Below are 48,751 nucleotides of genomic sequence, written 5' to 3' on the forward strand. Positions count from 1 at the left end.
AGCTAAATAGTGCAGTGGTTATAGCTATGAAAGCACAGGCTAGAAATCCGTTAACGTTCAGCAAAGTCAAGGAAAAGCCCGCCGCCATTGCGTCGATACTGGTGGCAATACCTAGAATGAACATAGCACGATGACTTATATGAGAAGGGACATTCTCTTCACCAGTAATAAGCGCTTCATAGATCATCTTAATACCAATAATCAAAAGCAATATAAACGATACCCAGGGAGCATAGGTTTCAGCAAAAACGAGAACACCTTTACCTCCTATAAAACCAATAAGGGGCATAAGGCCCTGAAAAAGGCCGAAGTAAATAGCGCACATTGTGGCAAGCTTTAGTGTGCCGACCGTTTTTTTTGAACCTAAACCAATAGACACAGCAAACGCATCCATACTTAACGCGATTGCCAGAAGTAACAATGCCAACAAAACGAACCCTTAGTTCAACTATATTTGGGTTGAGAAGTATACAAAACCTAGATGTTAGTGTGTTAAATGGATTTCTCAACGGGATTTATATTTCTTGTTTCTATGGTCGAAACTTTACCGGGCTGTGCATTCCCGCTTGGTAATGACCCGGAATATTGCAGGCAGCCTCTACTTCCCAAGCTTCTTCGAATGTCCAGATGAGCGTTTCGGTTTTTCCAGGTGCGACAGTAATGGCATTACCACCCGGACCGTGATGCATATTCGGGTTATTCATCATCATTTTCCCGTGCTCCATATGCTCATCCTTAGTACCAATGGCGAACTCATGCGGCACTGCGCCTTTGTTGGAGATCACAAACTTAATGGTTTCACCATTTTTAATATTGAACGGTTTATGGACAAAGCGCATCGCATCGTTCGCTTCAACATTTATCACTCGGTCTACATCATTTTCTTGTCCAGGATTACCCGCCAATGACCCGCCATGGTGTCCACCATGAGCGCCATGTTCCTCTCCATGATGTCCGCCATGCATACCTTCCTTCATTTCACCGCCCATGTGACCGTGGCCTCCTGTATCGCCCATATGCTTTTCTTGCATCATTTTGTGGTGATCGTGCTGGCCATCTCCCGCTGACATATGGTTCTCGCCATGCATATGGCCTGTGCCATCATCATGACTATGATTTGCGCATGCAGCTGTGATTAGGATTGCGCTGATAGCTGCAAAGCCAGTTATTGATTTCGTTAGTGATAGTTTCATTTTCATTATCCTTTCTGTGTTTATTTTGATAGTTGTGAATCGTTTTCTGTGAGGTCACTGTTCTCTTTTTTGAGCGTTACCTGTTTCCACACATAAAAAATCGCGGGAATTAACATCAAACTCAAGGCCAAGGTGCTGATCATGCCGCCAATCATGGGCCCTGCAATACGCTGCATTACTTCAGAACCTGTGCCCGTTCCCATCATGATTGGAATTAAACCGACCATCAGAGAGAGAACCGTCATCAAGATGGGGCGCACCCGCAGCCCGGCTCCCTGCATGACAGATTCACGAATATCTTCCTTCGTTAACAAACGCATATCTCGCTTGGCGTTTTCAATGGTGGCTTGATAGGATTGATTTAAATAAACCAACATCAGTACGCCGATCTCAACAGCCACACCTGCGAGAGCGATAAAACCAACCGCAACCGCTATCGACATGTTGTAATCCAGCCAATACATCAACCAAAGCCCTCCGATTAACGAAAATGGTACGGTTCCCATAATGATGAGTACTTCCAAAAAGTTACGGAAGCTCATGTAAAGAAGTAGCATGATGATCGCCAAGGTAAGTGGCACAACAGCTCGCAGACGTTCCTCGGCTCGTTGCATGTACTCGTATTGGCCAGACCAAGCGATGGAATAACCCGCCGGAATTTCGACTTGTTCAGAAACAATCTGTTGTGCTTCTTTGACGTATGACCCCAGATCACGCCCATCGATATCGACAAGCGTCCAACCATTTAAACGAGCATTTTCACTCTTAATTCCCGGCGGACCATCTGCGATATAAACATCAGCCACGTCAGCCAAAGCAATGTGTTGTTTTCCGGGAGTGACAATAGGCAGCAATTTCAGTTTTTGTTCGGAATCGCGATAATGTTGCGGATAACGCAGATTCACCGGATAACGCTCTAAACCTTCGATCGTTTCAGTAATATTCATGCCGCCAATCGAAGCACGCACGACTGCTTGAATATCCGCCACACTCATCCCAAAGCGTGCTGCGCGTTCACGGTCAATATCAATCTTTACATAGCGACCACCGGCGACGCGTTCAGAGTACACCGATGCCGTACCTTCCACTTCAGGTAAAACTTCTTCTAATCGTTTACCGATTTTCTCGATCTCAGACAAACTCGGGCCGGCGATCTTAATGCCTACAGGCGTTTTAATACCCGTTGATAGCATGTCGATTCGCGTTTTGATTGGCATGACCCAGGCATTCGTCAAACCAGGGAATTTAACCAAACTATCAAACTCCTGGCGTAGGCTTTCTGTCGTCACGCCAGCCCGCCATTCACTTCGCGGTTTAAGTTGAATGAATGTTTCGATCATCGTGAGCGGTGCTGGGTCAGTCGCTGTTTCGGCACGCCCGACTTTACCGAAAACAGACTCGACCTCTGGTACGGTTTTGATCAACTTATCGGTTTGTTGGAGTAGCTCTCTCGCCTTGCCGACTGATACACCGGCATATGTTGTAGGCATATACATCAAGTCACCTTCGTCCAATGGTGGCATGAATTCGCTTCCTAGCTTAGTCGCTGGCCATAAACCAACCACTAAGACAACAGCAGAAAACAAAAGAGTCGTTTTAGGAAAAGCCAACACACCTTTGATCACTGGTTTATACATGGCAATCATCAAGCGGTTAATCGGGTTTTTATGTTCAGGCGTCACTTTTCCACGAATAAAGTAGCCCATCAACACTGGCACGAGTGTAATAGCAAGACCTGCGGCAGCTGCCATCGCATAGGTTTTAGTGAACGCCAGGGGTGAAAACAACTTGCCTTCTTGTGCTTCAAGAGTGAACACAGGCAGAAAGCTGGCTGTAATAATCAACAAAGAGAAGAATAAAGGTGGCCCGACTTCAGATGCAGCCTGGGTAATCACCTGCCAACGGTTTTCATCTGTCAGCTCTGTTTTTTCCATATGCTTATGAACGTTTTCAATCATGACGATGGCGCCATCAACCATCGCACCGATCGCAATCGCGATTCCACCCAGAGACATAATATTGGCGTTCAAACCTTGCTGATACATGATGATAAAGGCCGTGAGAATACCCACAGGCAAGCTAACCAGTACAACCAGAGATGAACGGAAATGAAATAGGAAAAGCGCACAAATAATAGTTACGACGATAAACTCTTCTAATAGCTTTTCGTAGAGGTTATCGATTGCTCGACTAATCAGGCTTGAACGATCATAGGTTGTTACAACCTCTACTCCGTCAGGCAGGCCTTTCTTCAAACTCTCCAATTTTGCTTTCACATTATCAATAACGCTTTGTGCATTCTCGCCAAAGCGCATCACTACAACACCACCGACCACTTCACCTTCGCCGTTCAATTCAGCGATGCCGCGTCGCATCTGTGGACCCAATTCAATCTTGGCAATATCTTTCAAAAGCAGTGGCGTGTTATTAGCGTTTATACCGAGTGGAATATTTTTAATATCATCTACACTTTGCAAGTAGCCGCTAACGCGCACCATGTACTCTGCTTCAGCCATCTCGATAACAGAAGCACCGGTTTCCTGGTTGGCCTTTTTAATTGCCATGCCAACATGGGCTAAAGGAATGTCGTAAGAGCGGAGTAGGTTCGGATCAACTTCAATTTGGTACTGACGCACCATACCGCCTATTGTCGCTACTTCAGAAACGCCCGGAACCGTTTGCAACTCATACTTCAAGAACCAATCCTGAATGCTACGTAGCTCCGCTAAGTCATGTTGACCCGTTTTATCTACTAGCGCATAGAGATATACCCAGCCAACACCCGTTGCGTCAGGTCCCAATTGTGGTTTAGCAGATGCAGGTAACGAGCCGGACACTTGATTGAGGTATTCCAGAACCCTAGAACGCGCCCAATAAAGGTCCGTGCCATCCTCAAAGATCACATAAACATAGGAGTCACCAAAGAATGAAAAGCCCCGGACGGTAATCGCCCCCGGTACCGACAGCATCGCCGTCGTAAGCGGATAAGTTACCTGATCTTCAACGACTTGCGGTGCCTGTCCTGGGTAACTAGTTTTAATGATTACTTGCACATCAGACAGATCAGGGATTGCATCGATTGGCGTATTCTTGACAGAATACAAGCCAAACCCGATCAATATTGCCGTGCCTAATAGGACAAAAAACCGATTGTTTATCGACCACTTTATAATCGCGGCTATCATTAATGGCCTCCCGTATGATCATCTTGACCAGCATTCATTTCATCTGAGGCCATGTCATGATCCATCTGACTCGTATCACTCGCTTCTGCGCCTTTGAGCAGGCGCGTAACAACATAGTCCCAATCCCCTGTCTTTTCGATCTCAAATTGGATTGCATCGCCTTCCTTGAACTGACCGAGATCGACCTGATCTGACACCTGGAAGTCCATTTTCATCGTCGGCCATTCCCATTCTGGGATCGGGTCGTGTGTGACATTGATCATGCCCATACTCCCCATGACCTTATGAACTGTCCCCGAGGTAATCACTCTAGGACCCGCACTGCCTGTCATATCGCCATTCATCTCTTGACTCATTGCGGCTTCTTCCATACGCATTAGTTCGGCTTCGATATTTGATTCCGAATCAATCAGGAATTGCGCTGAAACAACAACGTCATCGCCATTAGACAGACCTTTAAGTATCTGTACCTTTGATTCCATTACCTCAACACCCTCCTTCATTGTCGATACGAGACCTTCCAGGCCAAGTTCTACAATGACAGATTTATAACGCCCCTCGCCCAGCGACTTCACGACTCGATTGTGATTTCCTGCTTTGATAACAGCGGATCTGGGCACCGTTGTCATGGCCTCTTGGGCCATATTCTCAACGCGTAAATTCGCCAACATATGAGGTCGCAAGGCAAAATCTGGGTTGTGTACTCGCGCTCGGAATTGCAAGGTGCGTGTTTTCTGATCAAGAGACGGATAGATGTAATTGATTATGCCGTTCCATTTGCCATCAGGTGACGAATTGAGATTTATCGCTACACTCTGACCACGTTCGATGAGATAAGCTTGTCGTTCATAGACTTCACCACGAACCCAGACGCTTTCCAGCGACCCTATCGACATCACTTCAGTCATAGGTCTGATATGCATGCCTTCACGCACGTTTAGATCAATGACAATTCCATCTTGTTCAGCCGTAAATTTCACCAATTGATCGACCTTACGTCTTTTCTTTAAATCATTGATATGACTGTCTCTCAAACCTAGCGATCGAAGGCGTGACTTTGACGCATTAATTAGGTTTCTGTTTTTGCTGCGCAATGCTGCTAGGTATTCTTCCTGCGCATTGACCAGCTCTGGACTATAAAGCTCAAACAGTGTTTGACCTTGTTTAACCGGATCACCACTAGCAGCAACGTTCAACCGTTCAATCCAACCCTCTACACGCGGGTGAATATGAGAGATTCGGCTCTCATCAAACTGGATAGTTCCTACGGTATCAATTGGCACCATAATCGCTTCGTTTTTAACCTTTGCGACTTTAACGCCGAGGTTATTCTCAACAGTGGCTGAGATCTTCACTGTATTATCATCACCGCTGTCTTCTTCATACACCGGAACTAAATCCATGCCCATCGGGGAAAGTCCAGGCCCATCTCGACGATAGTTTTTATCCATCGGAGCTACCCAGTACACTGGTTTCTTCTCGTTACTGTCGGCGGAGGACAACTCTCCATCACTCATTGTCCCCTGCATGAGTTGAGGGCCGAAAAAGGTCCCCAAGGCCAAACCAATAGCTAGGACAGTAATGGCTAAAATAAATTGCTTCATGTGTTGATTCTCCTTAGCTTTAGTTCAGCCAATAATTAATACGAGATAGAATAATTTGTTCATTCACAAGCAAGCGCAAACGCTGCACTTTTGCGCTTTGTTCCTTCAGAAACAGCTCAGATACGATGCGGAAATTGCCCTTATCTGACTCGTAGCTATGCATGGCGCTGTGCTTCTGCTTGCCTAATGTGGTTAATATTTTTTCTTCATAAAGCACACGTTGATCGCGGGTGATGTCATATTGGTTGGCGAGATCTTTCAACGTAAAGCGAGCTTGCTCTAATGCTTCTGAACGCTCCAACTCAATAGCTGCCTGACGATGCTTAGCCGCGCTGATCTGGCTGGATTGCTGACCTCGATTGAAAAAGGGGTACTGAACACTCACACCCGCTGAAAAGAAGTCGGCACGAGAAGACCCATCCATATTGTCGCCACTTCTCATGCCGTAGCTTAGCTCCACACCATAAGAGGGCTCCAAAGACTGCTCGGTCAAATTCACTTTGCTTTTTGCAATGTTAATTTTCTGATTTATCAAACGAATTTTTGGATGGTTTTGTAAGGAAGAAACAAGGTCGTTTGATTTAGCCAAAGTCAGTGTTGAAGTATCAAAAGATTCCAATTTCTTTGGCAATTGAGTACTCGTCAGCGTTTCGTTAGCGAGGGTATTAAGGCTATCCAGATTCTTTTGAAAACTTCGTCTTGCTTTGATCAAACGCTCTTCTAACTTGATGAGTTCGAGTTCCGCGCCAATCAGGTCGCTCTGATCCTTACTGCCAACTTCATATAATGATTGAATGAATTCATGTATTTGCTCTAGAAATACACGGTCTTCCGAAATGAGTTCAATGTTCTGCTGCCAAAACCAAGCTTCTAACCAAGCTTTTTCAATGCTTTGTTTACGCCCTATCCAGTAAGCTTCCTGCTTGACGGTCTGAAGACCCACTTTCTCCTGGTTAATATCTTCGCGCAGCGATAAGGTGTCGCCTTTGGGGAACATTTGTCTGACGCCTACCCGTAATTGGGTCATAGGCTCCTGATCAAATTCAAATGTGTCTGTCGGTAAGCTCTGTATCGCCGCAAACAGAGTTGGGTCTGGCAAAAAATCACTCGCTTTTGCCTCAGCTTCAAAAGCCTTCGCCTGAATACCCAGGGACTTTAGCCTGAAATCATTGGCGCGAGCTCTAGTGAGCACATCAGATAGGGAAAGCAAGCCTCCTTGCTCAGACTGAGCTTGAACTAACTTAGTCGTTTGCAAGGTTCCATTGCTTTCTTCCGAGGCATGGACAGATAAAAAACTTGAAGCAACGAGCAAACCAGAATAAATATACATTAAACGTGACAAGACACGTTTTGTTTTAAAGCGAAACATAAGACAAGGTCCAAAGCTATTTAGCGAGCCCAAGGGCTATAAAATTAACTAGCGATAAGTAAAACTAAAAAGCGACGGGAGCTCCGAATTTAAGGCGGAACTTCCTTAGGGTCTTATGAAATGGGAGGGGGGAAAGAAGGTAATGTCTGTGGGTTTAGATAAAATGATGCCGTAAAATTAAAGGCAACTCTATCTGTGCTGAAGGATAACGCGGAATTATGGAAAGCCGCTGATGAAGACTGACAACCAGCCTGTGCACATAAACAAGACTCATCACAACAGTCATTTGTGACTGAAGAGGTTTTATTCATCTTCATCGAGTCTTTAACGGTTTGAGCCACGGCCTCGTGGCAAGACTCGCTATCTGATGTTACCTTCATTTGTTCAACATCACTTTCAGTTGATGTCGACGCTGAATGATGAGGCATTGTGCTTTCGCTCATCAACAGAGTATTCGCCGAAGATATAATCGGAGATAGCATCATCAAAACGGCCAGCAAGACGCTTATTTGTTTTGAATACTTTTGTTTTATCTGTTTCAGAATACTCATCTTTAAAACTCTGCCACAAAAATCATAGCGCTGCAAGCGCCTTTACTAAATATCACGAAGATGCTTAAAAAGACTTAAACTGCGTTTTACACATACTTTAGGACACTAATTAATAGAGAAAGTTCAGTCTGGTTTATTGGCTTTGGATACAACGAGACTTATTCAACGCAGCATAAATATAATCTAAACCCGGTAACTACTGCTTTGTTCTCAAGGCCATAAATCTTAATCCTCGTTTAATCAGGATAACTAGGCCATTTTGACAATGGACTAAGAGGCCTGCAATTGGCACTTAGCCAACGTCAAGAAAAGCTTGATAACCTCGAATTTAAGTCTTCCATGAATACCTGTTCTTAGTGACCTCGCCAACGATCCATTACCATCAACTCAGAATAATAAATCCATGAGAAGGTTCATGCTCGCTTATGCGGCCATAGCTCATGCCAGTAACATATTAATTAGTTTAAAATATGACCTGCCTTCATTGATGTTTAATTGACCAATATCAAACCAGTCCCGACCTATCTTAAGTACGATATAGAGAGTAATTCATAAGGATTGAGCAGTACCTTACTTTAAAAATAACAAAGGGCTCTGATATGAAATACGCACTCTATACATTCTTTTCATTCGTAATATATTTATTTAGCACCTCAGCTTTCTCGCTAGAGAAGAAGTCCATCTGCACTTGGGATCCGGTGGGTACCAATGGTCCTGTGATGACTTTCTATGCTGACCTCAAACCTAAAGCTATAGCCTGGGGTATCGACCTCGAATTCAAGGCTTACACTGACGAGAAGGTTGCTTCCAATGACTTCAAAGCAGGCATTTGTGATGCCGCACACTTGAGTGCAATTCTGTCCCGCGACTATGTACCCTTTGGAGGCTCTCTTGATGCGATTGGTGGAATCATGTCGGATCAGGGGCTGAATAAAATACTGGCAACCTTAGCCAGTCCAAAGGCAGGCACCTTGATGAGTAACGGCAAATATGAAATTGTCGCCTCATTTCCCGTTGGCTCCATGTATGTATTCGTCAATGATAAATCTATTAACACAGTGCCTGACTTCAGCGGTAAAAAAATATCGGTTTTGAATGGTGACCCGCAAGCCTTCAAACTCGCCTCCCTGGCCGGTGCTTCTCCCGTTTCCACCTCTCTGGCAACCTTCTCTGGCCAGTTTAACAATGGCAATATCGATATTCTGTTAATGCCGGCATTGGCTTACAACACATTCGAGCTATACCACGGTTTAGGAGAGCAAGGTGGCATCATTGATTACCGTTTGTTTTACGGCATGCTCCAAACGGTTATCAAGAAGGAAAACTTCGCTCCAGATTTTGGCAACAAAATGCGTAAATACATGGTCTCTCGTCTCACTCAAATCCATAAGATGGTAAAAGATGCAGAAGACGAAATTCCTGCCAAGTACTGGATCAAAACAAGTGATGCATCCAAGTCTGAATTTGATACCTTTAGCCGAGATATTCGTTTGGCCCTAAAAGAAGATAGTACCTTTAACCCTAAGGCGCTGCGACTACTATGGAAAATCCGTTGTGCTGAAGACCCTAGCCGCGCGGAGTGCAGTACGCCCGAATAGCCAACAAGTAACCCAAGCCTTTGAAAACTTATACGGGCGGTTGCCCCAAATCCAACCGCCTACATTGTTTACGTCATGCTGGCTTGATAAAGCACAATAATTAGTAAAATCAACGAGCTTAGCTGCCAAAAAAGTACGGGATTACGTTCCAACAACGGTGGCTTGGCTTTATTTACGTAGACTTTACTTGGATGATTCAGCTCATAAATAAACTCGGATACTTCACCATAGCGCTTTAAGGGGTCAATATGAACCGCCTTATTAATTGCGTAGTCAAACCAGCCAGGAACATCCCGCCCCTTATCGATGGATTGGTAGCCTAGCCGCCCTAGTGAACGCCGATCTTTAATCTTTGAAATATCATTGCCGTAAGGTAGTTCGCCACTTAACATCTTGTAGGTCATGACGCCTAGAGAGAACAGATCAGACTTGCTTGTTCCGCTTTCCCCCAAAAAGTATTCCGGTGCAGTGAATTGAGCTGTCCCCATAATGCCTTCGTTTTTACTGATCACCTCAGTAATTCCGGCTACTTTTGTTGCGCCAAAATCTATAATTTTTACCGTTCCCTGGCTATCAATCATGACATTATTTGGCCTTAAGTCCTGATGCACCATCTCTTGTCGATGAAAGGCCTGAAGCCCCTTAGCAATTTGAGTAACGATCTCTCGCACTGTTTTGATGTCCGGTTTAGGGTTATCCAGCATCCATTGTGCAAGCGTCTGCCCTTCAATATATTCGTACACTAAATAAATAAAATTACGCTTTCTATCAGGTTCAATTGCTTTCAAAACATGAGCATTGCTCACCCTTTTTGCAATCCACTCTTCCATCAAGAAGCTTTCCAAGTAATCCGGGTTATTTCTCATTTCTGTGGAAGGTGTTTTTATCACCACCTTCTTTTTTGTTTGTTGGTCTTCTGCTAGAAATACATGGCTACGACTACTGATATAGATATCACGTAGAATCATGTATCCATCAAACTCTTTACGAGCCTCTAATCTGGGGGCAGGAGGCAGCTGAGTAAGCTGCTGTTGTAACTCACTTAACTCTCGCGCCGGTAAACTATCGATGCTCACGATCTGCAAAGTTAAATTGTCATCGCTGCCCGCTGCCAGGGCTTCATTAACCAACTCTTTTGCCAAACTATCTGGTACTTTCCCTGTCTCCTCAAAAGCTCTCGTAATCGTATTCGCCAAATGCTTTTCAGTAAGAAACTCATACACCCCGTCAGTAGCAAGAATAAAGATATCTCCCTCACTTAGAGGAAGCGCTCGATAGTCCATTTCCAAAGTGTCATGAACGCCCAATGCGCGGGTCAGGTAACTCGTTTCTGCATCAACGACATGTCGATGATCCTTGGTTAGTTGCTCAAGGTTATTGTCAGCAAGCCTGTAGATACGTGAATCACCAGAGTGAAAGCAATAAGCAGTGTTCGACTTAATAACAAGCGAACTAAAGGTACAGATATAGCCTTTGTCTTTATTAAAGCGATGCGGGCTATTTTGGGTCTGCGCGAACAGCCAGGAGTTAGCTGCTTTAAGAACCCGTTGAGCAGAGGTCTTCACAGACCAGGAGTCTGATGTGCTGTAGTAGTCCTGTATAAAACCTTTAACCGCGGTTTCACTCGCAATCTGGCTTACATTGCTGCTACTAATACCGTCAGCCAAAGCGACCACCAGCCCTTTGGACGCGAGCAAAGGCTCTTCCGGGGCATAGGCTGCATGGAAGTCCTGATTCAGGTCTTTCTTTCCTGCAGTTGAATACTGACTAACAGATACTTTAAGTTGTTTAGACATAAAAAACCCCGCCATTTCTGGCGGGGCTCCTATTATATTATTTTAGTATTAAGCGACCTTACGCTCTGGATTAGTCCTAACATGCGTCCAGTATAGTGGCAGACCTACTAGTAAGAAGCCGCCAGCAAGGTTACCCAAAGCTGTTGGGATTTCGTTCCATACGAAGTACTCGTATAAACCAAAGTCACCGCCCATGATCATAGAGAATGGGAATAGGAACATGTTTACAATAGAGTGTTCAAAGCCCATAAAGAAGAAGAGCATTACCGGCATCCACATTGCAATGATCTTACTCGTTGCAGAGGTTGAAATCATTGCACCGACAACACCCATCGATACCATCCAGTTACACAGCATGCCACGAATAAATATCGTGAACCAGCCATCAGCACCATGCGCTTGATAACCCAGTGTTCTTGACTCACCAATGGTGCTCACTTTAGCTGCCAAGGCACCGCCGTCAGTGTTGTAACCATAAGTTAGAATAAACGAAGCAAAGAAAGCTGTGGTCAGTGCGCCACCAAAGTTACCAAGGAAAACCAAGCCCCAGTTTCTCAACATTTGCGGCACGGTACAGCCATTACGTTTATCAAGTATTGATAGCGGCACTAGCGTGAACACACCGGTTAACAAATCGAACTTCATCAAATAGAGCATGATAAAGCCGACAGGGAATAAAAGTGAGCCAACTAATAAACTGCCTGTTTTCACAATAACAGTAATAGCAAAGAATGCGGCGAGCCCTAGAATTGCACCCGCCATGAATGCACGTACTAACGTATCTTTGGTGGACATGAAAATTTTCTGTTCACCTGAATCAACCATTTTGGTGGCGAATTCACTCGGTTCGATATAGGCCATAATTAATCTCTCTTAGATTAGGTTTAAAAATTTACATAATCTGAGAGAGCATAGCTCGGGCCGTTTTTAGACTTCACATTAAATAACAATTACTTATATTCGTAATCACTGAAATCTATATACCTATAAGTGAATAAGTTAGGCTCACTTATAGAGAGCAAAACATGGCTTTGTTTAGTTTTGGTGCGATAGTTGACGCTGAAGCGAGATCTCACTTACTTTCTGATTTCCACATATTTCAGCCGATGCAAACCCTTTTCATCCAGCTCCAGTATAAAGCTAACCTTATCACCCGCCTTGAATGGCTCAAGTGACAAAGACTCACTAACTCTGAAAGTCATCAACATAGGGGCCCAATTGAGTTCGGGAATCGGCCCATGTTTGATATTCACTAAGCCCTCCTCTGCAGCAACTTGGGTAATCAAACCATAAGCTGAAACTTCCTGAATCGTTTCTCCCATTATTCCTTCTGTCGTGCCATGGCCATTATTGATTGGTTTAAGCGGTGTACTGCAGGCCGAAAGCAAGGTGATCATGCTAAGCAAGACTAATAGGCGCATAAGTGTCATCTCCGAATTTAAAGTAGCTAATTTTAGCACTATAGCCTTTAGCATCGTCCAGAGGTAGCATGTATTGGTCTATTGGCTACATAGCTTTCAATCGAGTCTGACCCCCTTGAAAAAAGATGATTAAGAAACTTAAGTTTCAGCGCCTTTTGGCGATGATTTATATCGGTGCAGCACTGGGAATCATACATTTCTGGTGGCAGTTCTTTAACGGCTCGCTCTTTTCTATCGAAGAGCTAAGAGCACTGATGCCACATTTTGAAGGCTATTACTTGTGGGAAAGAAGCTTTGTGCTGCCTGATTTAATTCTGGCCTTTGGTATGCTAGTTTCTGCCCTGCCTTTGTGGTGCAACCAATGGATGCAAAAGGGCCGAGTACTCGCAGCAGCCTGCGCCGGTGCGGCACTGTTCCTGGGGTTACTGGATTTGAGTTATGGTTTTTCGAGTGGTCTCTACCGCTTAGACCACCGTTTTGCAGGTGTCGTATTAGAAGCCGGCTTATCGATCACGGCAGTTGGCCTCTTAGGTCTAATCATTTTACTTTTTAGCCCCCAACAAGCTCGACCAGATTAAGCATCTGCTTCTAGCGACTCCTTCAGTAGTATCGTCTTCAATATATCGGGGTGGGTAACGATCCCGACAATCTGTTGATTCTCGAATACCGCTATCGCGTCCAAGCCATACTCCAACAAAGCTGGTGCTAAGTCTTCTACCTGAGTTTCTGGGTGGGTTGATAACAACGATTCGTGACAGAAGGCGTTTAGCGAGCTTTTCTGCATTTCCTCGAGGTTACCACCCTGTGGGCTCATTAGAAAAGGGACGATCTTTTTATCAGATAGCATTCCGCAATATTTCTGTTCCTCATCAAGAATGACCAGGTGATGTATTTCATACTTCTGCATAATACGCCAGGCATCTTCGAGCGTCTTATCTTTGCTGATACTCAGTACCGGCGAGCTCATAATATTCTTCACTCTCCCCAAAGGGCTTCGGGCGGGCTTAACTTCTTGGTAGGCAGAAATCGCTTTCTGCTGGCTTGCACTCGGCTCCAGGGGTTTCTGCTTTGACTTTTGACGATGATCTTTAAAATCTTCGGGGTCGGTTTCAGCTTTAGAATGAACTTTCTGTATTTCAGTCAGTTCATCCGTTGGAGGAATATCACGCACCCTAAACTTACGGTCTAGTGGTGTAACGAGCCCTGTCCTTACATCGTGTACAAAAAATACGGCCATGCTGTCATGTCACCTTCATATTGGAATTCTAAGCTTATATGAATATAAATCGGCCGTTGACCTACATCAATGAGCTTTTTTTTGTAGCGCGCTATTCTGGCGTTGACTTGTAGCATAGTAGGAGTAGTGAAAATGTCTTCACATCATGAGCAAATTGAGAAATTTGCAAAGAAATTAGAAGAATGGGATTACAAAATCGACCGCATGGAGCACAGGGTAAAGGACTTGCCTGACGAGCTACGATCAATCGCACAAAATAAATATCAAAAACTGCTAGATTATCGTTCAGGACTGAAAGAAAAAGAGGAACAGCTTGTCGCGTCCTCAGAGCATGCAGTGCATGAAATTGAGAAATCCGTCGAAGAGGTCTGGGATACATTCGGACTATTATTCAAAGACGTAGAGATGGAAGTCGAAGTCGAAGGCACCTGAGCTGGTCAGAAGGTTCCAAAAAGTACGCTAGTTAGTTGAGTAAGCCGTAATACATTGTTCATTGTGTATTGCGGCTTTTTGCTTTCTGTTATACGTTTTTGATCATATTCGATGACAGGTTTGCTTCACAATACTCGCCCTGCCTGAATGTGACTCACCGCGGACTAGCGCGGAAAGCTGCCCCCATTCTTGCTAATCCATTCCTGAGAGGCCTGATTCCAGGTCACTCGCTTACCCAACTGTTCCTGCAAGTCTTTTCGATACTCGGCAATATGACATACCTGTTCGATCATACGAACTTTAAAGGCGTCATCATTGTCGAGAAACTCTACGCCCAGCTCGTATGGGCTGCCTTGCTTGTCACTTTGCTCTCGGCACCAACGAATAATTGCATTGACCTTAAATACCGGCTTAACCGAAGGTATTTTCAGCTTCACCACAGTATCTTTGAAAAATGAAACATTGGAATCAAAAGACAGACCACCCTGGCTGATATTATTAATCTCCAGATTGAGCTGCTCGCGCGTACTCAAAGGCGTAACCTGTATACCAACCTTGGACGGGTGGCGAATATAAGCTCGTGGTGCGGGTGTATTCATCGCTGCGGTACATCTCTTAGGCTAAGTACAAAATGCTAGCTGCTAACAATATGGATCGAAGTGAGACTTTTGTCACTTTTTTATAAGATGAAAAAGATTAATTTTTTGGAAGGTACACGGCCACCCAAGAAAAGGCTATAAGCCGACAATCTATTAGTCGTTTTTGATCTCAGTTAAGGTGTTTTCTTCTTCCATTACAGCCCGTTCTGCTTTGGATATATAGCGAGGTTTATCATTCTTCTTAGGCGCCAGTTTGGCATTTGCCTTCTTAAGTTTTTTCTTGAGGATGGAGTTCAGCTTCTTTTTACGATTCATCAAATCTGGCCTTTAACGATAGATAGGGGGATTCTAGTCGTTAGGAAAGCTTGGTGGAAGCTTGGTGGAAGCTTATATACCCAAAACAATGGATTACCTCCTAAGCGGACGGGCGCTATTGGAGTAAGAGTATTTAGCTAAATACTGTCACATACTCTGCAGCACTTCTTACGGCAAATAGCAGCTCTGGTGGCAAGTCATCGAGATCCAGGCTATCCATCAGGTTTTTGATCTCAAGACCCAGATCAGTGTCACCCTCAATCACCAAGTCACGCTGGAAGAACAGCGTATCCGGGTCTTCTTTTTGGGCCGCGAGCAAAATAAAGCTACGCAAACTACCGCGAATACAAACGTCCGTCTGCGCATCCTTCTGCATTAATATCTCGTTTCGAGGACCACAACTAAAGAACCAATTGATATCCGCATCGCTAATCTCGATTTTTAGCCAACGCTGTTTAAGAAAATCCATGTCACCTTGATCCAAGGCTGACTTAAAGGCCGCTTTCAGCACTCTTTTTAGCACTAAACTTTGCAGGCCAAAAGGCATATGGCGAACAGGTTTGACCAAAGTCAAAGGTAATTTTGGAAGCAGAGTTCTCGGGCTCGACAATAGCATTGTAGCTTCGCTCCTTAAAACGAGATTAGCGAACAGATATTAAAGGAAACTATATCCCGGCAAGTTGGTACATAAAATACCCACCAATAGGGATAGTGACTAGCCGGGGGATTCTTCACAATGGTCAGACGTATTATTTCGAGTATTTCTTTATGGATTTGGTCTGTCCGGCTGGCAGTTTACCAGCCTTTAAAAAAGCGGTAGATAGTGGTGCCAGTGCCGTCTATGTAGGATTTAAAGACGAAACTAATGCACGTCACTTCTCAGGCTTAAACTTCAAAGAAGAAAAGGTCTCACAAGCCTTAGCTTATGCGCGATCCAAAGGCGTTAAGTTATATATCGCGGTGAATACCTATGCCCAGCCCGAAGGTTGGAGTAAATGGCAACGAGCCGTTGATGTAGCCGCCGATATTCAGGCCGATGCGCTAATTTGTGCTGATATGGGGGTGCTGGATTACGCCACCCAAAAGCACCCCAATCTAAACCTGCACTTGTCGGTTCAGGGCTCTGGCACAAATGCTGAGTCACTAAGTTTCTACAAGCGCAATTTCAATGTTCGCCGCGCTGTGCTGCCACGCGTCTTATCACTCAAGCAGGTGGCGCAAGTTGCTAAGAAGTCGCCTATCGAATTAGAAGTCTTTGCCTTTGGTTCCTTATGCATTATGGCTGAAGGGCGCTGCTATTTATCTTCATACCTAACCGACCAATCACCCAATACTTGCGGTGCCTGTTCGCCTGCAAGCTTTGTTCGCTGGGAAGAAACAGAAGACGGCCTGGAGTCACGTTTGAACAATGTGCTAATTGACCGTTATCAGGAAGATGAAAAAGCAGGTTACCCAACCTTGTGTAAAGGCCGATTTGAAGTGGAAGGCCGTCTCTACAATGCACTCGAAGAACCAACAAGCTTGAACACAATTGGCTTAATTCCTGACTTAACAGAGATCGGCATCAAGGCTGTAAAAATTGAGGGTCGACAACGCAGCCCGGCTTATGTTGAACAGGTTGTCTCGGTTTGGCGCAAAGCTTTAGACAGCTATCAGCGCGACCCGGATAACTTTAAAGTGAAACCCCAATGGAGCAAGCCACTCGATAAAGTCTCTGAAGGCTCGCAAACCACTTTGGGCGCTTATACGCGCGCCTGGCAATAAACCCCGCAGATTTAGGGAGTAATATGATGAAATTATCACTAGGCCCAAACCTGTTTTTTTGGCCAAAACAGCGCGTTTATGACTTCTACCAAGAGATGCTCGACAGCCCTGTCGATGTTATTTATTTAGGCGAGACGGTGTGTTCTAAGCGCCGAGAATTAAAAACTGCTGAATGGCTAGAGCTAGCCAAGGAACTATCGGAATCAGGTAAAGAAGTCGTAATTTCCAGTCTGGCGTTATTAATGGCAGATTCTGAATTAAGCACCTTAAAGAATATTTGTGAAAACGCCCCGGTTCAAGTTGAAGCGAACGATATCTCTGCAGTGCAATTACTATCGCGCAAAGGAGTACCCTTTGTCTGTGGTCCTAGCACCAATATCTACAATGCACGCACTTTATCGATTATGGTCAGAAACGGTGCTCGACGTTGGGTTATGCCGGTTGAGCTCTCGGGCCATTGCTTACAAACCATTCACGACGAGGCAAGTGATCTTGGTATCCGTGAGAAGATTGAAACCGAAGTCTTCAGCTATGGCCATCTTCCTCTCGCTTACTCCGCGCGGTGTTTTACCGCACGTTACCTGGACTTACCCAAGGATGATTGTCGCTTTAGCTGCATTCACTACCCGGAAGGGCTAGAAGTAAAGAGTCAGGAGCAACAGGCCCTATTTAATATTAACGGCATCCAAACGCAGTCTTCGTCGGTTTATAACCTGCTTGCACAGGTGCCTGAAATGAAAAAATTCGATGTTGATGTCTTGCGCTTAAGCCCTCGTGCTGAGGGTATGAGTGACATCATTCGTCGCTTCCGTGATGCGCTTGATGGCCAGTCGAGTGAAATTGCGCTGAGCGATCAGGATTGCAACGGTTATTGGTTTGGCAAGCCGGGTATGGATATGCAATCAAGTCAAATGGTTTAAGTTGTGAGTGTTGTGGCTGGAAGGCCTTATCTTTCATTTGGCCAGTATATGCAACAGCGCCATGGCGAGCATGTCCATAAGCTCTCTCTCAACGCTTCCTTTACTTGTCCTAATCGAGACGGTAGCAAAGGTATTGGTGGCTGCACCTTTTGTAATAACGCATCCTTCAGCCCCAACGCCAAAGCGCCAGACTCAATTGAGTCACAAATAGCACGCGGCAAAGCGGTGATCGCCAAGCGTACCGGAGCCAAGAAATTTCTTGGCTACTTTCAGGCCTATACCAACACCTATGATGAGGCCGAAAACCTAAAGCGCTTGTATGATCGTGCTTTAGCGGTCGACGACGTCATTGGCTTGTCGATAGGGACTCGCCCTGACTGTGTTCCCGATGAGGTGCTCGAACTGCTCTTGGCTTATCAGGAGCAAGGCTATGAAATATGGTTGGAATTAGGACTACAAAGCGCTAATGATGAGTCACTCCTGCGGGTCAACCGTGGTCATGGCTGGATGGAATATGAAGATACTTGTCGGCGTGCTCGCGATATGGGGATAAAAGTATGTACGCATTTAATAGTGGGGCTTCCTGGCGAAGCAGCCCTTGATAGCCTGAAGTCCTTAGATAAAGTCTTGGCACTGGGAACAGATGGAATCAAGTTCCATCCGCTTCATATTGTAAAAGGAACGCAGCTAGCACGAGAATGGAAGAAAGGTTTGTATGAACCTGTCGCTGAGCAAGCGTATATCGATACCGTGGTCAAAATGCTTGAGCGCCTTCCTAAAAACGTAATCGTTCACCGGCTAACCGGAACAGCCTCGCAAGACATTCTGCTTGCCCCACAGTGGTGTGGGAAGAAGTGGCAAATACTCAATGCCATCAATGATCGGCTCAGTTAATGTGAGTCAAGGTGTTCTAGCAAGCGCCTTGCGGCTTCCTTAAACTCGGTATCCGGAAAGTTCTCGTCAATATAGTGCAAGAATGCACGTGCTTTTTCCGGTGTCTTGGACTTCGAAAGAATAGTCTTAGCGGCTAGTAAATATAACTTCGCCAATTCCGGGCACGAGTCAAATCGTTGGTGCGCTTCACGTGCTAACCAAAGCACCAGTTTATACTCTTTCATCTGATAAAACGCTTCAGCCAGATCGAGGCTCAGTTGAATATCGTGCACCAGGAACTTCTCTTGCTCATTGCGCAGCATTTCAAACAACTCATAAGCTGCCAACTTCTGCCCCCGACCCAGTAAGAGTTCAAAAAACAAGTGACTATGCTGTTCCAGGCGAACCAGGTCTCGGCGCTCTAGCAATAGCGTATACAGCTGATGGACTCTCAAGTCAGACCGCTTTCCCTTGCCTTTCATACTGTTTTCCAAAAGAGACAAGGCTTTGGAAAAGTCACCATCTTTGATCGCGATATCTAAGTCAGCATTGATTCGTTGTGAGCTGTCAGTTGGCGTATTGTCTTGTTCGCTCTCAAGCGCTTTGACACTGCTCACCGATGAAAAGAATTCATAACGCTTTAAGACGTAACCCAAAACCGCAAACAGGGCTATAACAAAATATGCCGTCAGCAGCACACAAACCGGAGCAAAAGCAAAGGAGGGTAATACAGGGTGAAGCAAATCTGCGATCACCAATACGCTCAAATAGCTCATCGCAAAAAATGCAATCAAGCTGACATAAGATAAGTGCATCTTTTTAATAATGCTCATCCAACTAGGTGGAGCAGATCCATGGCCGCCTTGCCGTTTATCGCTATACAGCAGCATAAGCAATACACTGGGCAGAATCGATAAAACAAGTAACGCGTAGGTTAGGGCAAGCCAGCCACTAACATAATTCAGTAAAAGTATGGGGGGCGCAAAGCAAACGATTAATAGTCCGGTAATAATCAGGCTCGTCTTAGCCTGTTTAAAATCTAAAGCCGAGGCAATTCCTGGCACCCCCCCATTAAATGAGCTTGAACCTGTCGTCGATGATAAGCGAGTCGCCTTACTATAGCTCCGCGCTACCTGCACAGAGAAGTTCACAAGCACTAGAGACAAGATACTAGCAAGTAGCAGGGCGAATATCGCATTTAAGTGCATCGCTAGTGCACTAAGGCCTAACAACAAGGAAAGCAACAAAGCGTCTGTTTTAAATGGCAGACCGAAAAAACGCTGTTGCATTGACCAAAATGGAGGCATCTCGTGACGCTTCTCAAGAAAAGACATGGGCTTTTTACAATGTGGGCACTTAGCCTTCTGCTGCCTTTCGTCACCATCGGGCATGCAAAGCTTATCGTAATGACGCTCGCATGACAGGCAATGCCAGATTGCCGGAGAAATCGGGTGATAATGACAATATTGTTTCACAGGGTGTTTATACCAACAGTATTAGCCGTTCAATAAAATTCGTCTGTAGCGCTTTATCAAGATCTACTGAGACTAAGAGATACTCTTTTTAGCTGAAATTTAGCATAATGCTCCACATCGCATTAAATATAGTTGTTTTAGCTGATGAATAACAGCCTAGACATTGCTTAGAATCTGGAGGAGAAAGAGTGGGTAGCACAGGTGAAAAGTCTAAAGAAGTTGCAAGGCAAGGGCGTTTATATGTCGTTTCAGCCCCTTCCGGAGCAGGGAAAACAAGCCTGGTAGCAGCCTTACTCGAAGCCGACTCAGGTATCGAAGTTTCAGTTTCTCATACCACTCGCCAGGCTCGTCCCGGGGAAGTCGATGGCGTTAATTATCACTTTGTCAGCATCCCCGAGTTTGAGCAGCTCATATCTGAATCTGGCTTTCTAGAGCATGCAAAAGTTTTCGATAACTACTACGGTACCTCCAAGACCTGGCTTGAGCAGCGTATGGCGCTTGGGCAAGACGTTATTCTTGAAATCGATTGGCAGGGTGCGCAGCAAGTAAGAGAACTGATGCCAGATACCGTGAGCATCTTTATCCTACCTCCATCTAAAGCCGCCTTGCGCGAACGCTTACAAGGGCGCGGCCAAGATAGTGAAGAAGTCATTGAGCGCCGCATGGCCGATGCAACCAGTGAAAGTAGCCATTATCATGAGTACGACTATCTGGTTATTAACGATCAATTTGGCGATGCATTAAGCGATCTATTGTCGATTTTTAAATCAAATCGGCTAGACACCGCCAGTCAAAGCGCGCAGCATGAAGAAATATTGACCGAGCTATTGTCTTCTTAGAGCGTTTTTCGTAGTATGTTCGGTCGTTTTTGGGTGGGACTGTAGTTCTGCCTTATTTATTGAGTAGTGCGTCTTTTCCAGAGGTGAAAATTTAATGGCTAGAGTGACCGTTGAAGATTGTTTAGATCACGTTGATAACCGTTTTGAATTGGTAATGGTTTCAACCAAGAGAGCCAGACAACTAGCAAATGGCGGCAAAGAGCCTTTCGTAGAGTGGGAAAATGACAAACCTACTGTTGTTGCCTTGCGTGAAATTGCAGAAGGTTTGATCAATGATGATGTGATCAAGCGCGAAGAGATTTCTTCTTAATCTGCTGAAAAATGAATAAATTATGTGGTTTTCTTGAGAATTACTCTTGAAAATCATCTGTTCTCACTTAAGATAGGTGAGAGCGCATAAAGCTGAATGGAAACGTTCGGCTTTTTTTTGCTTTAGAGCTTATCCCCCTCGTATTTTAAGGCACTCGTGTTTCTAGAAACATATTATTAAAGAACAGGCAGAACAGGCATTGATAGAATCACTCGAAGCGGCAGTCAGAACTTATCTGGATGACAACAAGGTCTCTATGATCTTGCAGGCTTTCGAGTGTGCTAAAGATGCACACGAAGGTCAGTACCGTCGAAGTGGCGACCCATACATCATCCATCCGGTAGCCGTTGCCAAGATCCTTGCTGGTTTGCACATGGATCACGAAACACTAATGGCCGCACTGCTTCACGATGTCATTGAAGACACCGAGGTTACCAAAGAAGAGTTAGCCGAGCAGTTTAATGATACTGTCGCTGACCTGGTCGATGGCGTAAGTAAACTGACGCAGATAGAGTTTAAGTCCAAAGCCGAAGCGCAGGCCCACAACTTCCAGAAAATGACCTTGGCGATGGCCAAAGATATTCGTGTCATTTTAGTCAAACTGGCAGACCGCCTGCACAATATGCGTACGCTGGGGCCTTTGCATGCCGAAAAGCGTCGACGCATTGCCACCGAGACCCTGGATATCTACGCGCCAATTGCCAACCGACTGGGCATCAACAGCATTCGGGTAGAGCTAGAAGACTTAGGCTTTGCCGCCATGTACCCGATGCGAGCCAAATATATTGGCCAGGCAGTGCAGAAGTTACGTGGCAATCACAATGAAATTCTTGCCGATATTCAACATTGCCTTGAAGATAAGCTCAAAGAACGCGGTATTAATGCTGAGATACTCGGTCGCGAGAAGCACCTGAACAGCATTTATAAAAAAATGAAATACCAGCATAAATCCTTCCATGAAATTATGGATGTTTATGCCTTTCGAATTATTACTGACTCTGAAGACGATTGTTATCGCGTGCTCGGAGCCGCCCACAGTTTATACAAGCCGCTGCCCTTTCGTTTTAAAGACTATATCGCCGTACCTAAAGCAAATGGCTACCAGTCTCTCCATACGACACTTTTCGGTATGCACGTTAATATCGAGATTCAGATTCGTACTAAGGATATGGAAGATTTGGCTGACTACGGTATTGCTGCACACTGGCAATATAAAGATGAGTCAGATCTCGCCTTGGCCAATCAGGCGCGTATTGATCGCTGGCTAAGCGGCCTGAAAGAACTTCGTGAACGAGCCGTTGACTCTATGGAGTTTATTGAGCACGTTAAGATCGACCTCTTCCCCGACGAGATCTATGTATTCACACCCAAAGGCGCGATTCTCGAATTACCTGCGGGGGCAACCCCAATCGACTTCGCCTATGCTATCCATACCGATATTGGTCATGCTTGTGTCGCCTGTCGCGTAAACAAACAACTTGCCCCCTTGAGCGTACCTCTACAAAGCGGGCAAACGGTTGAAGTAGTCACTGCCCCTAGCGCTAAACCAAGTAGGGCTTGGCTGAATATTGTCACAACCGGTAAAGCCAAGAGCAGCATAAGGCACTACTTGAAAGACCAACGCGAAGCCGAAAGCCTAGCGCTTGGTAAGAGCTTGCTCGATAAGTCACTCTCTGGCATTAATGTTTCCTGGAAAGATATTCCTGAAGCACAGATTCAAAAAGTTCTTGAACATAACCAAGCCGAGAGCATGGATGTACTCCTGCGCAATATCGGTTTAGGTCAGCGCATGCCGTTCATCATTGCTCGTCAATTGATGTCTGATGCAATACAAGATGAGGCTGAAAACGAAGCTCAAGATACCTCTACAGTGTCCATGATGATCAAGGGCTCAGAAGGAATGAACCTGTCTTTCGCACATTGCTGCCACCCGATCCCGGGCGACCCGATCGTAGGCTTACCTGACACAGGCTCTGGCATCACCATTCATTCCGAGGGCTGCTCAAAAATTATGAACCTAAGCAACAATCAGGTTCAAATGCACTTATCCTGGGTGAAAGATATTACCGATGAGTTTACCGTTGAATTGAAGGTAGAGCTTGAACGCCAACGCGGCATTATTGCCGAGCTAGCCGCAGCGATAACGCACGCCGAAGGTAATATCGAACGAATCGGCGTGACGGAACAAAACGCCAAACTAAGTGTTGTTAGTGTTGTGCTACATGTTCAGGGTCGACGACACCTGGCTCGAGTTATGCGCCGAATTCGCTCAATCAAAGCCGTTCTAAGGCTTACCAGAGTCATATCAAAATAAAGTGATTAGCTTCCAGGAGGAAATATGAGTAACAAGTCCATTATTCAAACAGCAGATGCACCGGAAGCAATCGGAACCTATTCCCAGGCAGTAAAAGTCGGCGAGACCGTTTTTTTATCTGGCCAGATCCCGCTGGACCCAAGTACGATGAGCCTGGTAGAAGGCGATATCAGCACGCAAATCACGCGAGTATTTGATAACCTTACCGCTGTATGCAATGCCGCAGGCGGTACACTTCAAGACATAGTTAAACTCAATATTTTCCTGACAGACCTAGGACACTTCGCCACCGTGAATGAAATCATGGCCAAGTATTTTGAAGCGCCTTATCCCGCAAGAGCCGCCATTGGCGTCGCATCACTACCTAAAGATGCTCAGGTTGAAATGGATGGCATAATGGTGATGAATTCATCTATTTAGGTTTGTCTTAACATCGCCTGATAACCTTCTCGGAAAGTCGGATAGTGAAGTTGATAAGCACTATCCAACATTCGCCTATTGGAACACTGCTTATTTCCGCTTCGCCGTTTTGCCTGCTCGGAAGGTTGGGTATTGATGGTCAGCCCCAAGTGCTCTGCTAGCCAGATAATCACTTCATTAAGATCTACTGGTTCACTATCACTAGCAAGATATAGCGGCTCCAACGCTGAGCCTTGAGCATTCAAGCGAATTAAGTGCTCAATAAAACCCACGCAATCATCTTCATGAATACGGTTACTTCGACGTAAGGCTTTACTTAAAATAGCCGCGCCACTTTCCGCAGACTGCTTTACCTGATTAATTAACTGGCGACGAGAACCACCATAGATCCCGCTAAAACGAATAATCGTGCTGGGTATGCCGCTGTGTCGAAGTAGACCTTCCGCTTCAAAGATAAGCTTTCCTGAAAACTGTTTTGGTTCACAAGGGCTTTGCTCATCTATCCAACTATCATCATTCTGGTGATAGACACTGCTACTGGAAACAAAGATCAATCGCTTTAAGCGCTTCGGATTAGGAAGCATCGTAAGCGTGTTTTCTAAACCCGTGACATAGGTATCACGATAAGCCTGTTCGGTGCGCTGGGAAGGCGTCAGGCAATAAATCAGGTAATCAACACCATCAGTCAGGACTTGTGAAAACACCTCTTCTAAACTCGATGCCTCTCGAACATCTGCAGCAAGATAATGAATGTCATCCTGAGACATTTGAGGTCTTCGGCGTAAACCAAAAACTTGAAAGTCACTTGAAAGCCTCTTCGCTACGCGCCCACCGATTTTACCGCAACCGACTATCAAAACCTTCTTACCTTGCATAGCGCCAAGCCTTTTCTATATGATTTGTCGCTAGTATAAAACGAAGTACTCTAAAAGACATTCGTAGATGCATGGAAGTACCTGCACTCACACAAAAGGGTTAAATCGGCATGGCAGCGCTGGAGGAAATAGAGCTTACGCAGTTAAAAGGTGTGGGCGCCAAACTGGCTGAAACACTTTCCAAGCTCGATATTCACAACATGCAGGACCTACTCTTCCACCTGCCTTTTCGTTACGAAGACCGAACTCGTATTCACTCTGCAGCCTCGCTTCGCCCCGGCATGCAAGGCTTGTTTGAAGTGGAAGTGCTCGGTAGTAGAGTCGTTCATGGAAGAAGGCGTAGTCTAGAAGTCAAAGTAAAAGACGCCAGCGGCACCGTTACACTGCGTTTTTATCACTTCAGCGCAGCTCAAGCCCGGCAACTTCAAAAAGGTACCTACCTGCGTTGCTATGGTGAGGCCAGGCTTGGAAAGCTGGGAATAGAATTCTATCACCCTGAGTACAATATCATCACAGGGGACGAGAAGAATACCGCACCCGAAACTTTAACTCCGGTTTATCCCTTAACCGAAGGAATTCAACAAGCAAGACTCCGTGCAATCTGTCGTCAAGCGCTTGGCTGGCTGGATCGCTGCGATGTCCGCGATCTACTGCCGCCTAGCATTCGAAAAGCCTACCAGCTACCGGAACTTAAACATGCACTAAGTTACTTACATGCTCCACCAACCGAAGCCGACCAACTCGCTTTGCTAGAAGGGCGGCATTTATGTCAGCAACGCCTTATTGTTGAAGAATTACTCGGGCATCACTTAAGTCTGTTAAAACTCCGCAAAGGCGTACAAAGTCACCAAGCCTTGCCTTGCCAGAATAATAGCCAGCTAGGCACTCAACTGCTTGAGCAGCTCCCCTTTGAACTAACCGGTGCACAAAAAAAAGTGTGCAGCGACGTCGACCATGACCTAGGCCAAGCCTTCCCCATGCTACGATTGGTACAAGGCGATGTCGGCTCAGGTAAGACCATCGTTGCGGCCTTGGCAGCCTTAAAGGTTGTAGAGTCGGGTGCTCAAGTCGCTTTAATGGCTCCCACTGAAATTCTTGCCGAGCAACATCTATTGAACTTCAGTCAGTGGTTTGCCGAGCTTAAGCTTCCTGATGGCAACTCGATAGAAATCGCATGGCTAAGTGGTAAGTCAAAGGGCAAGACCCGAGCAGCCGCCTTGGGAAAAATCGCATCGGGTAATGCTCAAGTCGTCATCGGCACACATGCTTTGTTTCAAGATGAAGTGAAGTTTTCACGCTTGGCCCTGGCGATTATCGACGAGCAACACCGCTTTGGTGTTCACCAGCGTTTATCCTTAAAAAACAAAGGGCAAGACTCCGGTTTGGTGCCACATCAGCTCATTATGACCGCCACGCCCATACCCCGGACATTGGCAATGAGCGCCTACGCCGACCTCGACACCTCGGTAATCGATGAACTCCCCCCAGGCAGACAAAAAATAGAAACCTTTGCCATTCCAGATAGTCGACGCTCCGAAATGGTTGAACGGGTTAGAAAATCTTGTGAAGCCGGCTGTCAGGCCTATTGGGTTTGCACTCTTATAGAAGAATCTGAAGCCCTGCAGTGTCAGGCTGCAGAGGAAAGCCTGGCCTGGTTACAAGCTCAGCTAGGAGGTTTGGTTGTCGCCTTGGTTCATGGGCGAATGAAGGCTCAGGATAAAAGCCTAATCATGGATCAGTTCAAAGAAGGGCGTATTGATGTATTGGTTGCTACGACTGTTATTGAAGTCGGTGTGGACGTTCCCAATGCGAACCTTATCGTTATTGAAAACCCTGAGCGCTTAGGGCTCGCCCAGCTACATCAGTTGCGCGGCCGCGTAGGAAGGGGCGCTTTAAAAAGCTATTGTGCGCTAATGTACCACCCACCTCTATCCGCCAATGGCAAAGAGCGCTTAAGTGTAATGCGCGAAAGTAACGATGGCTTTGTCATTGCCGAGAAAGATCTGGAGTTAAGAGGCCCTGGTGAAGTTCTGGGTACCCGGCAAACCGGTATGGTCGAATTTCGGATTGCAGACCTTCAACGTGACCAAAATTGGCTTCCTGAAGTCAAAACCATGGCTGCACAAGTGTTTGAGGACTCCAAGCTCAGTGAACTATTGATTCGTCGATGGGTCGGCGCAAAGCGTGTTTATGGAGAAGTTTAGTATTTTTGTTACCTTCGACTAAATTGACGAACTGTTTTGCTGGATTGATCTACACTTAGCTTATTGATATGGAAACGCTTATGGATAACAAAGAGTTAAATGACATGATACCCGCGGTGGTGAATAAAGTTTTTGAACAATACCAGAATGATGCCGAAATTAATTTGACTGAAGCGGACCAGCCAGTGTTGGTTGACCGTGAAGGCATTCCCGATAGCCAGATTCTGAAAACCATCTTGATGGCAGACACACTAGGGCGTTCGCAGCTAATATTTTTAGCCGACAGTATGCTGGATGTCGACAGTTTGAACAGTAAGGTAGGGCGCTCATTCGAAGCGCTGCCACATGAGGATGTACACAGCCTAATCGCCGTGCATAGCATCAAAACGCTTCCGGCTATTCCGGATATCACCGGTTTACCGGCGATTGTCGATGCTCGTGTCATCGAACAGGATACCGTCTATATCGAAACCGATGAAGCAGATAAACTGATCAAGCTGAGTAAAGAGGCCTTTTCAGCCTCAACTAGAAAAGCTAAAGTCGAAAGCGTTGCAGTGCCTCTATCATCGATACCTTACAACATAAATCAACCAGGCAGTGACCTTGAGCAGATCAATCAAGCGATTGAGAAGTTTACCTCCTTACGTATTAAACAGCGCTTGGAAGACACTCTTGAGCTTCCACCTCTGCCTCAGAGTGCACAAGAAATTATTCGCCTTCGCTCCAACCCTGATGCAGGCGCTGATGAACTGGCAGATATCATCGAAAAAGATCCAAGCCTTGCTGCTCAGGTAGTTAGCTGGGCTTCCAGCTCATTTTACAATGCACCCGGAAAGATCAAGTCAGTTCACGACGCGATCATCAGGGTATTGGGCTTTGATATGGTGATGAACCTGGCAATGGGTTTAGCTCTGGGAAGAACACTAAAAGTTCCTAAGGATGAGCCAAAAGGTTATGCCCCCTATTGGCAGCAAGCCATGTGGCTAGCTCTAGGTACGACCTCAATTCTAAGCAAAATTGACCCGACTTATCGCCCCAGTTTCGGCTTGTCTTATCTTTCGGGCTTGCTGCATAACTTTGGTTATTTGGTGCTTGCACACGTCTTCCCGCCTCACTTCTCGTTGATGTGTCGCTATATTGAAGCAAACCCCCATTTAGACAGTGGCTATATTGAGCACTTCTTACTGGGCATTACTCGTGAACAAATTGGTAGCCAGCTGATGTCTGTCTGGAATATGCCAGAAGAAGTCATTATTGGCTTGAGACACCAAAAGAATCAGGCCTTCGAAGGTGTAAATGCTGAATACGCCGGTTTACTGCAGCTCACTCAAGATATGCTGGCTGACGCAGGCGTTGTTCCTAAACCAGCCGACAAACTTGATGAAAGTATTTATACCCGTCTGCACATCACACCAGAAAAAGCCGAGGAAGCTTTGGCACAATTACTGGAAAGCAAAGATGATGTTGCAGCCGTGGCGGGTCTCATGGGGCGTTAGTTTACTTTACTTGTTAGAGAAAGCCCGGACATCGTCTCGGCCTTTCTCTATTTATATTTCATTAAAGTGTACATACTCTAAACCAGTGGTAGAATAGCTGAAGGATTATTTAAATAAGGATAGCCGGTAGTGTTTAGTGGTAATTTGATCAGTCGTGCAATAAAACTCTCACTAGTGATAGCTCTAGTAATCCAACTCAGCGCCTGTGCAACGAACTTTAGACAAGCCTTACAAAATCTAGAAGCACACAACTATCCTGAAGCCCTTCATTATTTCGAGCAGGACGCAAAGCTCGGCTACCGAATTCCCGCATTGCATGCAGCGAACCTTTATATCCTCGACTATCAAGTCCCTAGAGATCTGGAAAAATCCCGTCTTTATCTCGATATCGCAGAAAAAGCAGATTATGGGCGCTATGACCAAGCTTATGACTATTACATACCCTTGATAAAAGCCTACCAAATTCTTGCTGACACTGAAGAGCCAGATAAGTCATTAGCTTTTAAAATCCTGAAAAGCGAAAAGTACCAGGAGTATTATTGGGCATTGGCAGTATTAGCGCATAGCAGCCTGGTTGGGCACGGGACTGAGCGTAATCTTGACAATGCACGCTACTATTTTGAGAAATCGATTGAAAACCAGGTTTTTGACAGCTCCAATGCTTTCTATGCTTGGTGGCTGGCAACATATCCCAATGATTCATTTAGAAACCCGCAACGTGCTTTAGAAATGATAGAGGATATCATCGATGATGAGGACCTTTCAGACCGCCCTCTTTTTCTAGACACTGCTGCTGCCGTTTATGCGGCTAATGGTTTATTCGAACGAGCAGTAATCACGCAAAGGGATGCTTTATCGAGTTTAAAATACTATAGCGCCAAGCACCACTATATGGAGCAGTACCAAGCACCTCTCAACGCCCGCTTGGAATTGTATGAATCTGGCAAACCCTGGATATTTTCGGATGAGGAGATCGCTTTGTGCGGCTACGACTCAAAGCGTTGTATGAAATCACTACTTTCAGTAACGCCTATTGATAAAATGTCCCTACAGCTGGACATGCACTAACTTAGGTTTTTTGAACCTGTTTCTTACGCCGCTTCATCTTCGCATGTAGCAGGTCATTTTCTCCATATTCTTCCAAAATTCGCTCCAGCGTTCGCTCTACTTTGCTGGTAATACGAATTCGCTCCATCTGTGACCAGGTTGCCAATTCCCCTTGTCGAACCAGCTCTAGTAACTCGGCTTCAGACAGCGGGCTAAGTATTTGCCGAAAATCGAATTTTCTAAAATCCGGGTAGACATTAATATTGGCGCTGTATTCCTGGTTTAGCACCGAGGCAACGGTATTCATCAAGACATTAAAACGCGTCCAGTTTGGAGTATATTTCTGACTCACGGCACAAGTTGCTTTGGCAAAACGGCTAGCACTCTTATGCGTTAGCCAGCGTACCCAACTTGGAATTCTCGTGTTATCCCAACCATCTTTAGTAAACAATACGATCGGATTAATCAAACTTCCGATATAGTGATTCACATCGTATAAACGAGCCAAACGCTTAGCCGGCAAGTCATCACTAAAAGAACCGTCTATCCAGCGTCGTGTGGGTAGATAGGCTTGACGCTCACCAAGCTCATTCTTCGCTTCCAACATGACAGAAGGGAAAATACCGGGCACTGCACACGAAGCAAGCACAGCAGTACGAATATAAACATTTGGTGAAGTAATCGCATTCAACAAACGAGAGGTCTGATGGAGTTCTGCAGGCGCTACGGAAATATTGATCCGACGGCCTGTGAGTTCATACGCTTCTTGGAAGGTCAGATCAGGTACCAAACGATTGAGCACATGCTCTTCAAAATCTTTGATATCAGCGCGCTTTCTCTTTCCATACAAGAGCTTTTTAAGCCAGCCTGCATTTTCTTTCGCCTCAGCTAACATTCTCACTGGCTGAATGAGTTCTTTTAGCTCCAAATCTGTATGCGTACCAAATATGGCTGTAATGACCGAGCCCGCACTAGCGCCTGATATAACACTTGGTAGAAGATTTTGCTGAAGCAAGGCTTTTACAACACCAATGTGGAAATGTCCAAGTGCACCGCCGCCACTGAGCATCAGCGCTGTTCGGCCGTAGCAAAGGCTGGCTCGATGAAAGAAGTCTAGGCGCTCTTCATAATCGATCTGCGAGGCATCTAATTCTGCGATATGCTCTATGGACTCAACTATCTCATCGACATACTCTTCGATAAGTTTCTTCGTACCATACTTGGCATGGTTATAGAGAACAGGCTTACCCATTCCCCCCATATTGCCATGTATACCTTCATTCAGAGCGAACAGTAAGCCATGATAATTGTTGTCTCGACGAAGCCTCTGAAGAGCTTCTAGACGATGACGAATCTGTTTGTAGTCATATTCGCTTGTATGCTCAAGCTCTTTCCATTCGCTGGCACCCGAAGCCAGGTCATGTTTTTCTGCCGCACTGCACCAAGCCTGATAGCTTTCTGCAGCGGCCATGTTGATTTCAAGCTTAGCTAGTTTCTTGGATGAGCTTTCAAAAAACACTCGTACTCTCCGAAGTAAAGTCATGATTGCTTTCAAGCTTAACAGGAGATACCACTTTTCGCCGTATTATTTACCATTTTATGAGTATTCTTCAGGTTTTGTATGACCCAGATCATTCTTGAAGTGCCATCGCTTTACTCTGCTCCATGTTATGATACGCGCCGTCCTTTCAATCACTTCGAGTTTCCGATGACTATTGAAATCATTCCCTTTGAACGCTTGCTCATCGCTTTTATCCCTACTTTCTTTGTGATTGCTCTAATGCGATATTGGGGGCTGGCATACGGAAAAGCCTGTTACTCAATCATCCGCATGCTACTCCAGCTGCTATTAATTGGCTACGCGCTGATCATGATCTTCGAATCAGAAAGCAGCTTGCTCACCTTGGCTGTTCTATCAGTGATGATGCTGGCATCGAGCTGGATATCTCTAAACACGCTGTCAGATAGCACTGGCAACAACGCACTATCAACAAAGGGACGCTTTCAGTTATTCAGTAAAGCGCTGATTGCGGTATTTATTGGTGGCGGTTTAATGCTTGCTCTGGTCACACAGCTAGTGTTACAGCTAGACCCTTGGTACTTGCCACGTTATATGATTCCACTAGCCGGGATGATTTTTGCAACCTCAATGACCAGCATTAGTTTGGCTGGCGAACGTTTACAGGCTGAACTTCGTAGTGGCCATGTTTACGAAACTGCACGGAATACGGCTTTCAACACGGCAATGATTCCAAATATCAATGCAATGTTCGCCGTCGGTCTGGTCTCGCTACCTGGAATGATGACGGGGCAAATACTCTCTGGCGTATCGCCTTTTATTGCCGCTCGCTATCAGATAATGGTGATGTGTATGCTATTTGCCGCTGCAGGGATCTCTTCAGTCATTTTTATGACCTTGAGCCGATCATTATTAGATAAGAAATTGGAGTCAGAGTAAAAACAGCCATTTTTACTCTGACCCCAAATATGGGGAGCTTACTGCATTAAAGGGGAGTCGGACACACTAAAGTCGAAACCTTCAATGTCGGCATCCATAATTAATGAATGAATATACTGGGCAATCGCTTTACGTCTAACCTTTTCATTCAGGTAATCAGAAATTCGTTCTTTAACCATCTCATAAGGTAAAGCTTTACCTTCTTCTTTGTGGTTAATGAAAACAACATGCACACCATAACGGCTTTCGATTGGCGCACTGGCTAAACCTTCAGGACAATTGAATAACTGACGTTCGAATTCTGGCACAGTTTGGCCTTTACCAAGCTGCCCAAGGTGACCACCCGTCTCTTTTGAAGGGCATTTGGAATGCATCTTGGCCAGCTCTTCAAACTGCCCAATATTTTCTTGTAAGCGTTTAATCAGTTGCTCTGCCAGTTCCGTTGCTTCGGAACGAGCATTGGCATCATCGGGTGATGCATCAAGCAAGATATGACGCGCCTCGACCAAGGGGCTGGTCATGAATTTTTTAGGATTTGCTTCAAAATACTGACGGCAATCATCTTCACTGGCCGAAGGTACTTCGACTTCGGTATCTAACAAAGCTTCAAGAAACGCATCTTCAGTACTCTGGGCTTCTTGGCTCTTTGCACCACCTGCTAGATTTAAAGCTTCAGCACGCTGCTTAAGAAGCTCACTGATAATCAGAGACTCACAAGCCTTATTTTTCGATTCCGTGTGCGTTTGGGCCACGTGGTACTGCATTTCTTTGACGATGGCTGTTTCATCAAATTCTGTTTGATTCACTCGGATCATATCTAACTCCAACTTAGTCTATATTTTCAAAGGGGTCAGACTCGATTGAAACTAAGGTTTCAATCGAGTCTGACCCCTTTGAAAATATCCCCGCGCTTTGCGGGGATAAGATGGCTATTAAGCCTTACTACGTACAACCTGATAGTTACGAGAGAAGTACTTAACTGGCACACTCCAAACATGAACTAAACGGCTGAATGGGAAGACCAAGAACAAAGTCATACCCAAGGCTACGTGTAGCTTAAAGATTGGGTGAACATCAGCAATCGCTGCTGAAGCTTCAACGCCGTTAAACAAGACCATATTTTGCGCCCAGCTCATTAGCTTAACCATTTCAACACCATCCAGGTGACCCATCGATACGAAGATCGAGATCAAGCCTAGTAGTAGCTGAACCAACAACAAGAGTAGGATAAGGATATCCATTCTTGAGCTAGTCGCTCGCACTCGCTCATTACCTAAACGACGCTTAACAAGAATCACCAAGCCATATAAGCACACCAGGCCAAAGAAGCCACCCATGCCCATTGCGACCATTTGCTTGAAACTATCGCTTACGCCAAGTGTTTCCCATACCACATGTGGCGTTAATAGGCCCACAAAGTGCCCCATCAAAACCATAATGATACCCACGTGGAAAGGGCGGCTGCCTTTTCGTAATTGAGCACTTTCTAACATCTGGCTTGAACCAGTTTTCCAGGTATATTGATCGCGGTCGTAACGCACAATCGAACCTAAAACGAACACTGCCAAAGCAATGTAGGGGTAAATTCCAAAGAATAAATGATTTAAGTAATCCATTTTCTTATCCTCTCTTATCGGAGATAGAAGATTGTGACGAGGACGGCGTGGCATCAAAACCTACCCAGTTAACCGGGATATCTTGGTCACGACGCTGAGCTTCGCTGGGTCGACGCGTTGAAGACTCGCAGCTTTTATCTAGTGACTCAGCACCAAACTTCACTTCTTCCTCTTCCCATTCTTTGTCGATTGCTTTTTTCGTGTCATCTCGCTTCTCATCAGCGATTTGCTCACGAATTTCGTCCAATTCGATCTTACTGTCAGCAAAGTCCAGAAGCGCCTCAAACAAAACCGAGTAATCACTTTTACGTTTTTCCAAGCGACACTGGATCAAGCCTAAAATATGCTCCATTTCCTGCAACCAATTCTGGGCGTTCTCTTTACCTTGGGTTGAGAGAAACTCCAGGAACAAGGGGATGTAGTCAGGCAACTCGTGCTTGTCCAGCTCTAAACCTGCTTCGCGGTACATATCGACCAGATCTACCATTGCCTGGCCACGATCACGGGATTCGCCGTGTACGTGCTCAAACAACCATAGCGCGACCGAACGTCCACGATCGAATAGACCACCGTATTCACTCTGCCAGTCCATTAGATCCATCGCTGCCCGGTTTTCAATAAACGCCAGCAACTTGGTTTCGATGGCTGGCGCTAGGCCAGCCTCCGCTACCACTTGATCCAATTCACCTTTGTAAAGAAGGATGTCTTCCCGTGGGTAATCCATCAAACAAGATACAACAGCTAGCACCTTCGCATTTGAAGTATCCATCTTAGTCACCTCCTGAAACCGCGATGATATTCGCTCGGTTACTTGGTTTGTTACCACCAAACATGTTGACTTCGTTGTTACCATCGCTACAGCCATTGCCGAAGCTGAAACCACATGAACTCTTCATGTCGTAAGCATCTTCTGCGTAAGCTTTATGGCTTGATGGCACGACGAAACGGTCTTCGTAGTTAGCAATCGCCATGTAACGATACATTTCTTCAACCTGTAAGGCTGTTAAACCCGTCTTCTTCAAAACTTCCAGATCTTCTTTGCCTTCTACTTGCTGTGAACGCTTGAATGAACGCATTGCCAGCATTCTTTCTAGTGCATTCACAACTGGCGCTTCTTCACCGGCCGTTAGCAAATTAGCCAAGTACCGTACCGGAATACGCAGTGACTTAATGTCTGGAATCACACCGTCCATACCAATACGACCCTGCTCAGCAGCATTCTGGATTGGGGATAGTGGTGGGATGTACCAAACCATTGGCAGCGTACGGTACTCTGGGTGTAACGGTAGCGCTACTTTCCAGTCCATTGCCATCTTATAAACAGGTGATGCTTGAGCCGACTCAATCCAGCTATCAGGAATGCCTTCAGCGCGTGCCGCATCTTGCACTTTAGGATCATTTGGATCTAGGAAGATATCCAACTGTGCCTGGTACAAATCTTTCTCTAGCGGCGTTGCTGCTGCTTCTTCGATACGGTCTGCATCATAAAGAAGTACACCCAAGTAACGGATACGACCTACACAAGTCTCAGAACAAACTGTTGGCTGGCCCGCTTCGATACGTGGGTAACAGAAAATACACTTCTCTGACTTACCAGACTTCCAGTTGTAGTAGATCTTCTTGTATGGGCAACCCGATACACACATTCTCCAACCACGACACTTGTCTTGGTCGATCAATACGATACCGTCTTCTTCACGCTTGTAGATCGCACCTGAAGGACAACTTGCAACACAAGCCGGATTCAAACAGTGCTCACATAAGCGTGGCAAGTACATCATAAAGGTCTTTTCGAACTGACCGTAGATGTCTTTCTGCGCTACTTCATTGAAGTTTGAATCAACTTTACGTTTAGCGAACTCCGTACCTAGAATCTCTTCCCAGTTTGGGCCCCAGTTGATCTTCTCCATGATTTTGCCAGTGATCAGCGACTTCGGACGAGCCGTTGGCTGATGCTTGCTTTCTGGCGCAGTATGCAGATGCTCGTAGTCGTAATCGAATGGCTCATAGTAGTCATCGATTTCGGGTAGGTCAGGGTTACCGAAGATATTCGCCAACACACGCATCTTGTTACCTTGACGCGGTGTCAACTTACCATCGTTACCACGGACCCAACCGCCGTTCCATTTTTCCTGGTTTTCCCACTCTTTAGGGAAACCCACGCCTGGCTTAGATTCAACATTGTTAAACCAAGCGTATTCAACACCGTCACGGCTCGTCCATACGTTCTTACAAGTGATAGAACAAGTGTGACAGCCGATACATTTGTCCAGGTTCAGGACCATGCCTATTTGTGCACGTACTTTCATCGCTATGCTCCTCGCTCTTCAGACGACTCGTCCAACCAGTCAACTTTGTCCATCTTACGGACGATTACAAATTCATCTCGGTTACAGCCAACGGTACCGTAGTAGTTAAATCCGTATGCTTGCTGTGCGTAACCACCGATCATGTGAGTAGGCTTCATAACCGCTCTTGTAACAGAGTTATGCATACCACCACGTGTCTTGGTTGTTTCAGCCCCCGGCATATTTATTTGTCGTTCCTGTGCGTGATACATCAAGCTCATACCTTCGTTTACACGCTGGGAAACGACCGCACGACATGCAATGGCACCGTTAACATTGAACACTTCGATCCAATCGTTATCTTCGATGCCTGCTTTTGCTGCATCAACTTCCGAGATCCAAACAATCGGACCACCACGTGAAAGGGTCAACATCAACAAGTTATCAGAGTAGGTTGAGTGGATACCCCATTTCTGGTGAGGTGTAATCCAGTTCAATACGATCTCTTTGTTGCCGTTTGGTTTCTTGTCTAACAAAGGCTTAACTGTCTTCATGTTAACTGGTGGCTTATACAAGCACTGGGTTTCACCGAAGTCACGCATCCACTCATGATCCTGATAGAACTGCTGACGACCTGTCACTGTTCTCCATGGAATCAACTCGTGTACGTTGGTATAACCTGCGTTATAAGATACGTGCTCATCTTCCAGACCTGACCAGGTAGGAGAAGAGATGATCTTACGAGGCTGCGCCTGAATGTCGCGGAAGCGGATTTTTTCCTCTTCTTTCGGCTTAGCCAAGTGTGTGTGATCTTTACCGGTAAACTCTGACAGTGCAGCCCATGCTTTAACCGCTACCTGACCATTAGTTTCTGGTGCCAGGCTCAAGATCACTTCAGAGGCATCAATTGCCGACTCAATCTTCGGACGACCCTGATGCGCGCCTTCTTCAGTGTGCTTATAGTTAAGCTCACCCAAGAACTTCACTTCATCTTCAGTGTTCCAAGTAATACCCTTACCACCATTACCTAGTTTCTCTAGCAATGGGCCAAGCGAAGTAAAGCGCTTATAGGTATTCGGGTAATCACGTTCAACAACGGCTAGGTTTGGTGCCGTCTTACCTGGAATCAGGTCACACTCACCTTTCCACCATGCTTTCACACCCTCTGGCTGAGCAAGCTCTCCTGGTGTGTCGTGCTGAAGCGGTACCGTGACCAAATCTTTCTCAACACCCAAGTGGCCTTCACAAAGTTCAGAGAACTTCTTGGCAATACCTTTGAAGATATCCCAGTCAGATCTCGATTCCCAAACCGGGTCAATCGCTTTAGAAAGAGGGTGAATAAACGGATGCATATCCGACGTATTCATATCGTCTTTTTCGTACCAAGTTGCTGTAGGTAATACAACATCTGAATACAAGCAGGTAGTCGACATACGGAAGTCTAGCGTCACTAGCAAGTCGACCTTACCCTCGACTGGCGTATCGTGCCACTTAACATCTTCTGGCTTCTTGGCGCCACGTTCATCAAGGTCTTTACCTTGAAGACCGTTCTTAGTACCTAGAAGGTGACGAAGCATGTATTCATGACCCTTACCTGACGAACCTAATAGGTTTGAACGCCAGATAAACATATTATGAGGATGGTTTTGAACATCATCCGGATCTTCACAAGCAAACTTCAAAGAACCGTTCTTCAATTGATCAACCGTGTATTCTTGAGGAGTTTTACCTGCCTTCTCAGCATCTTTAGTCAACTGCAATGGGTTAATTGCTAATTGAGGTGCTGATGGCAACCAACCCATACGCTCTGCACGCGTATTGTAGTCAATGATAGAAGCTTGCCACTTAGACTTATCAGCCAAAGGTGACACAACCTCTTCCATTTCCAATTTCTCATAACGCCATTGGTTTGCGTGATTGTAGAAGAAAGAGGTACCGTTCATTTGACGTGGTGGACGCTGCCAATCCAAACCAAATGCTAGCGGTAGCCAACCACACTGAGGACGCAACTTCTCTTGTCCAACATAGTGAGCCCAACCGCCACCAGATTGACCGATACAACCACACATCATCAACATGTTGATAACGCCACGGTAGTTCATGTCCATGTTGTACCAGTGGTTCATCGCCGCACCGATAATGATCATGCTGCGACCAGTCGTCTTGTTTGCATTGTCTGCAAACTCTCGTGCGATCTTGATGATCTGCTCACGCGGCGTACCGGTGATTTTTTCTTGCCATGCTGGCGTGTATGGCTTGTCTTCGTCAAAACTTGATGCTGAATTTGCACAGTTTAAACCGTGCTCAACACCGTAGTTTGCAAGAGTCAGGTCAAATACAGTTGCAACCAACTTCTCACTACCATCTGCTAACTTAATTTTCTTAGCAGGTACTTTACGTAGTTGATTCGCATCGTGATCAGTATGATCAAAATAACCGTATTCGTGCTCTTGTCCACCGAAGTAAGGGAAGGAAACTTCAACCACTTCGTCTGCACTATCTTTTAGTGATAAGCCTAATTTGATCTCTTCGCCGGTATTACCGTCTAGCTGATCAATATTCCACTTACCTTTTTCACCCCAGCGATAACCTATTGAACCGGTAGGTGAAACCAACTCATTGCTCGCATCGTTAACTGCAATCGTCTTCCACTCAGGGTTGTTTTCTTGACCCAAGTTACCATCGAGATCAGAGGCTCTTAGGAAGCGACCTTGCTGTAAGCCTTGATCAGACTCTTCTAACATAACCAAGTAAGGGAAATCAGTCTTGGTACGCACGTATTCAGTGAAGTAAGCACTTGGCTTATCTACGTGAAACTCTTTCAGAATAACGTGGCCCATTGCCATCGCTACTGCTGAGTCAGTACCTTGCTTCGCGTGAATCCACTCATCGGTCAACTTCGCAACTTCTGAGTAGTCAGGTGTAACGGATACAGTCTTAGTACCCTTATAGCGAACTTCAGTGAAGAAGTGAGCATCAGGTGTACGCGTTTGTGGAACGTTAGAACCCCAAGCAATGATGTAGCCAGAGTTATACCAGTCTGCAGATTCTGGTACGTCAGTCTGCTCACCCCAAATCTGAGGAGATGCTGGTGGCAAATCACAGTACCAGTCATAGAAGCTTAGGCAGTTACCACCGATCAAGGATAAGTAACGAGCACCTGCCGCATAAGAAACCATCGACATCGCAGGAATTGGCGAGAAGCCGGTAATACGGTCAGGACCATATTTCTTAGCAGTGTAAACGTTAGAAGCAGCAATCAGCTCATTAACTTCTTTCCAGTCAGAACGAACCAAGCCGCCCATACCACGTTTTTCTTTGTAGGATTTAGCTTTTGCCGGATCGTTAACAATCGATTCCCAAGCTTTAACCGGGTCACTATGCTGGGCTTTAGCTTCGCGCCATAGCTTCAATAGAGCTTTACGTACCTTTGGGTACTTCAAGCGGTTTGCACTATAGATGTACCAGGAATAACTCGCACCACGAGGACAGCCGCGTGGCTCGTGGTTAGGAAGGTCAGGGCGCGTACGAGGATAATCAGTTTGCTGGGTTTCCCAGGTTACCAGGCCATCCTTAACATAAATCTTCCAACTACATGAGCCAGTACAGTTGACCCCATGTGTTGATCGTACAATTTTATCGTGCTGCCAACGACGGCGATAGCCATCCTCCCAGCCACGATCCTCGTTGGTTGTTACGCCATGCCCTGAGGCAAAGTCCTGCTTTTTCGTTTTGAAAAAACGTAACCTGTCTAAAAACTGACTCATTTGTGGTTCCTCACCCTTGTTTGTTTATTCCCATCACTTAACTTCTGTCATGGCCAAACAAACGATTATTTTTGAACAATTGATATTCAAAGCACATTGGCAGTATTGTGTACATAACACGACTCCATTAGTGCGATTGCTCTCAGTATATGGAGGGGCAAGAATATTGAAATTGATTTGCATCAATTTACACCAGGCGGCTCTGGTCATAAAACAGCCAAACTACCCACTTAGGGTTATCGTGAATTATTTTTAAGATATTGATATATAATAGATTTTTATTTTATCGGCCTTACTACATCAGGCTATGGCTTTTTAGGGGTATTACCCGTGTTACAACGCAATCAGCAGTTCATTCACTCAGTGATGAGTTACATAAACTTGTCACTGTTTACCATCATAGGTATCACCTTATTATCGATATTCTTTTCTTTTTGGGTGACAGAGCAAGCCGATTCCGATGCTCATGCGATTAACCTCTCAGGTTCAATGCGCATGCAGACCTATCATATAGGCTTAACCGCTACTCACTCCCCAAATGACATCGGGCCGCTAATAGAAAAACTAGACCAAACCTGGAATAACACCCTTTTTACTAACCTTCACTCATCCCTTTCAAACCCTGACTTGGAACAAGCTTTTACAAACGGCTACCAGCATTGGTTTGAGATCGTCAAACCACGTTTGAAGAACGGTGAAAAACCAATCCCCGAAACACTTACCTTGCTCAACAAACAAGTTGATCTAACCGATATTCTGGTATCTGAGCTTCAGCTAGAAGCTGAGTCAAAAATTCGCACACTTCGAACCTTCCAATTATTTGCCATGCTGTTTACCACCTTGGTTGGTAGCCTGATTTTTTATCTGCTTAAAAACCGTGTAGAAAGCCCCCTGGGCCGCCTGACAGAAGCTGCAAAAATGATTCGTGATGGCTACATCCAGCAGCACATCGACATTCCTGGTAAAGATGAGCTGGCTTTACTAGCACAAACCTTTAACCAGATGAGCCAATCAATCGCTGAAACTTATCAACAGCTAGAAAGCCGGGTTGAAGAACGAACCAAAGAACTAAAACGAAGTAATACCGTCCTAGAATATTCCTTCGGCGTTGCCAGGAAAGTACTGGAAGATCAAGACAAGAGCCTGGATTACCAAGAAATTATCAATGATCTAGGCATGATACTAATGGTTAAAGATATTGAGCTCTGCCTATTTACGACACAAGGCGAACGCCCTTATTTGCAGATTGACATGCATGATGATGATGAACAGCTTTGCAATCGCTTTACCTGTGAAGGCTGCCGCGGTGACGGACCTTTCAATCAATTAGCTGAGGATGCTTTGATATATCGATACCCAGTCATTCATCAAGCAAAACAGTATGGTGTGATCAAATTACCTCAATCGAAAGACAAACCCCTTCTCTTATGGCAACAAAAATTGGTCCAATCTAGCGCTGACCAACTAGCCATCGCTTTATCTTTACAGGAGACCAAAGAGCAAGAACACCGCTTGGCGATGCTTAGTGAGCGTACAGTAATGGCCCGAGAGCTTCACGACTCTCTAGCTCAATCGCTCTCTTACCTGAAGATTCAAGTAACACGCTTACAAAAGTCACACGATAAGAAAAAGTATGAGATGCAACAGCCAATTATTGATGAGCTGAGTGAGGGCCTTTCATCAGCTTACCGTCACTTACGTGAACTACTCACCACCTTCCGCTTAAAAATCGATGATAAAGGTTTACATGGCGCAATTGAGCAAACCATTAAGCAATTGAGAGCGCGAACCGAGATGCACATTAACCTGAAGAATTCACTGAAGAATATTCCTTTGAGTCCTTCTGAGGAAATTCACGTGCTACAAATTCTTCGTGAGGCCAGCCAGAATGCTGTCAACCACTCCAAGGGTACACGCCTGGATATTAGCTTACTTCAGCAAACTGACAAAACCATCCAACTGGAAATTAAAGACGATGGAGTAGGGCTGTCCAGCAACCCAGAAAAGTTAAATCATTATGGCCTGGCCATCATTCAAGAACGCAGTCGGCACTTGAACGGTGAGCTAGTTGTTAAGAGCTCTCAAGAGGGTATCCAAGGTACTCAAATCCAGCTTCGTTTCTCACCCAGTTACCTCAGAGAAAGTGATGAAAGTAAAGTTATCATACGCTCGTAACACGCAAATCACATTTCTCCCATTTGAGCGGTGACCTTACTTGGCATCGTTCTGCACACCAACTAACATAGAACGCTTCACTCTAATCGCTTAAAAGACCAATAATAACGATGACAAGCCATTACGAAAAAAGCGTTGAAGAGCTTCAGCTCGAATATGCAAACAAGCGTCGCTTCCCCTTCATAAAGTTTTCTCAGTCACTTGAAAGTGAGTTCAGGGAATATCGACACCAACGCTTACTAGAACGAATTCCTGCAATTGGAGTTGCCGCATTATTCATTTTTTTCTTATTTGCTTTACTAGATATCTACACGCTCCCCGAGTCTGTCTACGTCGTCACAACCTGTATTCGTCTGTTTATAGTTTGCCCTCTCATCGCTATAACAATGATCGCCGCCCGAATGAATTGGTCGATACGCGCGTATTCAAGTCTGTATATGAGTGCCTACATAGTCTCTGGCTTAAGTATCGTTGCTATTATGTACACTACACGAATTAATGATGCGCAAATGCCTTACGACGGTGTGTTGCTGCTCTTGGTTTTTGGCTATTTCCTAATGGGCTCGCCGTATACTTTGGCCACATTAGGTGGAGTGATCGTATCGCTGGGCTATTTTACCCTTGAGCTCAATCTGAACTCTCCCAGCCATATTATCAGCTCAAATGCTGCGTTTATTATTACACTCAATTTTATGGGGGCGATTGGCAGCTACATGCAAGAACGATCACGGCGTAGCCTCTTTCTCAATAAGAAGCTGGTTGAACTTGCAAAGTCTAGAGACCAGCAAGAAATATCCTCACGTACGAGGCTGTTAGCCACCGCCAGTCATGACTTGAGACAGCCTCTACACGCTATGAACTTACTTATTGAGACCTTAGAAAACCAGCTTCCCAAGGGAGATTCTTTAGCCTTAACACAAAAACTTAAGCTCGCCATTAATCAACTAAGCCAGTTACTTAGCTCTTTACTCAATATCTCAAGGTTAAATGCCGGCATTGTTGAAGCAAAGAATACAAACTTTGATCTTTCAAGTTTGATCGGCTCACTAATTCCCGAGCAAAACATTCGTGCGGAAGAGCTTGGTATGACGATTCGCACCGAAGGCCCCTCACCTTGTATTGTAAAAAGTGACCCAATCTTAGTCGAGAGAATATTTCGAAACCTTTGCGAAAATGCATTTAAGCATGCCGATGCAACCGGAGTAAAAGTCAATTGGTACAAAGAAGGCAAAACTATCTTCTTGGAAGTGGAAGACAATGGCAAAGGAATTCCTGAAGAAGAAATGGAAAGTATCTTCGACGAGTTTCATCAAACGGATCAATCTGACAAGCAAGGTATGGGCTTAGGGCTTGCGATTGTCAAACAGCTAAGTGAGCTATTAGAAGTCAAATACGGCGTCAGAGCAGGAAAACATAAGGGCGCATGCTTTTGGCTAGAGCTGGCGCAAGCCTATTCTCTCGAGAAACCGATTAACAATGCACCAGCACAAGTGCCACGCCCCAGCCCTGATAAGCGCATTCTCCTAATCGATGACGACCAAAGTGTCCTGGATTCATGCCAAATACTGTTAGCCAATTGGGGCTACTCCGTCGCCGCAGTTAAGAACCCTTACGATGCGTTAAGCTGCAGCGAGTCAGAAATTTTCGACCTTATTATCTGCGACTATCGCTTTCCTGCTTATCCACAAAATGGCATTGAACTGATACTAGAGATGAGAAAAAGAGCAGCGACCGCCACGCCCGCAATTTTAATCACAGCCGACACTCAGCAAGAAGTCAGCGAAGAAGTCAGTCAGAGTTTTGTTGAACAGGATCTAAATATTACCGGAATCGCCTTTAAACCATTAGCTCCCGCCAAATTAAAGCTAATGATTCAGCACTACTTACAGGCAAAGAATTAGCCTATTTGAGGCTAATTTTTAAGCCGCTACAATGAATGGCCGCTAAGCAATTATTCTAACAAGCCCAAATCAACTGCTACCCGAGCACATTCAGTGCGGTTATGTACGTTTAGCTCGCTAAATAAGGTCTTCATATGGCTCTTGATCGTATGCTCGGTCAAATGCAGGCGCTGGCAGATTTTCTTGTTTGGTAAGCCTTCACACACTAACTGTAAAACTTCCTTTTGCCGAGGTGTTAACTCTGGTAATTCAGCAACTTGTTGTGACTGATAAAAGTCTGGCAGGCAATTCTCGCCTTCCATGACTTTTTTTATCTGATTAAGGATCACTTCACTGCTGCTGGCTTTACTAATAAAACCACTAGCCCCAGCCTTAAGGGCTCGCTGAACATCCCTGAGTTCCTCGGAAGCTGACAAAATAATTGCCGGGATGAATATTTTCTGCTCAGACAGGTATCGAAGAATAGACAGCCCCCCCTCATCAGGTAAGCATAAGTCGAGCAATATCAGGTCATAACCCTGATTTTGTCCAAGGTGATTTTGAGCCTCTATCACGCCATGAGCACATTCGATCACAACCTCTTCGCTCAAACGCTTAAGCACAAATGAAAGCCCTTCCAGGTAGACTGGATGGTCCTCTATCACTAATAATTTCAGTTCACCACTCATCGGCGAAAAGCAAGAAGCTTGCATAACAGTATGATTACCAGGCTGATGTTATATTTGTTTTTTAGCATGCATATTATGCTGATATTAACACCTGCTTAGCAAGCCAATTATTGGCCATTTATTAACCAGTAAACATAAAAAACCGCGCTAGTTGCGCGGTTTTTTATTTTAAGCCATAACTTACAACTTATGGATTGTCGTTATGGATTATAGTGCTCGCAGCTCTTACGTAGGTAGAACCACCAGTTAAGAACGATACATACGGCGTAGAACGTTGCGAAGCCATATAGCGCGTACTCAGGAGTCGTCGCCTTGATTTGCTCACCCAATACTTTAGGCATAATGAATGCACCGTATGCTGCCACCGCTGCAGTCCAACCCAATACCGGACCTGCTTGCTCTTTATTGAATACCTGAGAGATGGTACGGAAAGTAGAACCGTTACCAATACCTGTTGCAGCAAACAAGACTAAGAACAATACAAAGAATGGTACGAAGAATTCTTCAGGTGTTGCTGACTGGTAAGCGGCTTTCATGAAGTAAGCCACACCAATTGCACATGCCACCATAATTACCGCACAAATCTGAGTAACTAAAGCACCACCTACTTTATCAGAGATCCAACCACCAACTGGGCGAATCAAAGCACCGATGAAAGGCCCCATCCAGGCGTACATTAAAGCACTTGGCCCATTAGGGTTAGCCGTGTTGTGTGTCATCACACCATCAACCATCACGTGCTGGAAACCAAATACAACTTTAATCGTTAGCGGGAAAGATGCTGCAAAACCAATGAATGAACCAAAAGTCATTGTATAAATAACTGTCATTGCCCAAGTATGCTTGTTATCAAAGATTTTGTACTGACGCGTTAAGCTCTCACCGATCTGACCTGGAATCGCTTTCAAAGCAAATACTGTCGCTGCGATAACAATAGGTAATACGATCCACTTACTTACACCAAAACCTGAACCACCCACTTTCTCAGGAAGCATCAACCATAGGCCGAAGATTGCACAAGCAAAGCCAACCAGCAACATCATTGAAATTAAGCCGAAAGAACCAACAGGGCCAGGAATACTTGGCGAAATGTGGTCTTCACGCAAGTTATTCATACCGAACCAGCCAGCAAGTGCGAGAGGAATCAGGAAGAGCAACCACACGAAGCCTGCATTTTGAATCCATGCTTCAGTACCTGCAGGAATCTTACCGATCAAGGTACCTGAAGTATTAACTAGCGTCATTGACTCGCCGCCTAGTGCGCCGAACATGCCAACAGTCATCGCCAATGGAACCAGAATCTGCATCGTAGTAACACCAAAGTTACCCAGACCCGCATTCAAACCTAGCGCCAAGCCCTGCTGCTTCTTAGGAAAGAAGAAACTGATGTTTGACATTGAAGATGAGAAGTTACCACCACCAAAGCCAGATAGAAGCGCTAGTGCCTGGAAAACCCAGAAAGGTGTTTCAGGGTTAGACAGCGCGATACCTGTACCGGCTGCAGGTAGCATGAGTAATGCTGTGGTAAAGAAGATTGTATTTCGGCCACCCGCCAAACGGATAAAGAAGGTGCTGGGTATTCGTAGCGTTGCACCCGTCAAACCGGCAATCGCCATTAAAGTAAATAGTTGTGATTTTTCATAGGGGAAGCCCAAGTTCAACATTTGAACCGTGATGATGCCCCAATACAACCAAACCGCGAAGCCGCAAAGCAAACTCGGGATAGAAATCCACAAATTTCGGTTGGCTATTTTCTTACCGGTGGATTCCCAGAACTGCTCGTCCTCCGGATCCCATTTTTGAATATCCGACATAGAATTTCTCCCAATGTTATAAATAATGCTAAGTCACGTTCATCATGCGCAAGCCTATAAACAAGAACAATCGACTCAAGGGAGTAGGCATTTCTTCACCCTTTACTTACCCCCCAATGAACCGAGGGCGCTAAAGTTGACGTAGAATCGATCAAAGCTGACGCTATCTTGCTGGAACTCATCCTTAGCTTGGAAACCGTGAACGGCTAGAGATAGTGCGTAAGGGTTGAAAACAACTGATTCGATTTGCGTATCCCAGGCTGCAATATCCTTAAGGGAGTTGATGGCCTGCTGCTTAACAATATAAGGTACAGCAAACCAGCCGAATACACTGTAGATTAAAAAGAAAAGAATGAGCCAGAACTTCTTGGATTTGAAATTAAGGATGGTCGACACAGTGTAACCCTCTAGAGTGGCTATTTTAGAACAGAACCTTGAACCGCGAAGCTGACATTATAAAACGAGCTGAGCAATAAAGAACTAAAAAGGAACTAAAAAATGACCGAAAACTGCTCACAAGAGAAACGTTGCCCCTGGTGCGGTAATGACCCTTTATATCAGCAATATCATGATGAAATTTGGGGTAAGCCAAGGTGGGGTAGCCAGGATCTATTTGCCAAACTTTGCCTTGATGGCCAACAAGCGGGTTTGAGCTGGATTACGATTTTACGAAAAGAAAAAAGCTATTACGAAGCATATGATAATTTCGATCCTAAGCGTATTGCAGAATATGACCAGACGAAGATAGATGAATTACTGCTTAATTCAGGTGTGATTCGAAATAAGCTTAAGGTGAACTCTATTATTAAAAATGCACGCGAATTTCTCGAGATTGAAAAGAATGAGGGTGACTTTTCAAAGTACCTTTGGTCATTTGTTGGCGCTAAGCCGATAGTTAACAGCTGGCGGACGATGGCAGATGTACCGGCTGTAACGCCAGAGTCCGAAGCAATGTCGAAAGATTTGAAAAAGCGCGGCTTTACCTTTGTCGGTCCGACTATTTGCTATGCCTTTATGCAGGCTGTGGGGATGGTTAATGACCACCTGGTGACATGCCCAGAGTGGTCAAAAGTGAGCTAAAAGCTGAGTGAAGTTTAGCCCTTCTGATTCACCATCCATACTGCGGCTTCAACTCGAGAATTCAAACCTAGTTTTTTCAGGACATGTTTGACGTGAACCTTCACGGTTCCGTCAGAGATATCGAGTTCACGGGCAATAAGCTTGTTGCTCATACCTTTGGCTATGAGTTTCAGGATCTCGTGTTCCCGGCTGGTTAGTTTGGCTAATAAGTTCGATTTCTTATCGTTGCCGCCTCGTATTGCTCCGGCCAGAACATGTGTTAGCTTCTCACTGATCACCATTTTACCAAGCGCGGCTTCTTTTAGCTTTTCCAGTATTTGCTCAGGGTCCATATCTTTAAGCAGGTAGCCGTCGGCACCATAAGTAATAGCGCAAACAACGTCTTCATCACTATCGCTTACGGTTAGCATGATGATACGGGAGGTGATCTCGGCATTTCGCATGGCTCTAAGTGTTTCCAAACCATCCATACCTTGCATATTCAGATCTAACACGATTAGGTCGGGCTCGTGCTCTTTAGCAAGCTCTAGGGCGCTATGCCCATCACTTGCTTCACCAATGACTTCTAGCTCATCTTCGAATTCAATCAGCTGGGTTAGTCCTTTTCTTAATAAAGGGTGGTCATCAACTAATAATATGGTGGCGGGGATCTGGCTCATGAGTGCTTCAACCTTTATGCGGCGCTTAGTTTCTGGTTTAAGAATCTTATCTAGTCGCAACTCTGTCTTAGAACGCGCCATTTGGCAAGAACCCTGGTTCTCAAAATTGACGTGAATCATGTTCGACAGGCTTTACTCGTGGAGGCTTAGAGAGAGTAGGCACCGAAATGTACCTACTTCTGGTCGCATGTGTTGTACCCCTTGTTTTACGCAGCGTAGCGACAATGCAGGTGCTGGCAAGGGTACTACCCAGTAGTAGGTATTGGGGGGTAAGTAAAGGGTGAAGAAATGCCTACTCCCTTGAGTCGATTGTTCTTGTTTATAGGCTTGCGCATGATGAACGTGACTTAGCATTATTTATAACATTGGGAGAAATTCTATGTCGGATATTCAAAAATGGGATCCGGAGGACGAGCAGTTCTGGGAATCCACCGGTAAGAAAATAGCCAACCGAAATTTGTGGATTTCTATCCCGAGTTTGCTTTGCG

42 protein-coding genes are annotated in these 48,751 nt (G+C 45.3%); 17 read left to right on the forward strand and 25 right to left on the reverse strand.

Going from position 1 to position 48,751, the window contains the following annotated elements; all coding sequences use genetic code 11:
- The 6 genes from A3729_RS17180 to A3729_RS31740 all read right to left on the reverse strand — a co-directional run.
- Window positions 1-427 (reverse strand): manganese efflux pump (locus tag A3729_RS17180; RefSeq protein ID WP_231877458.1); only part of this gene is annotated, 427 nt, incomplete at its 3' end.
- A gap of 103 nt (window positions 428-530) precedes the next feature.
- Entirely contained in the window at window positions 531-1,193 is a 663-nt protein-coding gene (locus A3729_RS17185; protein WP_068554525.1) for a plastocyanin/azurin family copper-binding protein, read from the reverse strand.
- 20 nt (window positions 1,194-1,213) lie between these two features.
- On the reverse strand, window positions 1,214-4,378 hold the full coding sequence (locus tag A3729_RS17190; RefSeq protein WP_068634119.1) for an efflux RND transporter permease subunit: 3,165 nt from the start codon (window positions 4,376-4,378) through the stop codon (window positions 1,214-1,216).
- Window positions 4,378-5,982: an efflux RND transporter periplasmic adaptor subunit gene (locus A3729_RS17195; RefSeq protein ID WP_068634120.1), complete on the reverse strand. Its 1,605-nt coding sequence runs from the start codon at window positions 5,980-5,982 to the stop codon at window positions 4,378-4,380. Before A3729_RS17195 ends, A3729_RS17190 begins: the two co-directional genes overlap by 1 nt.
- 19 nt (window positions 5,983-6,001) lie before the next feature.
- Window positions 6,002-7,351, reverse strand: coding sequence for a TolC family protein (locus A3729_RS17200; protein WP_068567695.1), 1,350 nt, complete (start codon window positions 7,349-7,351; stop codon window positions 6,002-6,004).
- Between the two features lie 113 nt (window positions 7,352-7,464).
- Window positions 7,465-7,902, reverse strand: coding sequence for a hypothetical protein (locus tag A3729_RS31740; RefSeq protein ID WP_156490713.1), 438 nt, complete (start codon window positions 7,900-7,902; stop codon window positions 7,465-7,467).
- A gap of 599 nt (window positions 7,903-8,501) precedes the next feature.
- On the opposite strand from A3729_RS31740, the gene A3729_RS17205 reads away from it, so the two are divergent.
- The gene (locus A3729_RS17205; RefSeq protein WP_068507004.1) at window positions 8,502-9,500 is read left to right on the forward strand and encodes a putative solute-binding protein; all 999 of its coding nucleotides are present in this window, start codon (window positions 8,502-8,504) and stop codon (window positions 9,498-9,500) included.
- 68 nt (window positions 9,501-9,568) lie between these two features.
- Here A3729_RS17205 and A3729_RS17210 read toward each other — a convergent pair whose 3' ends face one another.
- From A3729_RS17210 to A3729_RS17220, 3 genes are all read right to left on the reverse strand, one after another.
- Window positions 9,569-11,296 (reverse strand): bifunctional protein-serine/threonine kinase/phosphatase, encoded by a 1,728-nt coding sequence (locus A3729_RS17210; protein WP_068554776.1) that lies wholly within the window; start codon window positions 11,294-11,296, stop codon window positions 9,569-9,571.
- Window positions 11,297-11,344: 48 nt separating this feature from the next.
- Complete coding sequence (locus A3729_RS17215; protein WP_068507001.1) at window positions 11,345-12,157, reverse strand: formate/nitrite transporter family protein; 813 nt, start codon at window positions 12,155-12,157, stop codon at window positions 11,345-11,347.
- Window positions 12,158-12,372: 215 nt separating this feature from the next.
- Window positions 12,373-12,717, reverse strand: coding sequence for a copper-binding protein (locus A3729_RS17220; RefSeq protein WP_068510116.1), 345 nt, complete (start codon window positions 12,715-12,717; stop codon window positions 12,373-12,375).
- A 125-nt stretch (window positions 12,718-12,842) separates the two neighbouring features.
- Between A3729_RS17220 and A3729_RS17225 the strand changes: the two genes are divergently transcribed.
- The gene (locus A3729_RS17225) at window positions 12,843-13,295 is read left to right on the forward strand and encodes a hypothetical protein (RefSeq protein WP_068506996.1); all 453 of its coding nucleotides are present in this window, start codon (window positions 12,843-12,845) and stop codon (window positions 13,293-13,295) included.
- On the opposite strand, the gene A3729_RS17230 is transcribed toward A3729_RS17225, so the two are convergent.
- Complete coding sequence (locus A3729_RS17230) at window positions 13,292-13,954, reverse strand: HPP family protein (RefSeq protein WP_068554771.1); 663 nt, start codon at window positions 13,952-13,954, stop codon at window positions 13,292-13,294. The genes A3729_RS17225 and A3729_RS17230 overlap by 4 nt on opposite strands.
- Before the next feature lie 132 nt (window positions 13,955-14,086).
- Here A3729_RS17230 and A3729_RS17235 point away from each other — a divergent pair, with 132 nt between their 5' ends.
- On the forward strand, window positions 14,087-14,386 hold the full coding sequence (locus tag A3729_RS17235; RefSeq protein WP_068506983.1) for a hypothetical protein: 300 nt from the start codon (window positions 14,087-14,089) through the stop codon (window positions 14,384-14,386).
- Window positions 14,387-14,550: 164 nt separating this feature from the next.
- Here A3729_RS17235 and A3729_RS17240 read toward each other — a convergent pair whose 3' ends face one another.
- The 3 genes from A3729_RS17240 to A3729_RS17245 all read right to left on the reverse strand — a co-directional run bounded on the left by A3729_RS17240 (window position 14,551) and on the right by A3729_RS17245 (window position 15,916).
- Complete coding sequence (locus tag A3729_RS17240; protein WP_068506981.1) at window positions 14,551-14,985, reverse strand: PilZ domain-containing protein; 435 nt, start codon at window positions 14,983-14,985, stop codon at window positions 14,551-14,553.
- A 153-nt stretch (window positions 14,986-15,138) separates the two neighbouring features.
- Window positions 15,139-15,300, reverse strand: a complete 162-nt coding sequence (locus tag A3729_RS30970; protein WP_082865452.1) for a DUF2986 domain-containing protein — start codon at window positions 15,298-15,300, stop codon at window positions 15,139-15,141.
- A gap of 133 nt (window positions 15,301-15,433) precedes the next feature.
- Complete coding sequence (locus A3729_RS17245) at window positions 15,434-15,916, reverse strand: SCP2 domain-containing protein (RefSeq protein ID WP_068506978.1); 483 nt, start codon at window positions 15,914-15,916, stop codon at window positions 15,434-15,436.
- Between the two features lie 152 nt (window positions 15,917-16,068).
- Here A3729_RS17245 and A3729_RS17250 point away from each other — a divergent pair, with 152 nt between their 5' ends.
- Genes A3729_RS17250 through A3729_RS17260 form a run of 3 tightly spaced genes read left to right on the forward strand, consistent with a single transcriptional unit; the run spans window position 16,069 to window position 18,878 of the window.
- Entirely contained in the window at window positions 16,069-17,064 is a 996-nt protein-coding gene (locus tag A3729_RS17250) for a peptidase U32 family protein (RefSeq protein WP_068506974.1), read from the forward strand.
- 23 nt (window positions 17,065-17,087) lie between these two features.
- A complete protein-coding gene (locus A3729_RS17255) occupies window positions 17,088-17,984 on the forward strand; it encodes a U32 family peptidase (RefSeq protein WP_231872238.1) in 897 nt (298 codons plus the stop codon).
- A gap of 3 nt (window positions 17,985-17,987) precedes the next feature.
- Window positions 17,988-18,878 carry a TIGR01212 family radical SAM protein gene (locus A3729_RS17260; RefSeq protein ID WP_082865453.1) on the forward strand — a complete coding sequence of 297 codons (891 nt, stop codon included), beginning with the start codon at window positions 17,988-17,990 and terminating at the stop codon, window positions 18,876-18,878.
- Here A3729_RS17260 and A3729_RS17265 read toward each other — a convergent pair.
- Window positions 18,875-20,332, reverse strand: a complete 1,458-nt coding sequence (locus A3729_RS17265) for a hypothetical protein (RefSeq protein WP_156490714.1) — start codon at window positions 20,330-20,332, stop codon at window positions 18,875-18,877. The genes A3729_RS17260 and A3729_RS17265 overlap by 4 nt on opposite strands.
- Before the next feature lie 188 nt (window positions 20,333-20,520).
- Between A3729_RS17265 and gmk the strand changes: the two genes are divergently transcribed.
- The 4 genes from gmk to A3729_RS17285 all read left to right on the forward strand — a co-directional run bounded on the left by gmk (window position 20,521) and on the right by A3729_RS17285 (window position 24,215).
- Window positions 20,521-21,171, forward strand: a complete 651-nt coding sequence (gene gmk / locus A3729_RS17270) for a guanylate kinase (protein WP_068508644.1) — start codon at window positions 20,521-20,523, stop codon at window positions 21,169-21,171.
- 94 nt (window positions 21,172-21,265) lie between these two features.
- Entirely contained in the window at window positions 21,266-21,481 is a 216-nt protein-coding gene (gene rpoZ / locus A3729_RS17275; protein WP_068508646.1) for a DNA-directed RNA polymerase subunit omega, read from the forward strand.
- A gap of 199 nt (window positions 21,482-21,680) precedes the next feature.
- Window positions 21,681-23,795, forward strand: coding sequence for a bifunctional (p)ppGpp synthetase/guanosine-3',5'-bis(diphosphate) 3'-pyrophosphohydrolase (locus A3729_RS17280; RefSeq protein ID WP_304438931.1), 2,115 nt, complete (start codon window positions 21,681-21,683; stop codon window positions 23,793-23,795).
- Window positions 23,796-23,819: 24 nt separating this feature from the next.
- A complete protein-coding gene (locus A3729_RS17285; RefSeq protein WP_068508651.1) occupies window positions 23,820-24,215 on the forward strand; it encodes a RidA family protein in 396 nt (131 codons plus the stop codon).
- Here A3729_RS17285 and A3729_RS17290 read toward each other — a convergent pair.
- Window positions 24,212-25,090: an NAD(P)H-binding protein gene (locus A3729_RS17290; RefSeq protein WP_068508652.1), complete on the reverse strand. Its 879-nt coding sequence runs from the start codon at window positions 25,088-25,090 to the stop codon at window positions 24,212-24,214. The two genes, A3729_RS17285 and A3729_RS17290, sit on opposite strands and share 4 nt — an antisense overlap.
- 110 nt (window positions 25,091-25,200) lie before the next feature.
- Between A3729_RS17290 and recG the strand changes: the two genes are divergently transcribed.
- The 3 genes from recG to A3729_RS17305 all read left to right on the forward strand — a co-directional run bounded on the left by recG (window position 25,201) and on the right by A3729_RS17305 (window position 29,858).
- On the forward strand, window positions 25,201-27,294 hold the full coding sequence (gene recG / locus A3729_RS17295; protein ID WP_068508654.1) for an ATP-dependent DNA helicase RecG: 2,094 nt from the start codon (window positions 25,201-25,203) through the stop codon (window positions 27,292-27,294).
- Window positions 27,295-27,374: 80 nt separating this feature from the next.
- Window positions 27,375-28,790 (forward strand): aminoacyl-tRNA deacylase and HDOD domain-containing protein, encoded by a 1,416-nt coding sequence (locus A3729_RS17300; RefSeq protein WP_197475896.1) that lies wholly within the window; start codon window positions 27,375-27,377, stop codon window positions 28,788-28,790.
- A gap of 129 nt (window positions 28,791-28,919) precedes the next feature.
- Window positions 28,920-29,858 carry a sel1 repeat family protein gene (locus A3729_RS17305; protein ID WP_068508656.1) on the forward strand — a complete coding sequence of 313 codons (939 nt, stop codon included), beginning with the start codon at window positions 28,920-28,922 and terminating at the stop codon, window positions 29,856-29,858.
- 1 nt (window position 29,859) lies between these two features.
- Here A3729_RS17305 and A3729_RS17310 read toward each other — a convergent pair whose 3' ends face one another.
- Window positions 29,860-31,356, reverse strand: a complete 1,497-nt coding sequence (locus A3729_RS17310; RefSeq protein ID WP_197470227.1) for a DUF3336 domain-containing protein — start codon at window positions 31,354-31,356, stop codon at window positions 29,860-29,862.
- 102 nt (window positions 31,357-31,458) lie between these two features.
- On the opposite strand from A3729_RS17310, the gene A3729_RS17315 reads away from it, so the two are divergent.
- Window positions 31,459-32,295 (forward strand): ABC transporter permease, encoded by an 837-nt coding sequence (locus A3729_RS17315; protein WP_197470226.1) that lies wholly within the window; start codon window positions 31,459-31,461, stop codon window positions 32,293-32,295.
- 38 nt (window positions 32,296-32,333) lie between these two features.
- On the opposite strand, the gene A3729_RS17320 is transcribed toward A3729_RS17315, so the two are convergent.
- The 5 genes from A3729_RS17320 to A3729_RS17340 all read right to left on the reverse strand — a co-directional run bounded on the left by A3729_RS17320 (window position 32,334) and on the right by A3729_RS17340 (window position 39,966).
- The gene (locus tag A3729_RS17320) at window positions 32,334-33,110 is read right to left on the reverse strand and encodes a peptidylprolyl isomerase (protein WP_068508658.1); all 777 of its coding nucleotides are present in this window, start codon (window positions 33,108-33,110) and stop codon (window positions 32,334-32,336) included.
- A 117-nt stretch (window positions 33,111-33,227) separates the two neighbouring features.
- Window positions 33,228-33,911, reverse strand: coding sequence for a respiratory nitrate reductase subunit gamma (narI, locus tag A3729_RS17325; protein ID WP_068508659.1), 684 nt, complete (start codon window positions 33,909-33,911; stop codon window positions 33,228-33,230).
- Window positions 33,912-33,915: 4 nt separating this feature from the next.
- Window positions 33,916-34,680: a nitrate reductase molybdenum cofactor assembly chaperone gene (gene narJ / locus A3729_RS17330; protein WP_068508660.1), complete on the reverse strand. Its 765-nt coding sequence runs from the start codon at window positions 34,678-34,680 to the stop codon at window positions 33,916-33,918.
- 1 nt (window position 34,681) lies between these two features.
- Entirely contained in the window at window positions 34,682-36,220 is a 1,539-nt protein-coding gene (gene narH / locus A3729_RS17335; RefSeq protein WP_068508661.1) for a nitrate reductase subunit beta, read from the reverse strand.
- Window positions 36,221-36,222: 2 nt separating this feature from the next.
- Window positions 36,223-39,966 (reverse strand): nitrate reductase subunit alpha, encoded by a 3,744-nt coding sequence (locus A3729_RS17340; protein WP_068508662.1) that lies wholly within the window; start codon window positions 39,964-39,966, stop codon window positions 36,223-36,225.
- Between the two features lie 330 nt (window positions 39,967-40,296).
- Between A3729_RS17340 and A3729_RS17345 the strand changes: the two genes are divergently transcribed.
- Entirely contained in the window at window positions 40,297-42,141 is a 1,845-nt protein-coding gene (locus A3729_RS17345) for a histidine kinase (protein WP_082865087.1), read from the forward strand.
- Between the two features lie 110 nt (window positions 42,142-42,251).
- Window positions 42,252-44,042 carry a hybrid sensor histidine kinase/response regulator gene (locus A3729_RS17350; protein ID WP_068508663.1) on the forward strand — a complete coding sequence of 597 codons (1,791 nt, stop codon included), beginning with the start codon at window positions 42,252-42,254 and terminating at the stop codon, window positions 44,040-44,042.
- A 50-nt stretch (window positions 44,043-44,092) separates the two neighbouring features.
- Here the strand turns inward: A3729_RS17350 and A3729_RS17355 are convergent, their stop codons facing one another.
- The 3 genes from A3729_RS17355 to A3729_RS17365 form a co-directional block, all read right to left on the reverse strand.
- Window positions 44,093-44,734, reverse strand: coding sequence for a response regulator transcription factor (locus tag A3729_RS17355; RefSeq protein ID WP_068508664.1), 642 nt, complete (start codon window positions 44,732-44,734; stop codon window positions 44,093-44,095).
- 176 nt (window positions 44,735-44,910) lie between these two features.
- Entirely contained in the window at window positions 44,911-46,524 is a 1,614-nt protein-coding gene (locus A3729_RS17360) for an MFS transporter (RefSeq protein WP_068508666.1), read from the reverse strand.
- 102 nt (window positions 46,525-46,626) lie between these two features.
- Complete coding sequence (locus A3729_RS17365; protein ID WP_068634121.1) at window positions 46,627-46,920, reverse strand: hypothetical protein; 294 nt, start codon at window positions 46,918-46,920, stop codon at window positions 46,627-46,629.
- A gap of 102 nt (window positions 46,921-47,022) precedes the next feature.
- Between A3729_RS17365 and A3729_RS17370 the strand changes: the two genes are divergently transcribed.
- Entirely contained in the window at window positions 47,023-47,604 is a 582-nt protein-coding gene (locus A3729_RS17370; RefSeq protein WP_068507588.1) for a DNA-3-methyladenine glycosylase I, read from the forward strand.
- A 14-nt stretch (window positions 47,605-47,618) separates the two neighbouring features.
- Here A3729_RS17370 and narL read toward each other — a convergent pair whose 3' ends face one another.
- Window positions 47,619-48,263, reverse strand: coding sequence for a two-component system response regulator NarL (narL, locus tag A3729_RS17375; RefSeq protein ID WP_068507590.1), 645 nt, complete (start codon window positions 48,261-48,263; stop codon window positions 47,619-47,621).
- Window positions 48,264-48,751: the final 488 nt, after the last annotated feature.

The sequence above is a fragment of the Oleiphilus sp. HI0043 genome (assembly GCF_001634935.1).

Bases quoted from the DNA above. Each gene is read 5' to 3' on its own strand.
- A3729_RS17320 (WP_068508658.1), bottom strand. From the start codon at position 33,110: ATGATCCGAGTGAATCAAACAGAATTTGATGAAACAGCCATCGTCAAA.
- A3729_RS17350 (WP_068508663.1), top strand. From the start codon at position 42,252: ATGACAAGCCATTACGAAAAAAGCGTTGAAGAGCTTCAGCTCGAATAT.
- narL (WP_068507590.1), bottom strand. From the start codon at position 48,263: ATGAGCCAGATCCCCGCCACCATATTATTAGTTGATGACCACCCTTTA.
- A3729_RS17250 (WP_068506974.1), top strand. From the start codon at position 16,069: ATGGATTTGGTCTGTCCGGCTGGCAGTTTACCAGCCTTTAAAAAAGCG.
- A3729_RS17230 (WP_068554771.1), bottom strand. From the start codon at position 13,954: ATGGCCGTATTTTTTGTACACGATGTAAGGACAGGGCTCGTTACACCA.
- A3729_RS17315 (WP_197470226.1), top strand. From the start codon at position 31,459: ATGACCCAGATCATTCTTGAAGTGCCATCGCTTTACTCTGCTCCATGT.
- A3729_RS17220 (WP_068510116.1), bottom strand. From the start codon at position 12,717: ATGCGCCTATTAGTCTTGCTTAGCATGATCACCTTGCTTTCGGCCTGC.
- A3729_RS17190 (WP_068634119.1), bottom strand. From the start codon at position 4,378: ATGATAGCCGCGATTATAAAGTGGTCGATAAACAATCGGTTTTTTGTC.
- A3729_RS17285 (WP_068508651.1), top strand. From the start codon at position 23,820: ATGAGTAACAAGTCCATTATTCAAACAGCAGATGCACCGGAAGCAATC.
- narI (WP_068508659.1), bottom strand. From the start codon at position 33,911: ATGGATTACTTAAATCATTTATTCTTTGGAATTTACCCCTACATTGCT.
- A3729_RS17200 (WP_068567695.1), bottom strand. From the start codon at position 7,351: ATGTTTCGCTTTAAAACAAAACGTGTCTTGTCACGTTTAATGTATATT.
- A3729_RS17215 (WP_068507001.1), bottom strand. From the start codon at position 12,157: ATGGCCTATATCGAACCGAGTGAATTCGCCACCAAAATGGTTGATTCA.
- A3729_RS17370 (WP_068507588.1), top strand. From the start codon at position 47,023: ATGACCGAAAACTGCTCACAAGAGAAACGTTGCCCCTGGTGCGGTAAT.
- A3729_RS17225 (WP_068506996.1), top strand. From the start codon at position 12,843: ATGATTAAGAAACTTAAGTTTCAGCGCCTTTTGGCGATGATTTATATC.
- rpoZ (WP_068508646.1), top strand. From the start codon at position 21,266: ATGGCTAGAGTGACCGTTGAAGATTGTTTAGATCACGTTGATAACCGT.
- A3729_RS30970 (WP_082865452.1), bottom strand. From the start codon at position 15,300: ATGAATCGTAAAAAGAAGCTGAACTCCATCCTCAAGAAAAAACTTAAG.
- A3729_RS17195 (WP_068634120.1), bottom strand. From the start codon at position 5,982: ATGAAGCAATTTATTTTAGCCATTACTGTCCTAGCTATTGGTTTGGCC.
- narH (WP_068508661.1), bottom strand. From the start codon at position 36,220: ATGAAAGTACGTGCACAAATAGGCATGGTCCTGAACCTGGACAAATGT.
- A3729_RS17290 (WP_068508652.1), bottom strand. From the start codon at position 25,090: ATGCAAGGTAAGAAGGTTTTGATAGTCGGTTGCGGTAAAATCGGTGGG.
- A3729_RS17340 (WP_068508662.1), bottom strand. From the start codon at position 39,966: ATGAGTCAGTTTTTAGACAGGTTACGTTTTTTCAAAACGAAAAAGCAG.
- A3729_RS17235 (WP_068506983.1), top strand. From the start codon at position 14,087: ATGTCTTCACATCATGAGCAAATTGAGAAATTTGCAAAGAAATTAGAA.
- A3729_RS31740 (WP_156490713.1), bottom strand. From the start codon at position 7,902: ATGAGTATTCTGAAACAGATAAAACAAAAGTATTCAAAACAAATAAGC.
- A3729_RS17245 (WP_068506978.1), bottom strand. From the start codon at position 15,916: ATGCTATTGTCGAGCCCGAGAACTCTGCTTCCAAAATTACCTTTGACT.
- A3729_RS17355 (WP_068508664.1), bottom strand. From the start codon at position 44,734: ATGCAAGCTTCTTGCTTTTCGCCGATGAGTGGTGAACTGAAATTATTA.
- A3729_RS17240 (WP_068506981.1), bottom strand. From the start codon at position 14,985: ATGAATACACCCGCACCACGAGCTTATATTCGCCACCCGTCCAAGGTT.
- A3729_RS17300 (WP_197475896.1), top strand. From the start codon at position 27,375: ATGGATAACAAAGAGTTAAATGACATGATACCCGCGGTGGTGAATAAA.
- A3729_RS17205 (WP_068507004.1), top strand. From the start codon at position 8,502: ATGAAATACGCACTCTATACATTCTTTTCATTCGTAATATATTTATTT.
- recG (WP_068508654.1), top strand. From the start codon at position 25,201: ATGGCAGCGCTGGAGGAAATAGAGCTTACGCAGTTAAAAGGTGTGGGC.
- narJ (WP_068508660.1), bottom strand. From the start codon at position 34,680: ATGGATACTTCAAATGCGAAGGTGCTAGCTGTTGTATCTTGTTTGATG.
- A3729_RS17255 (WP_231872238.1), top strand. From the start codon at position 17,088: ATGATGAAATTATCACTAGGCCCAAACCTGTTTTTTTGGCCAAAACAG.
- A3729_RS17185 (WP_068554525.1), bottom strand. From the start codon at position 1,193: ATGAAACTATCACTAACGAAATCAATAACTGGCTTTGCAGCTATCAGC.
- A3729_RS17360 (WP_068508666.1), bottom strand. From the start codon at position 46,524: ATGTCGGATATTCAAAAATGGGATCCGGAGGACGAGCAGTTCTGGGAA.
- A3729_RS17210 (WP_068554776.1), bottom strand. From the start codon at position 11,296: ATGTCTAAACAACTTAAAGTATCTGTTAGTCAGTATTCAACTGCAGGA.